This is a genomic window from Vagococcus sp. WN80Y (assembly GCF_059621045.1).
Genome location: NZ_JCAQHY010000172.1, coordinates 57,672 through 112,346, shown reverse-complemented (window position 1 = coordinate 112,346; position 54,675 = coordinate 57,672). Strand labels below are relative to the sequence as shown.

Annotated in this window: 77 protein-coding genes (2 of these 77 running past the window's edge); 53 read left to right on the top strand and 24 right to left on the bottom strand. The window is 36.4% G+C overall.

Going from position 1 to position 54,675, the window contains the following annotated elements; genetic code table 11:
- From rplC to rplQ, 28 genes are all read left to right on the top strand, one after another.
- A protein-coding gene (gene rplC, locus AC5KOD_RS19605) for a 50S ribosomal protein L3 (RefSeq protein ID WP_496916278.1) crosses the window boundary here: on the top strand, positions 1-129 show its end. It extends 501 nt beyond the left edge of the window; only the last 129 of its 630 coding nucleotides appear in the window; the start codon falls outside the window, past its left edge; it ends in the stop codon at positions 127-129.
- 26 nt (positions 130-155) lie between these two features.
- Positions 156-779 (top strand): 50S ribosomal protein L4, encoded by a 624-nt coding sequence (gene rplD, locus AC5KOD_RS19600; protein ID WP_496916277.1) that lies wholly within the window; start codon positions 156-158, stop codon positions 777-779.
- Positions 779-1,069, top strand: a complete 291-nt coding sequence (rplW, locus tag AC5KOD_RS19595) for a 50S ribosomal protein L23 (RefSeq protein ID WP_496916276.1) — start codon at positions 779-781, stop codon at positions 1,067-1,069. Before rplD ends, rplW begins: the two co-directional genes overlap by 1 nt.
- Before the next feature lie 44 nt (positions 1,070-1,113).
- Positions 1,114-1,947, top strand: a complete 834-nt coding sequence (gene rplB, locus AC5KOD_RS19590) for a 50S ribosomal protein L2 (RefSeq protein ID WP_496916275.1) — start codon at positions 1,114-1,116, stop codon at positions 1,945-1,947.
- 101 nt (positions 1,948-2,048) lie between these two features.
- On the top strand, positions 2,049-2,327 hold the full coding sequence (rpsS, locus tag AC5KOD_RS19585) for a 30S ribosomal protein S19 (RefSeq protein ID WP_126779042.1): 279 nt from the start codon (positions 2,049-2,051) through the stop codon (positions 2,325-2,327).
- Positions 2,328-2,349: 22 nt separating this feature from the next.
- Positions 2,350-2,697 (top strand): 50S ribosomal protein L22, encoded by a 348-nt coding sequence (rplV, locus tag AC5KOD_RS19580; protein WP_209527082.1) that lies wholly within the window; start codon positions 2,350-2,352, stop codon positions 2,695-2,697.
- 16 nt (positions 2,698-2,713) lie between these two features.
- Positions 2,714-3,379 (top strand): 30S ribosomal protein S3, encoded by a 666-nt coding sequence (gene rpsC / locus AC5KOD_RS19575; RefSeq protein ID WP_496916274.1) that lies wholly within the window; start codon positions 2,714-2,716, stop codon positions 3,377-3,379.
- Positions 3,380-3,381: 2 nt separating this feature from the next.
- The gene (gene rplP / locus AC5KOD_RS19570) at positions 3,382-3,816 is read left to right on the top strand and encodes a 50S ribosomal protein L16 (RefSeq protein ID WP_209527078.1); all 435 of its coding nucleotides are present in this window, start codon (positions 3,382-3,384) and stop codon (positions 3,814-3,816) included.
- Positions 3,806-3,994 carry a 50S ribosomal protein L29 gene (gene rpmC, locus AC5KOD_RS19565; RefSeq protein WP_496916273.1) on the top strand — a complete coding sequence of 63 codons (189 nt, stop codon included), beginning with the start codon at positions 3,806-3,808 and terminating at the stop codon, positions 3,992-3,994. The genes rplP and rpmC overlap by 11 nt, the downstream gene beginning before the upstream one ends.
- Positions 3,995-4,018: 24 nt before the next feature.
- Positions 4,019-4,291 (top strand): 30S ribosomal protein S17, encoded by a 273-nt coding sequence (gene rpsQ / locus AC5KOD_RS19560; protein WP_496916272.1) that lies wholly within the window; start codon positions 4,019-4,021, stop codon positions 4,289-4,291.
- Positions 4,292-4,344: 53 nt separating this feature from the next.
- Positions 4,345-4,713 (top strand): 50S ribosomal protein L14, encoded by a 369-nt coding sequence (gene rplN / locus AC5KOD_RS19555; protein ID WP_496916271.1) that lies wholly within the window; start codon positions 4,345-4,347, stop codon positions 4,711-4,713.
- Between the two features lie 32 nt (positions 4,714-4,745).
- Positions 4,746-5,057, top strand: coding sequence for a 50S ribosomal protein L24 (gene rplX, locus AC5KOD_RS19550; protein ID WP_209527070.1), 312 nt, complete (start codon positions 4,746-4,748; stop codon positions 5,055-5,057).
- Positions 5,058-5,084: 27 nt separating this feature from the next.
- A complete protein-coding gene (gene rplE / locus AC5KOD_RS19545; protein WP_496916270.1) occupies positions 5,085-5,624 on the top strand; it encodes a 50S ribosomal protein L5 in 540 nt (179 codons plus the stop codon).
- Between the two features lie 18 nt (positions 5,625-5,642).
- Positions 5,643-5,828 (top strand): type Z 30S ribosomal protein S14, encoded by a 186-nt coding sequence (locus AC5KOD_RS19540; RefSeq protein ID WP_016184192.1) that lies wholly within the window; start codon positions 5,643-5,645, stop codon positions 5,826-5,828.
- A 33-nt stretch (positions 5,829-5,861) separates the two neighbouring features.
- The gene (gene rpsH, locus AC5KOD_RS19535) at positions 5,862-6,260 is read left to right on the top strand and encodes a 30S ribosomal protein S8 (RefSeq protein WP_209527066.1); all 399 of its coding nucleotides are present in this window, start codon (positions 5,862-5,864) and stop codon (positions 6,258-6,260) included.
- 29 nt (positions 6,261-6,289) lie between these two features.
- On the top strand, positions 6,290-6,826 hold the full coding sequence (gene rplF / locus AC5KOD_RS19530) for a 50S ribosomal protein L6 (RefSeq protein ID WP_496916269.1): 537 nt from the start codon (positions 6,290-6,292) through the stop codon (positions 6,824-6,826).
- 135 nt (positions 6,827-6,961) lie between these two features.
- Positions 6,962-7,318 carry a 50S ribosomal protein L18 gene (gene rplR / locus AC5KOD_RS19525; RefSeq protein WP_496916289.1) on the top strand — a complete coding sequence of 119 codons (357 nt, stop codon included), beginning with the start codon at positions 6,962-6,964 and terminating at the stop codon, positions 7,316-7,318.
- 20 nt (positions 7,319-7,338) lie between these two features.
- Positions 7,339-7,839: a 30S ribosomal protein S5 gene (rpsE, locus tag AC5KOD_RS19520; protein WP_496916268.1), complete on the top strand. Its 501-nt coding sequence runs from the start codon at positions 7,339-7,341 to the stop codon at positions 7,837-7,839.
- A gap of 13 nt (positions 7,840-7,852) precedes the next feature.
- Positions 7,853-8,032 carry a 50S ribosomal protein L30 gene (rpmD, locus tag AC5KOD_RS19515; protein ID WP_496916267.1) on the top strand — a complete coding sequence of 60 codons (180 nt, stop codon included), beginning with the start codon at positions 7,853-7,855 and terminating at the stop codon, positions 8,030-8,032.
- Positions 8,033-8,077: 45 nt separating this feature from the next.
- The gene (rplO, locus tag AC5KOD_RS19510; protein WP_209527055.1) at positions 8,078-8,518 is read left to right on the top strand and encodes a 50S ribosomal protein L15; all 441 of its coding nucleotides are present in this window, start codon (positions 8,078-8,080) and stop codon (positions 8,516-8,518) included.
- A complete protein-coding gene (secY, locus tag AC5KOD_RS19505) occupies positions 8,518-9,822 on the top strand; it encodes a preprotein translocase subunit SecY (protein WP_496916266.1) in 1,305 nt (434 codons plus the stop codon). The genes rplO and secY overlap by 1 nt, the downstream gene beginning before the upstream one ends.
- A gap of 66 nt (positions 9,823-9,888) precedes the next feature.
- The gene (locus AC5KOD_RS19500; RefSeq protein WP_496916265.1) at positions 9,889-10,539 is read left to right on the top strand and encodes an adenylate kinase; all 651 of its coding nucleotides are present in this window, start codon (positions 9,889-9,891) and stop codon (positions 10,537-10,539) included.
- Between the two features lie 208 nt (positions 10,540-10,747).
- Positions 10,748-10,966, top strand: coding sequence for a translation initiation factor IF-1 (gene infA / locus AC5KOD_RS19495; protein ID WP_126779078.1), 219 nt, complete (start codon positions 10,748-10,750; stop codon positions 10,964-10,966).
- A gap of 32 nt (positions 10,967-10,998) precedes the next feature.
- Positions 10,999-11,112, top strand: coding sequence for a 50S ribosomal protein L36 (rpmJ, locus tag AC5KOD_RS19490; RefSeq protein WP_009488082.1), 114 nt, complete (start codon positions 10,999-11,001; stop codon positions 11,110-11,112).
- An 18-nt stretch (positions 11,113-11,130) separates the two neighbouring features.
- The gene (gene rpsM, locus AC5KOD_RS19485) at positions 11,131-11,496 is read left to right on the top strand and encodes a 30S ribosomal protein S13 (RefSeq protein WP_496916264.1); all 366 of its coding nucleotides are present in this window, start codon (positions 11,131-11,133) and stop codon (positions 11,494-11,496) included.
- Positions 11,497-11,527: 31 nt separating this feature from the next.
- Positions 11,528-11,917, top strand: coding sequence for a 30S ribosomal protein S11 (gene rpsK / locus AC5KOD_RS19480; RefSeq protein ID WP_496916263.1), 390 nt, complete (start codon positions 11,528-11,530; stop codon positions 11,915-11,917).
- Between the two features lie 81 nt (positions 11,918-11,998).
- Positions 11,999-12,937 (top strand): DNA-directed RNA polymerase subunit alpha, encoded by a 939-nt coding sequence (locus AC5KOD_RS19475; protein WP_496916262.1) that lies wholly within the window; start codon positions 11,999-12,001, stop codon positions 12,935-12,937.
- 93 nt (positions 12,938-13,030) lie between these two features.
- Positions 13,031-13,411, top strand: a complete 381-nt coding sequence (rplQ, locus tag AC5KOD_RS19470; protein WP_496916261.1) for a 50S ribosomal protein L17 — start codon at positions 13,031-13,033, stop codon at positions 13,409-13,411.
- 158 nt (positions 13,412-13,569) lie between these two features.
- Here rplQ and AC5KOD_RS19465 read toward each other — a convergent pair whose 3' ends face one another.
- Complete coding sequence (locus AC5KOD_RS19465) at positions 13,570-14,268, bottom strand: ImmA/IrrE family metallo-endopeptidase (protein ID WP_496916260.1); 699 nt, start codon at positions 14,266-14,268, stop codon at positions 13,570-13,572.
- A complete protein-coding gene (locus AC5KOD_RS19460; protein ID WP_496916259.1) occupies positions 14,243-14,563 on the bottom strand; it encodes a helix-turn-helix domain-containing protein in 321 nt (106 codons plus the stop codon). The genes AC5KOD_RS19465 and AC5KOD_RS19460 overlap by 26 nt, the downstream gene beginning before the upstream one ends.
- 588 nt (positions 14,564-15,151) lie before the next feature.
- On the opposite strand from AC5KOD_RS19460, the gene AC5KOD_RS19455 reads away from it, so the two are divergent.
- The 22 genes from AC5KOD_RS19455 (at position 15,152) to rpsI (ending at position 30,925) form a co-directional block, all read left to right on the top strand.
- Complete coding sequence (locus AC5KOD_RS19455; protein ID WP_496916258.1) at positions 15,152-15,556, top strand: hypothetical protein; 405 nt, start codon at positions 15,152-15,154, stop codon at positions 15,554-15,556.
- A gap of 179 nt (positions 15,557-15,735) precedes the next feature.
- Positions 15,736-15,915: a hypothetical protein gene (locus AC5KOD_RS19450; protein ID WP_496916257.1), complete on the top strand. Its 180-nt coding sequence runs from the start codon at positions 15,736-15,738 to the stop codon at positions 15,913-15,915.
- An 11-nt stretch (positions 15,916-15,926) separates the two neighbouring features.
- Entirely contained in the window at positions 15,927-16,439 is a 513-nt protein-coding gene (locus tag AC5KOD_RS19445; protein ID WP_496916256.1) for a phage major tail protein, TP901-1 family, read from the top strand.
- A 49-nt stretch (positions 16,440-16,488) separates the two neighbouring features.
- A complete protein-coding gene (locus AC5KOD_RS19440) occupies positions 16,489-16,845 on the top strand; it encodes a tail assembly chaperone (protein WP_496916255.1) in 357 nt (118 codons plus the stop codon).
- A gap of 59 nt (positions 16,846-16,904) precedes the next feature.
- Entirely contained in the window at positions 16,905-17,189 is a 285-nt protein-coding gene (locus AC5KOD_RS19435) for a hypothetical protein (RefSeq protein WP_496916254.1), read from the top strand.
- A gap of 60 nt (positions 17,190-17,249) precedes the next feature.
- Entirely contained in the window at positions 17,250-18,839 is a 1,590-nt protein-coding gene (locus AC5KOD_RS19430; protein WP_496916253.1) for a phage tail protein, read from the top strand.
- A 14-nt stretch (positions 18,840-18,853) separates the two neighbouring features.
- Entirely contained in the window at positions 18,854-19,618 is a 765-nt protein-coding gene (locus AC5KOD_RS19425) for a distal tail protein Dit (protein WP_496916252.1), read from the top strand.
- Positions 19,615-22,371 (top strand): phage tail spike protein, encoded by a 2,757-nt coding sequence (locus AC5KOD_RS19420; RefSeq protein WP_496916251.1) that lies wholly within the window; start codon positions 19,615-19,617, stop codon positions 22,369-22,371. The genes AC5KOD_RS19425 and AC5KOD_RS19420 overlap by 4 nt, the downstream gene beginning before the upstream one ends.
- A 16-nt stretch (positions 22,372-22,387) precedes the next feature.
- The gene (locus AC5KOD_RS19415) at positions 22,388-23,209 is read left to right on the top strand and encodes a BppU family phage baseplate upper protein (protein ID WP_496916250.1); all 822 of its coding nucleotides are present in this window, start codon (positions 22,388-22,390) and stop codon (positions 23,207-23,209) included.
- Positions 23,209-23,520 (top strand): hypothetical protein, encoded by a 312-nt coding sequence (locus tag AC5KOD_RS19410; protein WP_496916249.1) that lies wholly within the window; start codon positions 23,209-23,211, stop codon positions 23,518-23,520. Before AC5KOD_RS19415 ends, AC5KOD_RS19410 begins: the two co-directional genes overlap by 1 nt.
- 2 nt (positions 23,521-23,522) lie before the next feature.
- Positions 23,523-23,663: a hypothetical protein gene (locus AC5KOD_RS19405; protein WP_496916248.1), complete on the top strand. Its 141-nt coding sequence runs from the start codon at positions 23,523-23,525 to the stop codon at positions 23,661-23,663.
- A 98-nt stretch (positions 23,664-23,761) separates the two neighbouring features.
- Entirely contained in the window at positions 23,762-24,226 is a 465-nt protein-coding gene (locus AC5KOD_RS19400) for a hypothetical protein (RefSeq protein WP_496916247.1), read from the top strand.
- 15 nt (positions 24,227-24,241) lie between these two features.
- The gene (locus tag AC5KOD_RS19395; RefSeq protein ID WP_496916246.1) at positions 24,242-24,520 is read left to right on the top strand and encodes a hypothetical protein; all 279 of its coding nucleotides are present in this window, start codon (positions 24,242-24,244) and stop codon (positions 24,518-24,520) included.
- Positions 24,521-24,721: 201 nt separating this feature from the next.
- On the top strand, positions 24,722-25,000 hold the full coding sequence (locus AC5KOD_RS19390; protein WP_496916245.1) for a hypothetical protein: 279 nt from the start codon (positions 24,722-24,724) through the stop codon (positions 24,998-25,000).
- Positions 25,001-25,016: 16 nt separating this feature from the next.
- Positions 25,017-25,313 (top strand): hypothetical protein, encoded by a 297-nt coding sequence (locus AC5KOD_RS19385; RefSeq protein WP_496916244.1) that lies wholly within the window; start codon positions 25,017-25,019, stop codon positions 25,311-25,313.
- The gene (locus AC5KOD_RS19380) at positions 25,306-26,268 is read left to right on the top strand and encodes an N-acetylmuramoyl-L-alanine amidase (RefSeq protein WP_496916243.1); all 963 of its coding nucleotides are present in this window, start codon (positions 25,306-25,308) and stop codon (positions 26,266-26,268) included. Before AC5KOD_RS19385 ends, AC5KOD_RS19380 begins: the two co-directional genes overlap by 8 nt.
- 353 nt (positions 26,269-26,621) lie before the next feature.
- The gene (locus AC5KOD_RS19375) at positions 26,622-27,461 is read left to right on the top strand and encodes an energy-coupling factor ABC transporter ATP-binding protein (protein WP_496916242.1); all 840 of its coding nucleotides are present in this window, start codon (positions 26,622-26,624) and stop codon (positions 27,459-27,461) included.
- Positions 27,437-28,312: an energy-coupling factor ABC transporter ATP-binding protein gene (locus tag AC5KOD_RS19370; protein ID WP_496916241.1), complete on the top strand. Its 876-nt coding sequence runs from the start codon at positions 27,437-27,439 to the stop codon at positions 28,310-28,312. Before AC5KOD_RS19375 ends, AC5KOD_RS19370 begins: the two co-directional genes overlap by 25 nt.
- A complete protein-coding gene (locus tag AC5KOD_RS19365) occupies positions 28,309-29,106 on the top strand; it encodes an energy-coupling factor transporter transmembrane component T family protein (protein WP_496916240.1) in 798 nt (265 codons plus the stop codon). The genes AC5KOD_RS19370 and AC5KOD_RS19365 overlap by 4 nt, the downstream gene beginning before the upstream one ends.
- 58 nt (positions 29,107-29,164) lie before the next feature.
- On the top strand, positions 29,165-29,911 hold the full coding sequence (gene truA, locus AC5KOD_RS19360) for a tRNA pseudouridine(38-40) synthase TruA (protein ID WP_496916239.1): 747 nt from the start codon (positions 29,165-29,167) through the stop codon (positions 29,909-29,911).
- 179 nt (positions 29,912-30,090) lie between these two features.
- Positions 30,091-30,519 carry a 50S ribosomal protein L13 gene (rplM, locus tag AC5KOD_RS19355; protein WP_245249373.1) on the top strand — a complete coding sequence of 143 codons (429 nt, stop codon included), beginning with the start codon at positions 30,091-30,093 and terminating at the stop codon, positions 30,517-30,519.
- A 13-nt stretch (positions 30,520-30,532) separates the two neighbouring features.
- Positions 30,533-30,925 carry a 30S ribosomal protein S9 gene (gene rpsI, locus AC5KOD_RS19350; protein ID WP_496916238.1) on the top strand — a complete coding sequence of 131 codons (393 nt, stop codon included), beginning with the start codon at positions 30,533-30,535 and terminating at the stop codon, positions 30,923-30,925.
- Between the two features lie 21 nt (positions 30,926-30,946).
- On the opposite strand, the gene AC5KOD_RS19345 is transcribed toward rpsI, so the two are convergent.
- The 11 genes from AC5KOD_RS19345 to AC5KOD_RS19295 form a co-directional block, all read right to left on the bottom strand.
- Positions 30,947-32,242: a site-specific integrase gene (locus AC5KOD_RS19345; RefSeq protein WP_496916237.1), complete on the bottom strand. Its 1,296-nt coding sequence runs from the start codon at positions 32,240-32,242 to the stop codon at positions 30,947-30,949.
- Positions 32,243-32,305: 63 nt separating this feature from the next.
- Complete coding sequence (locus tag AC5KOD_RS19340; protein WP_496916236.1) at positions 32,306-32,581, bottom strand: helix-turn-helix transcriptional regulator; 276 nt, start codon at positions 32,579-32,581, stop codon at positions 32,306-32,308.
- A gap of 2 nt (positions 32,582-32,583) precedes the next feature.
- Entirely contained in the window at positions 32,584-33,774 is a 1,191-nt protein-coding gene (locus AC5KOD_RS19335; RefSeq protein WP_496916235.1) for a Rep family protein, read from the bottom strand.
- 229 nt (positions 33,775-34,003) lie between these two features.
- On the bottom strand, positions 34,004-34,345 hold the full coding sequence (locus AC5KOD_RS19330; protein WP_496916234.1) for a hypothetical protein: 342 nt from the start codon (positions 34,343-34,345) through the stop codon (positions 34,004-34,006).
- 24 nt (positions 34,346-34,369) lie between these two features.
- On the bottom strand, positions 34,370-34,729 hold the full coding sequence (locus tag AC5KOD_RS19325; protein WP_496916233.1) for a hypothetical protein: 360 nt from the start codon (positions 34,727-34,729) through the stop codon (positions 34,370-34,372).
- Between the two features lie 421 nt (positions 34,730-35,150).
- Entirely contained in the window at positions 35,151-36,239 is a 1,089-nt protein-coding gene (locus AC5KOD_RS19320) for an FtsK/SpoIIIE domain-containing protein (RefSeq protein ID WP_496916232.1), read from the bottom strand.
- Between the two features lie 196 nt (positions 36,240-36,435).
- Positions 36,436-36,735 (bottom strand): hypothetical protein, encoded by a 300-nt coding sequence (locus AC5KOD_RS19315; RefSeq protein ID WP_496916231.1) that lies wholly within the window; start codon positions 36,733-36,735, stop codon positions 36,436-36,438.
- A 193-nt stretch (positions 36,736-36,928) separates the two neighbouring features.
- Complete coding sequence (locus AC5KOD_RS19310; RefSeq protein WP_496916230.1) at positions 36,929-37,954, bottom strand: MucBP domain-containing protein; 1,026 nt, start codon at positions 37,952-37,954, stop codon at positions 36,929-36,931.
- A 57-nt stretch (positions 37,955-38,011) separates the two neighbouring features.
- Positions 38,012-38,452, bottom strand: a complete 441-nt coding sequence (locus AC5KOD_RS19305; protein WP_496916229.1) for a hypothetical protein — start codon at positions 38,450-38,452, stop codon at positions 38,012-38,014.
- 11 nt (positions 38,453-38,463) lie between these two features.
- The gene (locus AC5KOD_RS19300; RefSeq protein ID WP_496916228.1) at positions 38,464-39,231 is read right to left on the bottom strand and encodes a hypothetical protein; all 768 of its coding nucleotides are present in this window, start codon (positions 39,229-39,231) and stop codon (positions 38,464-38,466) included.
- A 66-nt stretch (positions 39,232-39,297) separates the two neighbouring features.
- A complete protein-coding gene (locus tag AC5KOD_RS19295; RefSeq protein WP_496916227.1) occupies positions 39,298-40,188 on the bottom strand; it encodes a hypothetical protein in 891 nt (296 codons plus the stop codon).
- 139 nt (positions 40,189-40,327) lie between these two features.
- On the opposite strand from AC5KOD_RS19295, the gene AC5KOD_RS19290 reads away from it, so the two are divergent.
- Positions 40,328-40,522 (top strand): YlcI/YnfO family protein, encoded by a 195-nt coding sequence (locus tag AC5KOD_RS19290; protein ID WP_496916226.1) that lies wholly within the window; start codon positions 40,328-40,330, stop codon positions 40,520-40,522.
- Positions 40,523-40,887: 365 nt separating this feature from the next.
- On the opposite strand, the gene AC5KOD_RS19285 is transcribed toward AC5KOD_RS19290, so the two are convergent.
- Positions 40,888-43,131 carry a S8 family peptidase gene (locus tag AC5KOD_RS19285; protein WP_496916225.1) on the bottom strand — a complete coding sequence of 748 codons (2,244 nt, stop codon included), beginning with the start codon at positions 43,129-43,131 and terminating at the stop codon, positions 40,888-40,890.
- 1 nt (position 43,132) lies between these two features.
- On the bottom strand, positions 43,133-44,173 hold the full coding sequence (locus tag AC5KOD_RS19280) for an AAA family ATPase (RefSeq protein WP_496916224.1): 1,041 nt from the start codon (positions 44,171-44,173) through the stop codon (positions 43,133-43,135).
- Between the two features lie 331 nt (positions 44,174-44,504).
- Here AC5KOD_RS19280 and AC5KOD_RS19275 point away from each other — a divergent pair, with 331 nt between their 5' ends.
- The gene (locus AC5KOD_RS19275; protein ID WP_496916223.1) at positions 44,505-45,662 is read left to right on the top strand and encodes a hypothetical protein; all 1,158 of its coding nucleotides are present in this window, start codon (positions 44,505-44,507) and stop codon (positions 45,660-45,662) included.
- Between the two features lie 46 nt (positions 45,663-45,708).
- The gene (locus AC5KOD_RS19270) at positions 45,709-46,389 is read left to right on the top strand and encodes a hypothetical protein (RefSeq protein WP_496916222.1); all 681 of its coding nucleotides are present in this window, start codon (positions 45,709-45,711) and stop codon (positions 46,387-46,389) included.
- Positions 46,390-46,754: 365 nt separating this feature from the next.
- Here the strand turns inward: AC5KOD_RS19270 and AC5KOD_RS19265 are convergent, their stop codons facing one another.
- The 9 genes from AC5KOD_RS19265 to AC5KOD_RS19225 form a co-directional block, all read right to left on the bottom strand.
- Positions 46,755-47,990: a tyrosine-type recombinase/integrase gene (locus tag AC5KOD_RS19265; RefSeq protein WP_496916221.1), complete on the bottom strand. Its 1,236-nt coding sequence runs from the start codon at positions 47,988-47,990 to the stop codon at positions 46,755-46,757.
- A 1-nt stretch (position 47,991) separates the two neighbouring features.
- Positions 47,992-48,285 carry a helix-turn-helix domain-containing protein gene (locus tag AC5KOD_RS19260; RefSeq protein ID WP_496916220.1) on the bottom strand — a complete coding sequence of 98 codons (294 nt, stop codon included), beginning with the start codon at positions 48,283-48,285 and terminating at the stop codon, positions 47,992-47,994.
- Positions 48,286-48,331: 46 nt separating this feature from the next.
- On the bottom strand, positions 48,332-49,714 hold the full coding sequence (locus tag AC5KOD_RS19255) for a Rep family protein (RefSeq protein ID WP_496916219.1): 1,383 nt from the start codon (positions 49,712-49,714) through the stop codon (positions 48,332-48,334).
- A 224-nt stretch (positions 49,715-49,938) separates the two neighbouring features.
- Complete coding sequence (locus AC5KOD_RS19250) at positions 49,939-51,285, bottom strand: cell division protein FtsK (RefSeq protein WP_496916218.1); 1,347 nt, start codon at positions 51,283-51,285, stop codon at positions 49,939-49,941.
- Positions 51,278-51,622 carry a hypothetical protein gene (locus AC5KOD_RS19245; RefSeq protein ID WP_496916217.1) on the bottom strand — a complete coding sequence of 115 codons (345 nt, stop codon included), beginning with the start codon at positions 51,620-51,622 and terminating at the stop codon, positions 51,278-51,280. Before AC5KOD_RS19245 ends, AC5KOD_RS19250 begins: the two co-directional genes overlap by 8 nt.
- 96 nt (positions 51,623-51,718) lie before the next feature.
- The gene (locus AC5KOD_RS19240) at positions 51,719-52,159 is read right to left on the bottom strand and encodes a hypothetical protein (RefSeq protein ID WP_496916216.1); all 441 of its coding nucleotides are present in this window, start codon (positions 52,157-52,159) and stop codon (positions 51,719-51,721) included.
- An 819-nt stretch (positions 52,160-52,978) separates the two neighbouring features.
- Positions 52,979-53,143 (bottom strand): hypothetical protein, encoded by a 165-nt coding sequence (locus tag AC5KOD_RS19235; RefSeq protein WP_496916215.1) that lies wholly within the window; start codon positions 53,141-53,143, stop codon positions 52,979-52,981.
- 96 nt (positions 53,144-53,239) lie between these two features.
- Complete coding sequence (locus AC5KOD_RS19230) at positions 53,240-54,202, bottom strand: hypothetical protein (RefSeq protein ID WP_496916214.1); 963 nt, start codon at positions 54,200-54,202, stop codon at positions 53,240-53,242.
- 19 nt (positions 54,203-54,221) lie between these two features.
- A protein-coding gene (locus tag AC5KOD_RS19225) for a hypothetical protein (protein WP_496916213.1) crosses the window boundary here: on the bottom strand, positions 54,222-54,675 show its 3' portion. Its footprint extends 287 nt past the window's final position; 454 of the gene's 741 nt are visible here — the last part of the coding sequence; the start codon falls outside the window, past its right edge — the gene reads right to left on this strand; it ends in the stop codon at positions 54,222-54,224.

Sequence of the window (54,675 nt, the reverse complement as noted above, 5' to 3'; positions counted from 1 at the left end):
CGTGTGACGATTCAAAACCTTGAAATCGTTCGTGTCGACCTTGAGAAAAATGTTATCTTAATTAAAGGTAACGTACCAGGTTCTAAGAAATCATTAGTTCAAATCAAGTCAGCAAAAGTGACTAAATAATCGTTTAAGAGAGGAGGAACTAAGGAATGCCAACTGTAGCATTATTTAAACAAGATGGTACTAAAAATGGTGAAGTAACATTAAACGACACTATTTTCGGTATCGAACCAAACGAAAGTGTTGTCTTTGATGCAATCATCATGCAACGTGCGTCATTAAGACAAGGAACACATGCGGTTAAAAATCGTAGCGCTGTTCGTGGCGGTGGCCGTAAACCTTGGCGTCAAAAAGGAACAGGTCGTGCCCGTCAAGGGTCAATCCGTTCACCACAATGGCGTGGCGGTGGCGTAGTCTTCGGACCAACACCACGTTCATACAGCTACAAACTTCCTAGAAAAGTTCGTCGTTTAGCAATCAAATCTGTCTTATCAGAAAAAGTTGCAGAAAATAATTTGGTTGTTGTGGATGCGTTAAACTTTAGCGCGGCAAAAACTAAAGACTTTAAAGAAGTTTTAAGCAAATTAGAAGTAACTACTAAAGTATTAGTAGTGTTAGAAAGTGGAAATGATTTTGCAGCGTTATCAGCTCGCAACTTGCCGAATGTTTCTGTTGTCTCAGCAGACAGTGTAAGTGTGTTAGATGTAGTAGCTAACGATAAAATGTTAATTACTCAAGCTGCTCTTACTCAAGTAGAGGAGGTGCTTGCATAATGAATTTACTAGATATTATTAAACGTCCTGTGATTACTGAAGCCTCAATGCTTGCGATGGACGAAAAGAAATACACATTTGATGTCCAATTAGGTGCTAACAAAACGTTGGTAAAACAAGCTGTTGAAGCTGCTTTTGACGGTGTTAAAGTCAAAAATGTTAACATCATGAACGTTAAACCAAAGCTTAAACGCATGGGTAAATATGCAGGATATACAAGAAAACGTCGTAAAGCAATCGTGACGTTAACTCAAGATTCTAAAGAAATCCAATTGTTTGACGCTGAGTAATTTAAGTGACAAACGCTAATTTTTAAGTAGGAGGGAACACAGACGTGGCAATTAAAAAGTACAAACCAACCACGAACGGACGTCGTAATATGACAGGTTCTGATTTCGCTGAAATCACAACTGCTACACCGGAAAAAACGTTATTAGAACCAATGAAAAATAACGCCGGCCGTAACAATAATGGTCGTATCACTGTGCGTCATCAAGGTGGCGGTCATAAACGTCAATACCGTGTAATTGACTTTAAACGTAACAAAGACAACGTTGAAGCTGTCGTGAAAACAATTGAGTATGATCCGAATAGATCTGCGAATATTGCGTTATTACACTACACAGACGGTGTTAAAACATATATTCTAGCTCCTAAAGGACTAGAAGTTGGAATGAGACTTGTTTCTGGTGAGGAAGTTGATATTAAAACAGGTAATGCGTTACCTTTATCAAATATCCCAGTAGGTACATTCGTTCATAACATTGAAATGAAACCAGGAAAAGGCGGACAGTTAATTCGTTCGGCTGGAACTCGTGCTCAGGTACTTGGTAAAGAAGGTAAATACGTATTAGTTCGTTTGAATTCAGGCGAAGTTCGTATGATTCTTGCTACATGCCGTGCGACGATTGGTTTAGTTGGTAATGAACAACATGAATTAATTAATATCGGTAAAGCGGGACGTAGCCGTTGGATGCGTAAACGCCCAACTGTTCGTGGTTCTGTAATGAACCCTAACGATCACCCACACGGTGGTGGTGAAGGTAAAGCACCAATTGGTCGACCATCTCCTGTTACACCTTGGGGTAAACCGACACTTGGTTACAAAACTCGTAGCAAGCGCGCTAAATCAGATAAATTTATTGTACGTCGTCGTAAGACTAAATAATAAGAGGAATCAGTTAGTCTATTTTTGGACAAAATGGTTTGTCTTTAAGACAATAAAGTACTCATGGCCATCTAGCCATACAATTTGAGAGGAGGTTCACCATGGGTCGTAGTTTGAAGAAAGGACCTTTTGTTGATGATCATCTATTTAAAAAAGTAGAGGCTCAAAAGGATCTTGAAAAGAAAAAAGTAATTAAAACTTGGTCTCGTCGCTCAACAATTTTCCCTACTTTCGTAGGTTACACAATTGCTGTATATGATGGACGTAAACACGTACCTGTCTATATTCAAGAAGACATGGTAGGACACAAATTAGGTGAATTTGCACCAACTAGAACATATCGTGGCCATACTGCCGACGATAAAAAAACAAAACGCTAATTATTGAGGGGAGGAATTGCAAATGTCAGAACAAATTACTTCAGCAAGAGCAACTGCAAAAACAGTTCGTACTTCACCTCGTAAAACGCGTCTAGTTATTGATTTAGTTAGAGGGAAAAGCGTAGCGGAAGCTATTTCGATTTTGAAATTTACGCCAAACAAGGCGGCTGGAATCATCGAGAAAGTCTTGATGTCAGCTGTTGCCAATGCAGAAAACAACTATGATTTAGATGTTGAAAATTTGGTTGTATCTGAAGCATTTGTAAACGAAGGACCAACGATGAAACGTTTCCGTCCTCGTGCGAAAGGCTCAGCATCACCAATCAACAAAAGAACTAGTCATATTACAGTAGTAGTGACAGAGAAGTAAGAAGGAGGGACAATCAGTGGGTCAAAAAATACATCCAATTGGGTTACGTGTAGGCATCATCCGTGACTGGGAAGCTAAATGGTATGCTGAAAAAGAGTATGCTGAATACTTACACGAAGATCTAAAAATTCGTAAGTTCATCTCTTCAAAACTTGCCGATGCTGCTGTGTCAAAAGTTGAAATCGAACGTGCTGCAAAACGCGTGAACATTTCTTTACACACAGCTAAGCCAGGTATGGTTATTGGTAAAGGCGGATCTGAAGTTGAGAACTTGAGAAAAGAATTAGTTAAATTAACTGGTAAAAAACCAAATGAAATTCACATCAACATCGTGGAAATCAAAAAGCCAGATTTAGATGCTAAATTAGTAGCAGAAGGAATCGCACGTCAGCTTGAAAGCCGTGTAGCATTCCGTCGTGCTCAAAAACAAGCAATTCAACGTACGATGAGATCAGGCGCTCAAGGAATCAAAACACAAGTCTCTGGTCGTTTAAACGGAGCGGATATTGCTCGTTCTGAAGGTTATTCAGAAGGAACTGTTCCACTTCATACATTGCGTGCCGATATCGACTACGCATGGGAAGAAGCAGATACAACATACGGAAAACTAGGAGTTAAAGTGTGGATCTATCGCGGAGAAATTCTTCCAGGTAAAAAAAACACTGAGAAAGGAGGGAAATAATCATGTTAGTACCTAAACGTGTAAAATACCGTCGTGAGTTTAGAGGTAAAATGCGTGGCGAAGCTAAAGGTGGTAAAGAAGTATCATTTGGTGAATACGGCTTACAAGCAGTTGAATCAAAATGGATTACTAACCGTCAGATTGAAGCTGCTCGTATTGCGATGACTCGTTACATGAAACGTGGCGGTAAAGTTTGGATTAAAATTTTCCCTCATAAATCTTATACATCAAAAGCTATCGGCGTTCGTATGGGTAAAGGTAAAGGAGCTCCTGAAGGATGGGTTGCACCAGTAAAACGTGGTAAGATCATGTTTGAAATCGCAGGCGTTTCTGAAGAAGTTGCTCGTGAAGCATTAAGACTTGCTTCTCACAAATTACCTGTTAAAACTAAGATTGTAAAACGTGAGGAAATGGGTGGTGAATCGAATGAAGGTTAAAGACATCAAAGCGTTAACCACTGCTGAACTACTTGAAAAAGAGAAGGAATTTAAGGAAGAATTATTCAACTTACGATTCCAACTTGCTACGGGACAATTAGAAAACACTGCGCGCATTCCAGAAGTGCGTAAATCGATTGCACGCATTAAAACAGTGTTGCGTGAACAAGAAAAGTAACATTGGAAGGAGGCCATTAAGCGAATGACTCAAGATCAAGAAAGAAATCAACGTAAAGTTTACCAAGGTCGCGTTGTTTCAGACAAGATGGAAAAAACTATCGTTGTTGTTGTTGAAACTCGTAATGCTCATAAGAAATACGGTAAACGTGTAAAGTATTCAAAAAAATACTATGCGCATGATGAAAACAATGTTGCCAAAATTGGAGACATCGTTAAAATTATGGAAACTCGTCCATTATCCGCTACAAAACGTTTCCGTTTATTAGAGGTCGTTGAAGAAGCAGTAATTATCTAAGCGAGATTTTCCTATATAGATTGAAGCTTAAAATCTGAAAGGAGGATACAATTGTGATCCAAACAGAGAGTCGTTTAAGAGTAGCTGATAACTCAGGTGCTCGTGAAGTACTAACAATTAAAGTGTTAGGCGGATCAGGACGTAAAACAGCCAACATTGGTGATATTATCGTATGTACGGTTAAACAAGCAACGCCAGGTGGAGTTGTTAAAAAAGGTGAAATCGTTAAAGCTGTAATCGTTAGAACAAAAACTGGAGCTCGTCGTGCAGATGGTTCTTATATTAAATTTGATGAAAATGCTTGTGTGATTATCCGTGATGATAAGAGTCCTCGTGGTACACGTATTTTCGGCCCAGTTGCTCGTGAATTACGTGATAGCAATTTCATGAAGATTATTTCACTAGCACCAGAAGTATTATAATCAATTCTTGTCAAAAGGAGGTGCGAAACAATATGTTTGTTAAAAAAGGCGATAAAGTTAAAATTATCACTGGAAAAGACAAAAACAAAGAAGGCGTAGTTTTAACTGCGTTCCCAAAAGCTGATCGTGTCATCGTTGAAGGTGCTAACATGATCAAAAAGCATCAAAAACCTAGTGCTGGCGCTCCCCAAGGAGGCATCGTCGAAACAGAAGCATCTATTCATGTCTCTAACGTGATGGTCATTGACCCATCAAACGGAGAACCAACAAGAGTAGGTTATAAAGAAGTTGACGGTAAAAAAGTGCGTGTTTCTAAAAAAACAGGTGAAGTATTAGATAAGTAGTAAAGAACGGAAGGAGGGACCGACAGAATGAACCGCCTGAAAGAAAAATATATTAAAGAAATTACTCCGTCTTTAATGGAGAAATTTAATTACACATCAATCATGCAAACTCCAAAAGTTGATAAGATTGTTATTAACATGGGTGTTGGTGAAGCAACAACAAATGCTAAGAACTTAGATAAAGCCGTTGAGGAATTAACGTTGATCTCAGGTCAAAAGCCGATCATTACAAAAGCTAGAAAATCTATCGCTGGTTTCCGTTTACGTGAAGGCATGCCAATTGGCTGTAAAGTTACTTTACGTGGCGAAAGAATGTATGAATTCTTAGACAAACTAGTTTCAGTTTCTCTACCTCGAGTACGTGACTTCCACGGTGTCAGCAACAAATCGTTTGATGGTCGTGGTAACTTTACATTGGGTGTTAAAGAACAATTAATCTTCCCAGAAGTAGATTACGATTTAGTTGATAAAGTACGTGGTATGGATATCGTTATCGTTACAACTGCTAACACAGACGAAGAATCCCGTGAATTATTAACACAACTTGGAATGCCATTCCAAAAATAATAAAAGGAGGCGAACTACTTGGCTAAAAAATCAATGATTGCTAAAAATAAACGTCCTGCAAAATTCTCAACTCAAGAGTACACACGTTGTGAACGTTGTGGCCGTCCACATTCAGTTTATCGTAAATTTAAACTTTGCCGTATTTGCTTCCGCGAACTTGCCTATAAAGGACAAATTCCCGGCGTGAAGAAAGCTAGCTGGTAACAAAAAACCCGCATAAAGGAGGTAAATAGTTCAATGGTCATGACAGATCCAATCGCAGACTTCTTAACTCGCGTACGTAACGCAAACATGGTTAAACATGATATGTTAGAAGTACCTGCTTCAAAAATTAAACATGATATCGCTGAAATCTTGAAACGTGAAGGTTTCATTCGTGATGTTGAATATATTGAAGATGACAAACAAGGCATCATTCGTGTGTTCTTGAAATATGGTCGTAATGAAGAGCGTGTAATCACGAACTTGAAACGTATTTCTAAACCAGGCCTACGTGCTTACGTTAAAGCTGATGACGTTCCTAAAGTCTTAAACGGACTAGGAATTGCTATCATTTCAACTTCTGAAGGTGTTATCACTGATAAAGAAGCAAGAGAACGTAACATCGGTGGCGAAGTTATCGCATACGTGTGGTAATCGAAACTAACTAGAAGGAGGTGTCTTGAGTGAGCCGTATTGGTAATAAAGTAGTCGTAATTCCAGCTGGTGTGACTGTCACAACAAATGGAAACGACGTAACAGTTAAAGGACCTAAAGGTGAATTAACTCGTACTTTCGTTGACGTTATTACAATGAATATTGAAGGTAATGAAGTGACATTTACTCGTCCAAATGACAATAAAGAAAATCGCGCACTGCATGGAACGATGCGTGCCAACTTTAATAACATGGTTGTTGGTGTAAGCGAAGGATTTGAAAAAGTTCTTGAGCTTATCGGGGTTGGATACCGTGCCCAATTACAAGGATCAAAACTTGTATTGAATGTTGGGTATTCTCATCCGGTTGAGTTTGAAGCTCCTGCGGGAGTAACAATCGAAGTGCCAGCAAACACAAAAGTTATCGTTAAGGGTGCTAACAAAGAACATGTTGGCGAATTAGCGGCTAACATCCGCGGAGTACGTCCTCCAGAGCCGTATAAAGGCAAAGGAATTCGTTATGAAGGCGAACACGTACGTCGTAAAGAAGGTAAAACTGGTAAATAGTAAGCTTAGAATAGTGATTGAAAGATTGTTTGACAATCTTTCACGTCTTATTCAAAGACTTACTTATATCAAACAGCTATGTTATATAGCTTACAAGTCTGCTTAGCAGCAAACAAATATAAAGAGGTGACAATTGTGATTTCAAAACCAGATAAAAACAAAACACGCCAGAAGAGACATGGTCGTGTACGCGCAAAAATCTCTGGTACTGCAGAGTGCCCACGCTTGAACGTGTTTCGTTCTAACAAAAACATCTACGCTCAATTAATTGACGACGTAGCGGGTGTGACGCTAGCAAGTGCCTCTACCTTAGATAAAGAAATTTCAGGTGGAACAAAAACCGAAACAGCAGTTGCTGTTGGCGCATTAATCGCTAAAAAAGCAACTGAAAAAGGTATCAAAGAAGTAGTTTTTGACCGTGGTGGTTATCTTTACCATGGCCGTGTTGCAGCATTAGCTGGAGCAGCACGTGAAAACGGACTAGAATTTTAGGAGAAGGAGGAACACCATTCATGGTTTATATTGATCCAAAAGGTTTGGAATTAGAAGACCGCGTTGTTGCGATTAACCGTGTTACAAAAGTTGTAAAAGGTGGACGTCGTTTGCGTTTTGCTGCAATTGTTGTGGTTGGCGATAGAAATGGTCATGTTGGTTTTGGTACTGGTAAAGCTCAAGAAGTACCAGAAGCAATCCGCAAAGCAATTGAAGATGCTAAGAAAAACTTAATCGAAGTGCCGATGGTTGGTTCGACAATCCCTCACGAAGTATTGGGTGTCTACAGTGGTGGACGTACTCTTATGAAACCTGCTTTAGCCGGTTCTGGAGTAGCCGCTGGTGGTCCAGTTCGTGCCGTATTGGAATTAGCTGGTGTCGCTGATATTACAAGTAAATCTTTAGGTTCTAATACACCAATCAACGTTATTCGTGCAACAGTTGAAGGCTTATCTCGCTTGAAACGTGTTGAAGAAGTTGCTGAATTACGCGGAAAAACTGTAGAAGAAATCTTAGGATAAGGAGGACAAAATAATGGCTGAATTAAAAGTTACATTAAGACGCAGCGTTATCGGACGTCCTCAAAACCAAAAAGATACAGTGAAAGCTTTAGGCTTGGGTAAACTTAACAGCTCTGTTGTTAAACCTGATAATGCTGCCATTAAAGGCATGATTAACACTGTGTCACATTTAGTGGACGTTGAAGAAGTATAATTTTACAATTGAGATAGAATTACTAAAAGAGGAGGTGCCAAGTAAATGAAACTTCATGAGTTACAACCTTCAGAAGGTTCAAGACACGTGCGTAATCGCGTTGGTCGCGGAACTTCATCTGGTAATGGTAAAACAGCTGGCCGTGGTCAAAAAGGACAAAAATCTCGTTCAGGCGGTGGCGTACGCTTAGGCTTTGAAGGTGGACAAACACCACTATTCATGCGTTTACCAAAACGTGGATTTACAAATATTAACCGCAAGGAATACGCAGTTGTAAACCTTGATGTCCTTAATAAATTTGAGGACGGTACAGAAGTAACACCAGCATTGCTTGTTGAATCTGGAATCATTAAAGATGAAAAAGCGGGAATCAAAGTGTTAGCTAACGGTGAATTGACGAAAAAATTATCAGTGAAAGCTGCTAAATTTTCTAAATCAGCGCAAACAGCTATCGAAAACGCTGGTGGTTCAATCGAGGTGATTTAATGTTAAAGTTATTGAAAGACGGGTTCAAAGTTAAGGATATCCGTAATAAAATATTCTTTACGTTATTTATCTTATTAGCATTTCGCGTAGGCGCTCATATAACAGTTCCTGGCGTAGATGCTAGAGCATTGGCCCAATTAAGTAATAATCCATTGTTTAACATGTTGAACACTGTAAGTGGTAGTGCTATGGAAAATTTCTCATTGTTTGCAATGGGTGTTTCTCCATACATTACGTCTTCAATTGTGATTCAGTTACTACAAATGGATATTGTGCCAAAGTTTGTTGAATGGTCTAAACAGGGTGAAGTTGGCCGTAGAAAATTAAATCAAGCTACTCGTTATTTGACGTTAATCTTAGGATTTGTACAGTCAATGGCGATTACTGCAGGGTTTAATCGTTTTGCGGGATCCGGATTTGATTTTGTTAAAAAAGCAGATGCGACAACTTTTATCACGATTGGGATTATTTTGACTGCTGGTACGATGTTTGTTACATGGATGGGTGAACAAATTAGTGAAAAAGGGATTGGTAATGGTGTATCAATGATTATCTTTGCGGGGATTATTTCTCGTTTACCTTCTGGTATCAAAGAAATTATTGAGGATAAATTCATCAATATCGACCAAAGTGATATTTGGAAGTCTGTTATTTTTGTAGTTGTTTTGATCATTGCAATTCTTGCGATTGTAACGTTTATTACATACTTCAACCAAGCAGAACGTAAAATTACGATTCAATACACAAAACGTGTTGCAGGTGCACCGCAAAGCAGTTATTTACCGTTAAAAGTTAATGCTGCAGGTGTTATTCCAGTCATTTTTGCTAGTTCATTGATTTCTACACCAAATGCATTTATGCAGATGTTTTCAACAACAAAAGCAGATGCAACCTGGTTTAAAGTGTTATCACAACTCTTTAATTATTCAACCTTGCCAGGGGGAATATTCTATACGGTGCTAATTGTCGCTTTTACATTCTTTTATGCGTTTGTTCAAGTTAATCCTGAAAAAGTTGCGGAAAACTTGCAAAAACAAGGTAGTTATATTCCTAGCGTTCGCCCAGGAAAAGGAACAGAGGACTACATCTCTGCACTTTTACTGCGTTTGAGCGTTGTGGGCTCTATATTCTTGGCCTTAGTTGCAATTTTACCAATTATCGCGCAAAACATCTGGAAGTTACCTTCTTCAATTGGATTAGGTGGAACTAGCTTGTTAATTGCGATAGGGGTTGCTTTAGAAACCACAAAACAATTAGAAGGTTTGATGATGAAACGTCAGTATACAGGTTTTATTGTTAAGTAAGAAGCGGGTGTTGAGGAAGCTCCTCAGCACTAGCTCGAACTTCGCTGATCTATAGGAGGAATAAAGATGAATCTCATAATAATGGGGCTACCTGGAGCAGGTAAAGGGACTCAAGCAGAGCGCATCATTGATGCTTACGGTATTCCACATATTTCTACTGGAGATATGTTCCGTGATGCTATGAAGAACGAAACTGCCTTAGGTCTTGAAGCAAAATCCTATATTGATAAGGGAGCACTTGTTCCCGATGATGTAACAAATGGTATTGTGAAGGATCGTCTAGCTGAACCTGACACAGCGTCTGGTTTCTTGTTGGATGGGTTCCCACGTACAATCGAACAAACACAAGCTTTAGAAGAAATTCTATCAAGTTTGGGCAAAAAAATTGATGCCGTAATCAATATACATGTAAAAGAAGATGTTTTGATTGAACGTCTAGCTGGTCGTTTTATTTGCCGGACATGTGGGGCAACCTACCATAAGGTGAATAATCCACCGAAAGTTGAAGGAACATGTGACCGTTGTGGTGGACATGATTTTTATCAACGGGAGGATGACAAACCTGAAACGGTTAAAAATCGTTTAGCTGTTAACATTAAAGGCAGTGAACCGATTCTAGACTTTTATGAAAAAGCCAATCTTTTACACACAATCGATGGAAATCGCCAAATTGATGCTGTCTTTACTGATGTTAAACAGATTATTGACAGTATTTAGAGAATCTAAGCCAAAAGTAGCAGTTATTCTTGTGGATTTGTTTTTACCTTGGCAATCAAGAGGTTGTGTGATAAAATAACTCAGCTAACTTTAAATTAAGCTAATTATATGCTATAATCTGTAAGTTGAGGTGTTTTTGGTGGTGTCTGGTCGACCCGCCGATTTTTATCGTGTGAAAATACGAAACAAGTATAAGGAGGTACTATGTATGGCGAAAGAAGATGTGATTGAAATTGAAGGTACAGTCGTCGAAACTTTGCCGAATGCAATGTTTAAAGTCGAACTTGAGAACGGACATGAAATTTTAGCGCACGTTTCTGGGAAAATCAGAATGCACTATATTCGTATCCTTCCAGGAGATAAAGTGACTGTTGAATTGTCACCGTATGATTTAACAAGAGGTCGCATTACTTATCGCTTTAAATAATTGTACTCCGTAAAATTCAAGGAGGTATAATCATGAAAGTAAGACCATCAGTAAAACCAATTTGCGAAAAATGTAAAGTAATTCGTCGTAAGGGACGCGTTATGGTTATTTGCGAAAATCCAAAACATAAACAACGTCAAGGATAATTAGGAGGTGTAGCATAAATGGCTCGTATTGCAGGAGTAGATATCCCTCGTGACAAACGTGTAGTAATCTCATTAACATATATTTATGGAATGGGTAAAACAACTGCACAAAAAGTCTTAGCGAATGCTGGAGTATCTGAGGACATTCGTGTACGTGAATTAACGAATGATCAATTAGATAAAATCCGTGCAGAAGTGGATAAATTAAAAGTTGAAGGCGATCTTCGTCGTGAAACAAACTTGAACATCAAACGTTTGATGGAAATCGGTTCATACCGTGGAATTCGTCATCGTCGTGGTTTACCAACTCGTGGTCAAAACACGAAAAACAATGCGCGTACGCGTAAGGGTCCAGCCCGCGCTATCGCAGGTAAGAAAAAATAATTCAAAGTAAAGTGAAGGAGGTTAGAACTTCATGGTAGCAAAAAAAGTTAGCAGAAAACGCCGTGTGAAAAAGAATATTGAGTCTGGTATTGCACATATCCACTCAACATTTAACAATACAATCATAATGATTACTGACGTTCATGGAAATGCTATTTCTTGGTCATCAGCAGGATCATTAGGTTTCAAAGGCTCTAAAAAATCAACTCCTTTTGCCGCTCAAATGGCAGCAGAAGCAGCAACTAAAGTTGCGATGGAACATGGTTTGAAAACTGTTGATGTAACAGTTAAAGGCCCTGGTTCAGGACGTGAAGCAGCAATTCGTTCATTACAAGCAACAGGATTAGAAGTGACAGCAATTCGTGACGTCACTCCAGTTCCGCATAATGGATGCCGCCCTCCAAAACGCCGTCGTGTTTAATGAGTGTCTTTCATTTTGAGTGTGAACTTAAGAACGTCATTGAGCAAGACACTTTTCGTTTTGAAAGGGGTATAGATAAGAATGATTGAATTTGAAAAACCAAGAATCACCAAAATTGATGAAGATAGAGATTATGGCAAGTTCGTCATCGAACCTCTAGAAAGAGGCTACGGGACTACTTTAGGTAATTCTCTACGTCGTATTTTATTATCTTCTTTACCAGGAGCGGCTATTACTAATCTACAGATTGATAGTGTGCTACACGAATTCTCAACGATTAAAGGCGTGCGAGAAGACGTGACGCAAATTATCTTAAATATCAAAGGGTTAGCATTGAAGCTTTATACTGAAGAAGAAAAATCCCTTGAAATTGATGTGACTGGTCCAGCAACTGTTACGGCAGGTGATATTATTACGGACAGTGATGTTGAAATCTTAAACAAAGATTTGCATATTTGTAGTGTCGCTGAAGGGGCAACTTTCCGAGCTCGTCTAATGGTTAAGCCAGGACGTGGATATGTCCAAGCAGATGAAAACAAAAAAGAAGATATGCCAATCGGTGTATTGCCTGTTGATTCTATTTACACACCAGTTCGTCGTGTTAACTATCAAGTAGAGAACACACGCGTTGGCCGTCGTGATGATTTCGACAAATTAACATTAGAGGTTTGGACAGATGGTTCCATCATGCCACAAGAAGCGATTAGCTTAGCGGCAAAAATTCTGACTGAGCATTTGGATATCTTTGTAAACTTAACTGATGAAGCTAAAAATGCTGAAATCATGGTTGAAAAAGAAGAAACTCAAAAAGAAAAAATGTTGGAAATGACTATCGAAGAGTTAGACTTGTCTGTACGTTCATACAACTGTTTGAAACGTGCTGGTATCAATACCGTTCAAGAGTTAACTGATAAGTCTGAACCAGAAATGATTAAAGTACGTAACTTAGGACGTAAATCATTAGAGGAAGTTAAAAACAAACTCGATGATCTCGGTTTAGGATTGCGTCAAGACGATTAATACTTTCGTATGAAGGAAGACCTCTATCCTTGGAAGCTTAGCGACCATAGGATTAGCGGATACCGGACCTATGAGTTAAAGGAGGAAAACTAAGTGAGCTATCGTAAATTAGGACGCACTAGCAGTCAACGTAAAGCAATGTTGCGCGACTTAACGACAGATCTAATCATTAACGAGAAAATCGTTACAACTGAAGCACGTGCGAAAGAAGTACGTTCAACAGCTGAAAAAATGATTACATTAGGTAAACGTGGCGATCTTCATGCTCGTCGTCAAGCAGCTTCATTCGTAAGAAATGAAATTGCAGATGTACGTGAAGAGAACGATGAGATTGTAGTTGAAACTGCATTACAAAAATTATTCAGTGATATTGCACCTCGTTATACAGAACGCCAAGGTGGTTATACTCGTATTTTAAAAACGGAACCACGTCGCGGAGACGCTGCCCAAATGGTTATCTTAGAACTTGTCTAAATGAATAACTACATCACTTTATTGGTGATTCACTTTAGAGTGTTATGATGTTGGAGTCTTAGGCTCCGAGTCTAGCTCGTCGCTACTCTCTGGTCAGTAATGCCAGAGAGTATGCACTCATCATAAAATTTTGGCCCTTTATGGGTTATTTTTTTTGTCTAAAATATCATTAACTGTTGCTTATCAGTGATGTATGATTGAGTGATGAACTTTTTTTGCTCAATGGCTAAAACAAAAGGTTTCATTTGTCCTTTTAAGTAAATGGGTACATCAAATAAGGAGGAAGAATATCGACGTGAGATATAGTTTACATTATTTAAGGCTGTTTTGGCGCACTGTTTACTGACTAGAAAGAAGGTTGATAAATAAGTCACATCATCGTCTGGAATGTTGCGAACTAAGAATGAAGGGATTAAAACCTCGGCTGCTAATGTATCCGCTTCGATTTCGAAGATTGGGTTATCATTAAGGTAGATATTATTGCGGCTGAGGGAAAAAGTCCCTCCTTTTTTTAGATGACCTAGTTTGATGTGAGCCAGTTCATGAGCCAGAGTATAATTGATTCTACCGGCATGTTTGATTGTGTCATTATAAAAAATTAAATAACGTTCCTTCTCCTTTAAATATGCTGTCGCACCATCAGCACTTTGAGTGAATTCAACGACTTCCTCCAAAGTGAGTTGGTTTTTTTTTGCAAATTCTGAATAGGAAATGAGGCCAACATTTGGTTCATTTTTAATCAGGGCAAAGGGGTTAATTGGAAATGCCTGAATTTTGTTTGTTTTAAGTAAGCCATAGGCTAAGGTTTTTGCCAATTTAAAATTGGGCTTATTAGTTGCTCCACAGTTCATCGTCATCAAAAGTAGCCTCCAATATTCGTAAGGTTTTCTCCCGCTGTTCGGGTGTCATTTGTTTCGCCTTACGTTGAATCATAAAATAGTTTTTATCCTCGGTACTGTCATCTGTTCGCCCTAATAAATAGTCCACAGAAACATTAAAATAGTCTGCAATACGAACCAGTTTATCGCTGGAAGGAGAGCTTTTTGCCCATTTTGTAATGGCACCACTGGATAAACCAACAGCTCGTTCTACTTCTGCTAAACTTACATTTTTTTCATTTGCTAAGCTTCTGATTACCTCTAAGACTGTCATTGTATCCTCCTTTGAAAATATTCTTATATATAATAGTTGACGATGAAAATATTCAGTGATATATTGAAACTATCAAGAATGAATCAAGTTAGTCAGCTAAAAAATTTAGGCGTTACTAAAGTGATTGATTCGTTATTATGCTATAATTATAGAATATTTTCCGAGATTAAACAATATAATGGTGAATATATTCGATATTATTGATGACAGACCTATTACAGTTTCTTTTTTTAACAACTAAAAAGAACGTATGTTCGTATTTTTATTTTAACATATTGTTAAGTAAAGGTAAATTTGAAATGACTTTCTTATTTTGGAGGTAAAGTAATGAAGAATGGGTGTTGATATATGAGTGAAAAGAATTATCTGGCTGACGATCTCTCTGTAGTTATTAATCTGATTGCCAGTCGACAGCAGATTTGATTGGGAGTGCATTTGGATTATTAAATAAAATCATTTTATAAGATGTCATGAAGTTATTTGGAAAAGATACAACATTTAGAGAAATAGTTGTATCTGTGTTAGTTAGCGACATTATTGCTAACTATTATTATAGGGAAAGTTAAATAGACAAGGAGTTGATGTGGAATGAGTGAACAGTTAAAAATTGGTAATAAGGCACGACAACATGTCAGAGAAATGCTAAGTGAGTATCCTCAGATGAAAAAGGAAATGGAACAGTTAAGACAGTCTTTAATGACGGTTCAGGAAGATGGCAGTAATCAGTTTTCGGCATTTGAGGCAAATTCAACCATTAAGATTGTTTCTCATGAGCAAATTTATTTCAGAAGTTTGGCGTTGAATGTTATTGATGAGGTTATCAGTAATGCTACAACTGAATCTCAGGTCATTATTGACTTGAGGTATTTTAAACGCGAGCCACTATCCTGGGTGGCCATCTCCCTTAATGATGAGGTAGGCTATTCGGAAGATAATTGTCGCAAACTTGAAAAGAAGCTAGTAGATGAGATTGCTAAGCGGTTAGGGTGGTAGTTTTACCAGTTTGTGGTTTTTTATTTACCAGTTTCAAGAGGCTTTTGGCGGTAAAATAAGTATGTAAGGTGATAGAGAAGGAAACAAAAAGACAACCAACCTTTATTTTTAGTAATCCTTCTCTGCTATCTTCGGTCCAAGCATTTAATGACTAAAAAAGACATGGAGGTTATCCGGATATGACAAAAGCAGGCAATAAAGTAACAGGCAAATTAAAAAAGGCATCACGAACATATACTGATGTAGAGGTGGATGCCATAGTCAAACAGAAATTAGCAAGGCTGCACCAACAGTTAGGACTAAAGAAAGACATGGGGATGATTAAAAAAATGACCATTACCATTGATTTCGAAAAATAGGAGAAAATAAGATGACATTAGAAGCAAAAAAAGGAATTGACGTAATTTTATTATACCGTTTATTGAAGAAAGAGACGGAACAAGACGCGTGGAAATTAGCCTTCCAAACTGAACACGAAATTGGCTTGAGTCGTGAGGCCAGCAGTGCACCAACAAAAGATGGCGCCGTTCAAAGCATGGCTCAATTGGAGTACGAGTTTTCGGCCACTTCAATCGTTGCCAAAGGCGATGCACATGTGAAAGAAATGCGACAAGCTTTAATTGACGGCGAATTAATTGAAATCTGGGAAATTGATAAATCAGAAAAAGGAACAGGGGCCGTTAATCAAGACAAGTTTGCCGCGACTTATTACCAAGGGTTTGTCACAAGCTTCTCTCAAACTGCAAATTCAGAAGACGGAGTTGAGTTATCTTTAGAATTTGCGATTAATGGGACAGGACAAGATGGATTTGCCTCGTTATCAAAAGATCAGGCAGAAGTGGTTCAATACGTTTTTAAAGACACAACAACGGTTGGTGCTTAGTTATTACGATTGAAACTAGCTATAACAAGTTAAATTAGGAGGCAACGGAATGAAACTGATCATTAATAAAAAAACCTATTCATTTAAATTTGGAACAAAATTTGTACGAGAAATTGACGCTCGGTTACCTTTGGAACAAGAAGGTATCAAATTTGGTTTTGGCCTATCGGCTAAAGTAATTCCCGAATTACAAGGAACTAATGTTAACACCCTTTCTACCGTACTATTTTTAGGCAATTTGACTGAAGAAGATAAGGTCTCACAGGATATCTTAGATGATTACATTGATGGTGTCGAAGATATCGAAAATCTATTTGACGAGGTAATGAAGGCACTAGCTGAATCAAATGCGGGAAAGTTAGCCATGCGAAACTTACAGGAAAGTTTGAAGAAAGCCAAGAATTAACCGAAAGTTCCGCAGAGACATACGAGAAGATCAAGATATTCTCATTAAGATGTTTGGGCATGACCGATATTAGAGGGATTGAACGGATGACACCTTATGAATTTGAGCTGCGAGTGACTGCCTTTAAATTAAGAAAGCTGGATCAGGAATACGACTTCCATCTGCAAGCTTGGTTAGGTCAGCAAGTGCAGGCGACGAAGAAATTAGGCAAAAAAGAAGTGCCTTACTTTAAAGATTTCAATGCTTTCTTTAATTATCAAAAGAGGGAGCAAGAAATTCTAGGCCTCACAGAGGACACGCCTGACTCCCAATTCACGCAATTAATGAGAAAAGCTAATAGTTAGAAAGTAGGTCATTCTACGGAAGATCTAGCTAGCAAGTTCATAAAAGAAAGGAGGTAACATGTGGAACTATTTAGTGTAGAAGCGATATTATCCGCAACAGATACAAATTTATTTTCGCGAATGAATGCTCGAGCTGAACAGCGAGCCGCTAAAGGTGGTGGATCGTCAGGGGGCGGTGTTGATGCGGCTGGTAAATTGTATGACCAGACGAAGCAATTAAACGCAAGTCTTGGAAAAGTCAGTGATTTTTTAAGCAATGCCAGCAGTGTCAATGCGCAACTATCTGAGTTTGCTGCGACATTTGGTTTCGAAGCAGTTGGCCAGGCATTACAGCAAGTATCGGGTTTTCTGGATACGGCTCAAACTGTGGGAAGTGGCTTAGGTATGTTCACCCAAGGCTTAGGTCAAATGTCAAGTGGTGTAGAGACTGCTCAAATTCTAATGATGGAATTTTCAGAAGGTGGTTTTGGTGGATTAGGCTCTGCCATCTCTGGCCTAGTTGGAGGGCCTTGGGTCCTGATTGCTGGGGCAATAGCAGGACTAGTTGCTGGCTTCATCTACTTATGGAACACCAACGAAGGCTTTAGAATCGCAGTAATTGAAATTTGGACGATGATATCGGAAACCATTAGCAATATGATAATCACCATTGCCACATTTATTTCAGAGGTTTGGGGCAGTATCGTTATGTGGTGGATGGATTCCAATAATCAGGTTCGTCTAGCAGCAGAAAATGTGTGGGCCGCCATTAGTGCAGTTATTACCACAGTAGTGAACGTGATTTCAACGATTGTTCAAACCGTCTGGAGTGCCTTAACAGCTTTTTGGACGGAACATAATGAGACCATTAAAAACGTGGCCAGTGCTATTTGGAATGGGATCAAAGCTACCATTGAGTTTGCGATTAATGCCATTTCGACGGTAATCGGCGTCGTTTTGGGTGTTATTCAAGCCCTTTGGCAAGGGACTTGGAATACAATTCAAACTTATGTAGCGACTATTTTCAACATCATTGCCACAATTATTCAAACAGGTTTAAACATTGCCAAAGGGATTGTTTCAACGGTGATGAGTCTGATTAGCGGTGACTGGTCAGGAGCTTGGAATGGCGTCAAAGAAACAGTAGCGGCTGCTTGGGAAGGGGTTAAAAGCATTGTGACTACAGGGATTGAAGGGGCCTATAATGTGATTGCTGGCTGGTTTAATACCTTTAAAGATGCCGGTGGTAATCTGGTGAAAATGATTGGTGATGGCATCTTGGCCGGAGTTACATTTGTGACTAATGCGATTGACACGATTGTCGGCAAAGTTCGCGACTTCTTGCCATTTTCACCAGCTAAAACAGGCCCCTTATCGGATTTAGATCAGTTAAATTTTGGTGGCACGATCGCCTCAGGAATATACGCAGGAGAAGCACAAATCACACGAGCGATGGATAGTGTTTTATCCATCCCATCATTGTTTGAATTAGATAGAACTTTAAATAGCAGTAATCAGCAAACAATTCATGCTAAAAGTGAATTATTACTAACCCTAAATAAGCAACCAGCAGTCTTTACTGTTAATTTGGGAAATCAACAATTTAGAGCTTTTGTTGATGATATTTCCCAAGCCATTGGCGGTAGTACAGAACTGAATTTAGCCTTTTAGAGAGGAGGAGAACCATGTATCATTTTCAAGATACAACAGAGGCACAAGTCACTCGCGAATCGTTACCAACATCAGCCATGAATTACGACGGTCTGTTTTTTGAAGAAACCATTGAGGGGTACCGGACACTATCCGTCAGTGGCCGTGAAATGATTTCGTTGGAGATTGAAGCAGACAGCCGTAAAACAGGGACGGTGATTTACAATCAAACTCTTCCTCAGCGAACACTAACCGTTCATTACCAACTGCGTCATGATAATGCGGAAGAGTTGCTGGTTAATTATCGGCGATTAATGGCTTATTTATACCGGGAACGAGACGTGATCGTCTACTTTAATGATGAACGAGACATACATTATCTCGGCAGGTACTCGGCATCAGATGAAATTGCTGGAGACAGTTATACCATCGTATCTAGCTTTGATATTTATTGCCAAGATTCACGGAAATATACGAAAGAGTTTACCTCGACAGGGTTTATTGGTGGCACATTCAGCTATCGAACAAAACCAGATACAATCATTATCACTACACGGAAAAAAGGCAGTTTAGTGATTTCCAATGGCTCCCAAAAGATCACCATGAGCCAAGTGGTCTTTAATGAGGGGGATCGGGTCGAAGTGGACTTTAAAGAAGGAAGGATTATAGTCAATGGGCAAAACAGAACCTATTATCTGGATTTAGATAGTAGTTTTGAAGACTTCTATCTGGCCCAAGGCCAAACCATTACTAGTAACAATGGGGAGTTAAAGGTTATCTATCGAGAGGTGAGTTTATGAGTAATGTCTATTTTTTTAATGACATTCAACGTTTAATTAAAGTAGTTTCGGAGCAAGCCTTGACAGAAGTGATTCAGGAACAGGAAATAACAGCGGCCAAGTCTGAGCTGTTGAACGATACCTTATCTGTGGTTGTGGATTATCACGACGAGCTTAAAGAGGCCGCTTATATGGCCGTCAGAGAACTGGACTTATCTTTCTCCATGTACAGAATATACAATACCTCTGATTCAGGTGACCAACTCACCTTTACAGGCGTGGGATTCGCCCCAGATGAACTGGCTGGCTACGTGGTTGAGAACCTTCAAGTTGAGGAACGTCCTATTAAATCTGTGGCTCAGCTCTTAGTAAAAGGCACGGATTGGACGGTAGGCTACGTGGACGACCGCTTGGCTGCTGTCAGTGGTGAGTTTAGCTATCTTTCAATTAAAGAAGCACTCAAACAATTACAAAAACTCGGCTGTGAAATTGTCTTTAAGTGTCAGTTGGAAGGGCGAGGCATCAGCCGTAAATGGATGGATATCTATCAGCAGATAGGCGAAGTCAGTAACATTCGTTTTACCTATGGCGAGAAAGCCTTAAATATTATTAGAGAGCAAGACCGCAGTCAGATATATACCTCACTAATCGGTCGGGGAAAGAGCCAAGAAGTTGGGGATGGACAAGGGAAAAAGCTTGACTTTAAAGAGATTGAATGGAAAAAAAGCCGCGGCAACCCCTTAAATAAGCCAAAAGGCCAACAATGGTTAGAACTACCAGAGATGACTGCCGCCTATGGCATTCCCATGAGTGACGGAAGTATGGGCAAACGAGAAAAAGTGGTTACCTTTGACAATGAAGATAGCCCGAAAAAATTATTAGAACGAACCTATGAGGAATTAGTGGCATGCTCACGGCCCTTAGTCCAGTTTAAAACCACTACCTTAAGTAGCGATGCGATTGGGAATTGGGTCACCGTTCATCGCAATGATCGTGGCTATCATTATGAAACACGTGTTTTTAAAGTTAAAACAGACCGGTTAACTGGCAAAAGCGAGGCTGGTTTAGGAGATAACATGACCAAAAGCGCTTCGCGAAATACGGCAACCATTCAACACGAGTTAAAAGCCATGGATGAACGCAAGATGACCTTTCAGGAATCGGAAGAAATTGCCAAGTGGCAGTCCGATGTTGTGAGAGGGGCTAAAGGTGGTTCGATTATCATGATGAATCCTTCAGATACGGGGGAATCAGACAGTCGGATACCGAATCAAATGGTTTGGATGAACGGCCCGACCTTGGATGCCAGTGATAATTTTTTGGTGGCAAACAGCCAAGGAATCGGCTTTATTGATGGGCCTTTTGACATGACTGATTTTAAACCAGCCTGGTCGATTGATGGCACATTTGACGCTAATTATATTAAAGCTGGTGTTCTGCGTGCGATTGATATCATAGGCGTTACAATCACTGGTTCAACAATTACAACAGACGGTGACAATCATAAAGTTCGCTTGAAAAACGGCATGTTGAGTATTTTAAATGATGATAATGAGGTTATTGGTTCCCTATTTGCCAGTTATAGCTCAGCTACAGGAAAAGCCAACGGAGTGGCTCTACAACAAGGGAAAAATGAGATTTTATCCTTAAATACTTCAAATCTCAATGACGGCGGTAGTACCTATGTGATTCAGATTCCTAAAGAATCCAATTCCAACAAACCTTTGATCAATAGCCGTGGCAAGTGGCATCATGATGGCGATCTTAACATTGATGGCAGATTGACTTTAAATGGTCAGGAAGTGACACCAGGTGGTTCCGGTGGAAATAACAATTGGGATGGACAGTACCCGCCAGAAGTGACGACAGAATTAGATAAACGGGCCTGGGAAATTTGGATAACAGCCATTAATCAAGGCTATGCCAAAGAATCAGCGGCAGGTATGATGGGCAATATTCAACGGGAAACAGGTGATATGAGCCCAACTGCCAATGAACGACCAGGAGTGCCTGGCTATGGTTACGGACTGGTTCAATGGACTGACTCTACCCAAACTTATACAGGCAGAGAGTACATGATTGACTTGATGGAGCGGGCTCAGATTAAAGATAAGCCAGATACCATTCAGGGTCAAATGAAATTAATCGACTGGCATGCTAAAAATGGTCAGTGGATTCCAACGGGCGAATTCCCGCAAACCTGGGCTATGTTTAAACAAATGACTAACATTGAATCAGCCACCATGGCCTTTTTGAAGAACTTTGAACGGGCTGGAGTTGAAGCTGCTGGGCAACGGATTGAAAATGCTCGTAACTGGTACAACAAGTTTAAAAACTTAAAGCCACCAGTGATAGGCACGATCTTTAAGCCGCCGATTGGAGGACTGATTACGGTGACGAGTGAATTTGGCTGGCGTGTGAGTCCTATACCCCCTCATGGAGACGAACTTCATAACGGGATTGATTTAGTTAACGGTAATCCCAATACCCCTATCTATGCAGCTATGGCCGGTGAGGTTGTAATAGCGGATAATTATCCGGATTGGTATGGCTTGTATATTGTCATCAAACATCCTAATGGAAAATACACTGGGTATGCCCATAATTCGTCCTTAAATGTGAGTGTTGGTCAACAAGTGGCTCAGAGTCAGCAGATTGCTGTTATGGGCACGACAGGACCCTCAACAGGTGAACATTGTCATTTTCAGATAATGAACGATGTTTGGCCGAGTAATGAAGGATTTGAAAACCCAAGACCCTATATCTTGGGGTAAAGAAAGGAGTGATGGAATGATTCAAGCAAAATGGAAAGGGATTTTAAGTACAACCGAGCCGTATAATCATCTTGGTTTAATAAAAGTCCGTCAGGGAAATCAACAGACGGAAGTTTTTGATTTTCAAATTAGTCAGCAGCATGAGTTGTTTCCGAATTTAAATCAATACGATGTCTATTTTCAAACGGTCAGCAATCAGTTGCCAGTAGAAATTAAAGCAGAGGTCATTGATAATCAGAACAGCCTTGTTCGACTGGTAATGAACGATTACTGTATGCAAAAAACGGGCAAACATCAAGGGAACTTTTGTTTTAAGCGAGATAATCAGGTAGTTGGAACGACCCAAGACTTTACTTATGTGGTGATGCCAAGTCCAGCAACTGCTAATTTTGATACAGGGGCATACTGGCAATCGGCTCAAGACTTGATTGATGAGATGACACAGTGGATTGAAGAGATTAAAGAGACACTGGGAGAAAATGCCGCCATAGAGCTAGGCAATCAGGTCAATCAGCTTAAGCAGGAGCTGATCAGCGTCAAACAGCTCTTGACAGAAACCAATCGGGAAGTGATTGAGGCGCGCAAGTCGTCAGCATCAGGTCAAACATTTGCTGATTTGGGCACTCGGTTAAACCATCTGGAAGAGTCCCACTATACCTTGCCTTATGAAGAGGTTGTGACATTGCAAACCCTACAAGACGATCGGTTCAGTCTCAATCATCAAGTGGTTAAGGAACGAACTGTGGCAACGGATCATAACTTGCCAGGACTCGTTGTTGCAGAAATTGGTAATCCAAACCAAGATACCTTTTATCTTGAGAAAGTCGGTGAATTATAGTGGGAATTGAAATCAAGCGCATCATGGAAAAAGATGCTAGTGGTGTAAATCGGCAAATTTATCCCATAACACATATTTCTGCTGTTGAAGGAATCGACGCCTTTGGCAATCAGGAGGCGACGGTTAAATCAGTTAACGGGAAAAAAGGCGACATTTGGCTAACACCTCAAGATCTAGGAATTTCAGAATCTGGCATCCCAATTGCCTCAGAAATCCAAGATGGGATACTGACGGCAGAGATGTACCGAGAATTAAAAGAATTGATTGAACATATTAATAATGGAATCTCATTGGAAAAGGTGGATGAATAACGATGGTAGATATTGTAAAAGTAAAAAATGCGGGAGTCGAGGTTTACCCTCAAACCCATGCGAAAGCAGTACTAGGTCTCAGTACCATTACTGGCCCACAAGGACCAAAAGGGGACACTGGGGCAAGGCCCTCAAGGAATTAAGGGCGACGTGGGAGCGGCTGGCGCAACAGGACCAATTGGCCCACAAGGACCAGCTGGCAACAACACTATTACGTTTGAGAAAGTGGGGACGGTTTAATATGGCAGATATCGTACAATTAGTAGAAAATGGACAGAAAAAGTATATTAAGACGCATGTTAAAGCTATTGAAGAACTTGAAAAAGAGTTAGCAAAATATGAGAAGACAGATGGCTTGTCTGCAGGAGAAACGTTATGGGCAGGTGGCTTAGTATTTAATTCAACAAATACTATCACTCCGACAAAAAGTTTAGATGAGTGTAAACATGGTTGGGAACTTACCTGGTTGAAATGGGATTCAACAAATGGGGCAGATCAGGGCAGCAGATGTAGAACCTATATCCCTAAGACAACTCCAAGAAATCAGGCAGCGCTATTTCCTATCGCGTTAAATCAGATATACCGAGAGGGTGCAATGAATATTACGAAAAATACGTGGTTTTCTACTACCGAGCTTAAAGGACATGGACAAAATGCACTAGCACCTAACGACCGGGCTATTTTACAATCTGTGGTTAGTTACTAGGATAAAGGTGAGAGAATGAAGATATGGGCCTCCATTAATGAAAATAATCGATTAGAGGGATATAGTTTTTCGGAAATGAAAAATTTTATCGAGCTTGTAGTAGAAAAAGAACCAGTAGATGTGTTTAATTGGATTGTCCAAGATGGTGTCCTAATTTATAATCCAGAGGGATACAATCAAGAGGAGAACCTTAGTGAACTTGAGAAATTAAGATGGGAAAATAATGAAATTAGAAAGAATCAACAGATGTTGGAAAGTGCGATTCTTGAAATTTCTGACTATATTTTCAAGTGAAAACCGAGGCGGTCGTGATGGACTATAAAAGCTTTGTCAGTAATATATGTAAAACAAGTAATATTTGGTATGCGTCAAGTTGAGCAGTTATCAGGATGAATTCAAAATCAATTAAAAGATAGAGTTAAATGACTTCAAAAAAATAATAATGAGGGAGTTTGTTCATAGAGCAAGCTCCTTCATTCTAAGTGAGGTGAGCCAATGGGAATAGAAAGTTTGCTGTCAAACGCAACAGAGATCAGTTTTGGGCTATTGTTCGTATCCTTATTTATTTGGGTGATGAAGAAGAACGACGAACGTGAAAAACGTTATACCGTTCAACTTGAAGACAAAACCAGAGTAATTGCGGAGCAGCAAAGCTTCATTGCAAAACAATCAGAGATGATGGGAAATATTTCCAATACAGTGAAAGAAACAAGCGAAACAATTAAGAAAGTGTCAGAAGAAATTCATGATATAAAAATCAAAATAGAAAGATGAGAAAGGAGGTCAGAAAATGGAGATATTATTAGAATGGATGTCACAGTACGATGAAAATCAGATACTTTCAACAGCGATTATTTGCTTGATAGTCGTATTCGTGACCAATTATACGGGCATCGTTGAAAAGCGCTGGTTGCCTGCCACAGCCACGATTATCGGTGCCGTTGTGGGAAGTGTCTTTAGTTTGCACTATGGGGATTATTTTTATTCGATTGGCTTGGGAATCATCGGTGGCTTTGTCTCAAGCGGTGCCTATGATTTTGTGAAAGATACCTTTATGCCAAGTCAGAAGAGAGCGAAAAATGACTAAAATATTATTGGTGGCTGGTCACGGCCAAGGGGATCCGGGAGCCAGTGGCGGTGGCTATAACGAGGCAGCCACCATGCGCCAGTTAGTCAGCAGAATCAAACAATTGATTCCAGATAAGGTGGATAGTTACGATCAGACCAAGGATTGTTACCAACAAAATGGCTTGGCTACCACCACCTATCGGAATGTGATTGAGTTTCACATGGACGGCGCCGCCAATCCAAATGCCAGTGGCGGTCATGTGATCATTGCTGCAGGTTTTTCACCAGACAATTTAGATACCCGCTTGAAAGACGTGATTAAAAATCACATTGGCATTTGGACGGGCACGCCAAGCGGGTTTTCTTTGCGCAAGGATTTACAAAACTTAAATGTGGCTGCTCAGAGAGGTATTGCCTATCATCTACTGGAATTGGGCTTTATTACCAACAACGGCGATCGAACTAAGGTAATTGGTAACATGGAAACCTTGGCAAAAACCATAGCCACAGGAATTTCCGGTGGACCAATCAGTAGTCAAAAGCCAAGTGTAACAGACAAGACAGTCACCGTGGCCCTTCATGCTAGCCATTGGAGTTCGTCCAGTAAGGGAGCGAAGATCGCCCAGTGGGTCAAAGGCAGAACTTTTACTTACCGTCAGGAACGAGCAATTAAACAGTCTCGCTCCAATTATGAGTACTTGCTGTATAATAAGGAGCAGCCAATTGGTTGGTTGTTGTCACAAGACTGCGTCGGAGGCTTTGGTTCGGAAGTCCCAGGGGGTAGTCAGTCAAGGAACTGGGACCCATTGAAAATCGGTTCAAAAGTGACCCTGATTAATGCTGTGGATTATCAGGGAGCTCCCTTAAGGACTCAAGGCGTGTATGAAGTCATGGAAATTAATGGCGACCGAGCTGTTATTGGTAAAAATGGACAAGTGACAGCTGCAGTCGTTACCACCAATCTGAAACAATAACCCCTGAAAAACCTAGCTCTTGCTTTCTTAGGTCTAGGTTTTTTGAGGTGTCATGACATAAAGTGGTTTATTCCCTAAATTAAACGGAAAAAGGGGCCAAGATGATGGAATTTACTTGATAATATGCTATTATAGACAAGTGACTTGGTCGAGTTTAGTGACAAGGAAATAAAAGTAAAAAAATTATCGTTTATTTAAATAAAAAAGCCGTTAAGTATTCGCTTATAGGGAATTTAGTGCAGTGATAGGATCATATCATTGAAACTTTGCTATTTTTTTGTTAGTGTTATACTTGATTAAAGCTGACTGCCTAAGTTGGCTTTCTTTTGTAGAAAGAAACTGTGAGGGACATTATGAAACCAATTATAGAGATCGATCATATTAGTTTTAAATATCAAGAAGACCAAGAGGCTTCTGCTTTGAATGATATTTCTTTTTCAATTAATCAAGGCGAATGGGTGGCTATTATTGGACATAATGGGTCTGGTAAATCTACTTTAGCTAAAACGATTAATGGGTTAATCTTACCAAATAGAGGTAAGGTGATTGTCGGTGGATTGGAGCTTAATGAAGCTAATGTTTGGGATATTCGTAAAAAAATTGGTATGGTGTTTCAAAATCCTGATAATCAATTTGTAGGATCAACTGTTGAAGATGATGTGGCATTTGGTTTAGAAAATCAAGGCGTGCCGCGAGACGAAATGGTTAAGCGGGTGACAGATGCTCTAGATAAAGTTCGCATGGGCGACTTTAAAACGAAAGAGCCTGCTCGTTTATCAGGTGGTCAAAAGCAGCGTGTTGCAATCGCAGGAGTAGTTGCCTTGAGCCCAGATGTAATTATTTTAGATGAAGCGACAAGTATGCTTGATCCTAAAGGGCGTTTAGAGGTTATTTCAACGATTCAACAACTAAAGGAAGAGAAAAATTTGACCGTTATTTCAATTACACATGATATTGATGAAGCAGCGAATGCTAATCGAGTATTGGTCATGAAGTCTGGTGAATTAGTGCAGGAAGGCACACCAGAGGAAATTTTTTCTGCTGGGGAAAAATTAATTGCTATGGGCTTGGATTTGCCATTCCCAGAAAAACTCAAGATTGAATTAACCAAGTTAGGAATCGATGTACCAAAAGAGTACATGTCTGAAGAAGGGATGGTGGACTGGTTATGGACATCCGTTTTAAACAAGTAGGCTTTACTTATCAACCAGGGACACCCTTTCAGCATCGTGCATTGTCAGATATTAATCTTGATATCAAGGAAGGGTCTTATACGGCTATTGTGGGGCATACAGGTAGTGGAAAATCAACGTTACTTCAACATTTAAATGCGTTAGTAAAGCCGACGGAAGGCCAAGTCGAAATCGGTGATCGGATCATCAAGCCTGATACTAATAATAAAAATTTGAAAAGTATTCGAAAAGAAGTAGGCATCGTGTTTCAATTTCCAGAGGCACAGCTATTCGAAGAGACAGTAGCGAAAGACATTGCTTTTGGTCCTAAAAATTTTGGCATAACAGATGAGTGTGCACAGGAAATAGTGAAGGAAACTTTAGAGATGGTTGGATTGGATGAAAGTTATATGGAACGCTCGCCTTTTGAGCTTTCTGGGGGGCAAATGCGTCGTGTTGCGATAGCAGGAGTACTTGCCATGGAACCATCTGTTTTGGTCTTAGATGAACCAACGGCAGGCTTGGATCCACAAGGGAGATTAGAAATGCTAGAAATGTTTGATCGTCTTCACAAAGAGCGTGGGTTGACGGTTGTTTTAGTCACTCATATGATGGATGATGTTGCTAACTATGCGGATTATGTTATTGTGTTGGAAGATGGTACAGTTGTTAAGCAAGGTGTGCCTCAAGAGGTATTCGCAGATGTTAGTTGGTTAAAGGAAAAACAACTAGGTGTGCCAACAGCTACAGCATTTTCACAACGTTTAGCAGATAAAGGCTTCAATTTCACGCAATTACCGTTGACTACGAAAGAACTAGCTAAAGCGATTAAGCATCTTCTGGTAGCTGAGCAGGTAGGTGATCATCAATGATGGATAAATTGATTTTTGGTCGTTATATTCCAGGCGATTCTTTTATACATCGAATGGATCCGCGTGCTAAATTACTTACCAGTTTTTATTTTATTGGGATTATTTTCTTATGTAATAATTGGCAGTCTTTTTTGTTGATGTCTTGTTTTACGATAGGAATTATTTTCTTGTCGAAGGTAAGCATAAAATTCTTTATTCGAGGCGTTAAACCGCTGATTTGGTTGATTTCTTTTACTGTTATTTTGCAGATACTTTTTTCAACAGGCGGGACAGAGTATTTTCGTTTTGGTATCATAGCTGTCACTGAGTTGGGATTGCTGAATGGGATATTTATCTTTTGTCGGTTTGTTTTGATTATTTTTATGTCAACACTTCTAACATTGACAACTCCTCCACTGGCTCTATCAGATGCGATTGAATATTTATTGCGTCCTTTAAAAGTGGTGAAATTCCCAGCACACGAAGTATCGCTAATGCTTTCAATCGCTTTGCGTTTTGTTCCGACGTTGATGGACGAAACAGAGAAAATTATGAACGCGCAACGAGCTCGCGGTGTTGATTTTGGTGAGGGAAATCTAGCTCAGAAAATGAAAGCTATTGTGCCATTATTAATTCCGTTGTTTGTTAGCAGCTTTAACCGAGCAGAAGATTTAGCAATTGCAATGGAAGCTCGCGGTTACCAAGGTGGTGAGGGGCGGACCAAGTATCGAGTGCTTCATTGGCAAGGAAGTGACACGGTCGCAATTTTGATTTATGCCCTGTTGACTGTAGGGTTAGTTTATCTAAGATATTAAATTAGAGAGGTAGGGAGGTTTTCCTATCCTCTTTTTTTCAAGTAAAGGAGTATAAGAGATGCCAAGATATAAAGCGATTGTGGCTTATGATGGCACGAATTATTGTGGTTTTCAAAGTCAGGAAAATGGTCATACAGTACAAGCGGAAATTGAAAAGACTTTAAAAAAATTGAATAATGGAAGAGCTGTTACAATTCATGGATCAGGTCGTACAGACTCAGGAGTTCATGCCTGGGGACAGGTTATTCATTTTGATTACCCGGAGCGAGACGCTGAGAAGTTACGTCATGCACTGGATACGCAAAGTGCAGCAGATATCGCGATACGTTCGATTGAAAAAGTATCTGATGAGTTTCATGCTCGCTATGATGCAGTTGAAAAGACGTATCATTATCATTTGGATATTGGTAAACCGAGAACACCGTTTAGACGATTTTATGCGGCTCATTATCGTCACTCGTTAGATGTTGAGCGAATGCAAGAGGCTATTCACTATCTAATTGGAACCTATGATTTTTCGGCATTTTGCGCAACAGGCACAGCCGTTGAAAATAAAGTTAGAACCATACATGAAGCGACAGTGGAGTATGCAAATGAGACTGAATTAGTGTTTATTTTTCGTGGTGATGGTTTTTTATATAAGATGGTGAGAATTTTAGTGGGAACATTAATCAAAATTGGTAGCGGTCATTTGGCGCCGAGTGACATGCCAGCTATTATTGCAAGTCATGACCGTAATCAAGCGGGACCAACCGCCCACCCAGAGGGCTTGTATCTAATGGCTGTCACTTATCCGTTAGAATAAAAAACGGATTCGTTATTAATATAAAAAAATATAGATAAGTCGCATAAAACCATTGACATTATGCTGTTTTGCGCGTATTATGGTAAATGGTATTGTTTGCCCCACGATGAGCCCCGGAAACTTATTGTGTCAAACATCAGACTTATAAATTGGAGGAAACAAACGTGCGTACAACATATATGGCCAAAGCTGGCGAAGTAGAACGTAAATGGTACGTAGTAGATGCAACAGATATTCCTATGGGACGTCTTTCAGCAGTAGTTGCATCAATCCTACGTGGTAAAAATAAACCAACATTCACACCTCATGTGGATACTGGTGATTTCGTAATCGTAATCAATGCAGAAAAGATCAAATTAACAGGTAACAAAGCAAGTGATAAAATCTATTACCGTCATAGCCAATACCCAGGTGGATTGAAATCTGTCTCAGCTGGTGAATTGCGCGAGAAAAATTCTCGTCGTTTGATTGAAACATCTGTAAAGGGCATGCTACCTAAGAAAACTTTAGGTCGTCAACAATTGTCTAAATTACATGTGTATGCTGGATCAGAGCATCCGCATCAAGCACAACAACCAGAAGTATTAGATATCACTAACCTAATTTAAGGAGGGAAATTCATTGGCTAAAGTACAATATTTCGGCACAGGCCGTCGTAAAAAATCTGTAGCACGGGTACGTTTATTGCCTGGTACAGGAAAAATCGTTATGAACAACAAAGCAATTGAAGAATACATTCCGCATGCTGATTTGCGTGAAGTTATCAACCAACCTTTCGCTGCAACTGCAACCGAAGGGGCATATGACGTTATCGTTAACGTTAACGGTGGTGGCTACTCAGGTCAAGCTGGTGCAACTCGTCATGGGATTGCTCGTGCTTTATTAGAAGTTGATCCTGACTTCCGTAGCGCGCTTAAATCTAAAGGGTTACTTACTCGTGACTCTCGTATGGTTGAGCGTAAAAAACCAGGTCTTAAAAAAGCGCGTAAAGCTTCACAATTCTCTAAGCGTTAATATTGCTTATATATCAACGTTTCAGGCGTTTCGCAATTCATGTTGCGAAGCGTCTTTTTTATTGTTGACACCACAGTTGACACCATTCAAGTCTGAATCTTTTTGAAACAATTTGCGATAAGCCATTTCTCCAACGGGTATTTTAATGACATTTGGTGTATTTACATAGGTCTTTGTGACAGTTATATCGCTATGAGTTAATGCTTCAGAAATCTGTTCCAATGACATACCTGACTGTTTCGCAAGTGTTGCACCTGTATGACGTAGTTTATGTGGTGTGGCATGAACTAGATTAGGATGGCGACGTTCAATGGACTTCATACGGTAATTTAGGTAATCTGTGTGAAGTGGCTGATTGATGTTGCCTTTATTGTCAATGTATGTGAATAAAAGTTGCTCGTCTGTTTGTTCAATGCCAAATTGTGCAAGCTCTACTTGTTGTTGAGTTTTCCATTTAAACAATAAATCTTTTAATTCAATTGGAATATGAAAGATTGTCGTTTTGTTACCTTTTGTGTTTTTCTCATTGCCAAACTTATCTAATGCCTTACCAATAAAGATTTGTGATTTGAAAAAATCAATATCTTTCCATTTTAGCGCATAAGTTTCAGATTTACGGTCAGACAAGAAAAAAGTTGTTTGAAAAAGTACGTAGTCTTGAAATGTTAATTGCTCGTTTTGCCAATCTTCTTGAACCGTTACGAGCCATTCCTGTAATTGTTCAAAAGATAAATACAAATCTTCTTCTTTTCTAGCTTGCTTTAATTGATTTTTCTTCGTTGCTTTAATCCGTTTCAAAGATTTATCAAGTTTATTACGGTCAATGTATTCTAATTCCTCTGCCCAATCAAAAATAGAATTCACATAGCTTCTCAATGTTTTAAAATTTGCATATTCAGCTGCTTTTTTTGTCATTACTTGTAGGACGATAGCTTTATTGTGGTTTAGATAATTTAGGGTATATTTTCCAAACATAGGTAAAATATGCAGTCGAAAAACATCTTTTGTGTTACTAACAGTGACATTAGTTGGTGGATTTGTATTTGTTGAGGTCAAACCTGCTACATAAGCGTCAAGCCAGACTTCTTTGTAAAAATCTTTGAATAATGCTTCACCGCCTAATTCAATTGCACTTTTTTCCTTATTTTCACGTACTTCTTTAATGCTAGCATAGAAATCAATTTGAGCTTCGTTAGCCTCCTTTTTTGTTTTGAATGTTTTTGAGTAAAGTTTTCCTACACCTAAAATGGTTTGAACATCTTGAGGATAGTAAAGTCTCAAGCGATAGGTGTTATTTGTAGTTTTTGTAATTGACATAGTATTTTCCTCCGAATTGCGAACCGAAATCAAATACTATGAGCAATTATATCGCGTTCGCAGTCATTTTTCTATATTTTCTAACCAATTGTCGATAGTTAAACGATCAAATCTTGTGGAACCACCTATTTTTAATAAAGGTAATCCTTGAGCAATCCAGTTATCTAATGTGTTATTGGAAACCTGTAAATAGTTACAAGTTTGTTTTTTGTTCATATAACGATGTTGTATATTTTCTTGTTTTTTAATTTTTTCAATTTCAGTAGCAATTAGGTTGTTAAGCTGATTGGAAATTTCTTTCAATTGTTCTTCACTAATCAAGATTTTCATTTCTGTCATAATTACACGTCCTTATCATTTAATTGAGGTGAACCTATTTCAAATAGTATTCTTGTGGCCTTTTCTATGTCATTTTCTGTTTTAAAAATGATTGATTCACTCCAGTGGTTTTTTATTTTCAAATTAAATAATTCTTGATATGTTTTTTTATTGTCATTCCAAAACATCGGAATGATGTAATCATAATTGAACTTGTAAACATTGATACGTCTGAAAAATTGTTCTTTTTTATCTACGTCATTAAAAACCGTTTGATGACTTTTATCATTTTTCAATGCTCGATAGAAATCATTGGGAGAGAAGGGGCTAGTAATAATTATTTTTTCAGCAACAATTTTTTTGTCAAAATAACGGCTACCAGCAACATTCTCAAAATTGAATGGATCAGTAAGTTTCAATAATTCATTGTATGAAATAGAATTAGGGCGTAATTCATCAAGAATCAGAACACTTTCACCATCATAATTTGCAAATAAATCTCTATTTGAACCAGTAATGTAACGATTTTTTTTATAACGAGATTTAGCAAAACGAGTTTTTCCAGTTCCAGTGTCACCGAATAAATAAAAGACTTCAATTTTCTTTTGTTCTTTTTCCATTCGTGTCTTAAATTCTTCAAAACGGTGGTCTGCTAATAATTTTTTGATAATGCTTAATTGATGTTCGTTTCTTGCGTATTCAGTCGGAGATAATTGGTTCATAAGAGTTTTAAGTGTGATTTCTCCATTTCCAAATGAATCAATTAAATGTTGAATTTCTTCTTTTCTACTTCGATTTATAGATTTAGTTATCTTGTTGATACGCTCCTTAAAATCAAAGTTCGCTACCACGTCATCAATGTCATATTGAAATTTTTCCTTTGCTTGATTAGTTTTGTGAATCAAATAAGAATACATATTGTTAGGGCGGTTCAACCAAATTTCAAAGTTTTGTGAGGAATCATTAAATACCTTAGCTACGTTATTAACTTTTCGGGGATTTTCAAATTTTAATGCGATATGATAATGAGGTACTACTAATTTGTTATCAGTAACGGAACTTGTGTCTTTATCATGAAGAATAATTGCATATTCAACAGGATTAAGTGTTTCTTTCACGTATTGTGATAGTTTCTCTATCTCAGTTGGAATATTGCGGTTTTCCATGTATTCAATCTGATTTTCATACATAAAATTCCTGAATTTTTTTGTCATTAATTATCACTTCCATTCGCTGTTAGTTATTTCTGTAGGATTCTGGAACACATTGAAAAAAGGTGTTCCAGAAAACTGTATCAGTAAATTGCATTGATTCTATTGCTTGTTTCACGTTACTTTCGCCACTTTGGAACAATTTAATTTTCCATATAATAAACCCATGGAAAATTGATAGAGCAATGTTTTGGCAATCTAATTTGTAATTTTGGCACATTTTTGCAGTTTTCTATTTGAAATAGCCTAAACGAACAAGTAATGCAGTTATTAAATCTTGCGAATCAAAAAGAATTTTATAAAATTCAGTCAAACTAAATTCTTCTGTTCCACAACAATAATCAAAATATTTTAGAATTATTTCATCATTTTTGAAATATAATTTAGCAATTTTATCATCAGACAACTCGTAACCTTTTTTTATATATTTTTGTTCGCTAGATGTAAAATCACTTGTATCAGCATAGTCGCGTACACCACTCATTTGAAGATAATCCAAAGCACCAGAATGCAGTCTGTCATAGAGTTGATTACTCATTTCATTTTTTTTATTTAATTCGTTGTTTTTAGTCATTTTTAAATTCCTCATTTCGTTTTTTTATTTTAAATAACCTAATCGGGCAAATAGTGCGTGTATTAATGTTAATGAAGCATTAGTGATGTTAGAAATTTCGTCATCTTCAAAACAATGTTCATTGAATATGTCATTAATTGCAAAAAATAATTCAGAGATTTGTGCATCGGATAAATGATGATGCTCAGCAACAATTTTTTGTTCATGTTCAGTTAATTCAATTCCGACTTCTTCGTGTGAACGTAACTCATTTCTTATAAGAACATCATTTGCAATATCATGTAAGTATTCATGAAAATCTTCAATTAGTTTTTCATTTCGCAACAGTTCAGCAATTTCATAGATTGTATTTTCGTCACGCTTTTTAATAATAATATTTTCCATTTAAAAATCCTCATTTCATTTTTTTTATTAATAATTTCTCTTGCATAATTATTATGTAAAACTTTTCCCAAAAAAATGGTCAAATTTGAATTTGTAACATAAATGTAATATTTGGAGTCGAAATAGACTGAAATGAAAAAGGAGTATTGATTATAATCAAAAAAACCTCTATTTTCAGAGGTTTTCTTTCTAGATATTGTCAATTTTATATTCACTACGAATAAACTACCCGTGACACTAATCACTGAATATCAAACAAAAAAGTATACAACAGTCTGTTTTCATTCGATATTTTGGTAGTTAGAATGAGAAAATTTGTCAACAATTTTCCCAATCTAAATACCAAAAATCTCAAGGTCCAGCCTGTCGACATTTTTTTCTCAAAATTCAGTTTATTAGTTCGGCTATTATTTATTTGTAGTTACATTTTTATAAAGGGGGAATCGAACATACTCAAACTTTGTCCGTTGATTAAAATATACCCTTGTCCACGTTCACGTTTTAATATGTCATTAGCGCTACGATTTTCCCCAAAAATCATTCTAAAATTTTCTACAGAAAGATTTCCCAAACCAATTTTTATAGCGGTATTATCACGTATAGCCAAATCAATAGAATCGGAACTTGCTCGTTGCATAGCAATCAATACGTGAATATTGGCTGCACGACCTTTTAAGATTATATTCTTTATTTTCATGTTTAGTGTTTGCCATTCTTTTTTTTCAATCACTAAACTTAATGCAGCAAATTCATCAATGATGAGAAAAACTGCTTCATTGTCTTTAGTTTTATTGCTATATCGTTCTTCCATTAATTCTTCAACAGATTCAATATAGAGTTTTATATCTTCGATGGAACTTGCTACCATAGGCAATTTAAAATAATCAGTAGTAATTTGTTCTAATTCATCAAATTTTCCATCACAAATATAAATTAGATACGGAGGTGCCTCTTTGAGCATTTTATGAATAATACTAAACAACAAATATGATTTTCCTGTACCAGAATTACCACCTAATAATAAATGGGGGTTACGAATATAATCCCACTCAAATCGTTTTGACAATGAAATTTTCCCTTGTGGGTCATAGTCAATACTTGCTGATAAATCACAAATTTCTTGTTCTTTACATTCTTTGTATAAAAGAATGTATTCAACAAATCCGATTTCATTGTTTTTTTGTAATAATTTAGCATGAAACAAACTTTGTAACTGACTATCAAAATCGTGCAGTCTATCGTCTAACATGGAACCTGTTTTTAATAATTGTAGAGTTAAAAGTGTATCGTCATATTCACTTTTTTTAGTTTTGTATTTGATTTCAACAGATAGTTGAACTTTATTTAATCTCTGATTGATCCCTTCAATTTTTTTTAATTGTTTGATTTCATCAGTTAAATAGAGTTCATTTGCTTGTAAAAAATATTTCAATTTATATCTTATGGTTGAGTATCTAAAAGCCTTGAGAAAAGCTTTATTATGCAGTTTTTTCAACTTAACTTTAAACATTAATGTTTCATATCCTTTCCTTTTAAGACGCCTCAAACAGCAGTATATTGCGTCTTGTAGCGTTTTATGTAAGGTGTCATCATTTTTTTTCGTTAGCTATTTTATGCTGTTTTCAAAAAGTTTTTTATTTGTTATCAGTTATTCATCTTTAAAAAATAAAATGCGCGAAATATTAATGTTTCACGCATTTTATAAGCTAATCGCCAAGTTCTTGCAATTTATTTGCTGAAATTGTCACACCTGATTTTCCGTTATCTAATGTCCATGAATTAGCAATTAATCCTTCAAATGAAATGTTTTGACGTTTTTCAATTTTTTTAAATATTTGCTTCTCAGCACCTTTAATGCGTACTTTGAATTTTTCAAATGTTGCTAAATTAATACAATGAATTTCTACACCTTTTACTTCTTTTGTTGTGAAATCTAACCAATTACTTGCACCCATAAATGCAATACCATATTCAAAACTTTTTTCTACATCAACATATAATCTCATTTTTCTTCCTCCATTCTGTACAACGTTTTGTTGTATAGAAGTAATATCAAAAAAGGCTGTTTTATTTAACGAAGGGTATATTTCTCATATAAAAATTGAAGAAATTAGGGGAGCTTCCCATTAGTAAAATGAAATCATTGTTTTTTTAGAACAAAAAAGCATATGAACAAAATCGTTCATACGCTCTTTTCAGCTAGTTATTTGAGTTCATATAGTAGATGAAAGTAACAGTTTGTGGTTTTTGTGTGTATGAGTTTCTAAAAACGGCATTTCCATCATCAAGTAAAACTGCACCTTCAGGTAAATCAGTAAATAGAAGGAGATAATTAGAAATAGCTTTATCGGCAATGGCATTAAACATTTCTCCAATGGTGCCTGTCATTACGGTTGCATCTTTAATTTCTACACCGTCTTGATTGACATAGCGAATAGTAACTGTTCCTACATTTGCTTCAGGTTCGGTAGGGTCTACGGGTTCACTATCTTTAACCTTAACATCTAGATACCATTTTCCACCGTCTAACTCATTTTCGAAAGCATATCCTGCTTTAAAGCCACGATAATCAAAATATTCATTAGCATCTTTACGACTGTTAAAAGGTCCAATGCGTAAAATAGTGCCTCCTTCTCTCTCTTCAAATATTAAGTCTTTCCATTTATCTTCTGGTTTGCTAGTTTCTCCTTCAGGTGTTTCCGACTCATTAGAATTATTATTTCCAGTATTGTTTGGGTTGCCATCAATTTGATTGCCGGAGATGTTATTGTTTTTGATATTATCTGTTACATCAGTGCCGATTGGTTTGTCGGGAATGATTTTGTTAGAATTATTGACCTTTACCCCATCATTGACCTGTTTACCATCAGGCGTTTCGGCTACTAAATTTCCGTGTTTATCCCATTTGATGACGGTACCAATTGCTAAACGATATTCTTCGCCAAAAGATAAATCAATATTGTTGATAGAAGCTAATGTTTGAACATTCACATTAATCTTCATAGAGATGGCCCAAAGTGTGTCACCAGCAATCATCGTATAGCTGGTTTGTCCTTCTTTAATTTGAATGGACTCTGGTGTGTTAGCGTTCCAAGTTGAAGCTAACACAGGTGTAGCACTTACTAATGTGAGAATACTTAATGAAGCTAATACAGCACCTGTTCTTATTAATTGTTGTGCGCTCTTTTTTTCTATCATTTTTTTGTGATTTTTACGTAAGTTCATTTGTTTTCCTCCTGAGATTCTTTTTTAGTAGTTTGTCTTTATTCAATGATTTCAAAATTATTCATAATTTTCTAATTCTCGTTTTGCCATTATTTTGTTTAGAATACTTTGATATTGGAATAAACCAATAATTAGTAAAAATGGCGCAAACATATATTTTAAAAGAACTACGATTCCTTTTAGAACCCAATAAAACCCAGATAATTTAAGTCGATTAGTACTTGTTCCAAATAATACATGAGCAGATACAGTATTTTGTGCCATTCCATTCTCTATTTTCTCTGAAACAATTAAGAGTAGTAGATTTGTTCCAAAAAAATAGGAAATTCCCCAAAATAAAGAGAAAAATACTTGTCCTTCTAAAAAGAATATAAAAGCTACTGCTACTGAAACAATCAAGCTCAATAGAACTTGAATAGGATATACTTTTAATAGACCTTTAAGATCATGAAATAAATTTTCCCAATATACGCTTGATAACATATTAATTTTTGTCATATCTATCATTCCTAACTTTTTCTTTTATATTTTGGAACAAAACGTTCTTCTAATCCCTCTACACGTTTATCTGTTTGTTCCAATGTTGAATTTATATTTCGTGCAGTCATTGATAATTCTCTGATTGCAGTTAATTGTTGCTCTTGTAATGAAGTTAACCCTTGAAGTTGATTTAATTGCTGGTAGGCTATTTGATTGTTTTCTTCTAAAAGATTGGAATGTTCTCTTAAAATTCCCATATGTTCTTGATGTTTATACTCTAAATCTAGTAAATGATAGGCTTCTTTCAAATTATCTGCTTGACCGCAATGTAGATAATTGAATAGCAACGCAACAGAATTTGGGTTTCGGAATTGTTCAGGGATTTTATTAGTATAGATAGCGTTTTTTTCTAATAGCACTCCTAATTGATTTTGAACATTAGTTTTTTTTGTACAAATTCCTTCAATTTGTGTCTCCTTGTCATTCATATGTTTTTTTATTTTGTCTTTTTTATAGAAGTCGTAGCCCATTAAACTAGCTAAACTTAATAAAAAACTACCTAAAGGGCTTAAATGAAAAAATAAAACAATGATGATTGAGGATATTCCTGAGAAAATAAGATTTCTAATTAGGTGAGATTGATTATGAAATGCAAGGTTCAACTGTTTTTTTTTATTGTTAATTTGGGTCATATCATTTTCAAGTGATACGATTGAATCTATTACTTCATTTTCTAATTCTAGTAATTGAAAAATAAAAGGCAAGTCTTCCTTAGTAATGTCTTGATAACCTTCCATTTAGTGTGTCTCCTTTCTGTAATGATTGTTGAAAGTAGCATATAGATTCCATCTATTATCAATAGATTAAAGCATTCCGTGCTCTCCTGTTATGAAGTCATAATAGGCTGTATAAAGATTAGATTTAGATACTGTGCCATCTTCAGAAACTCCACCAAACGAATAGCCTGTGTAAAGTATCCTATTGCCGTCAATTGTTGTGTAGGCACCTTGTCCGCCGCCATAACGAATCATTTGTGAACCATTTTCGTCAACACCATATTTAGCTTGTTGTTTTATAAAACTATCTTTAACGCCTACATCATCAAGAATATTATTGATGAAATAATCAAGTATCTCATCATCAGAAGGCTGTGGTGTATTATCAGAAGTTTTTTCATTTTGTAAATTGTTGCTGATATAAATCATTTGTTCATTAAAGATTTCTTTCAAATTTTCTGATTTTTGTACTTTTTTTGCTGAATTATCAAAATTGGATTTATCGTGGGTGTAATTTTTAAAAAGCGTCTCTTTCGGCACTGATTGATTGTCTATGTCAACTTCTTCATACCCTTTTATACCTAAATAACAAACACCTTGCGTGGGAGTCATGCCATTGTCGTTTATTAAAAGTTTATAAATCGGATGACCAGTACCAGCACCACTTGTAATTTGTAGATAGAGATCACTATTATCGACAAAATAATATAAGGTAAGTCCTTCTAAATTTGGATATTCTTTGATACGTGAATCGACAATATCTGCCATTAATACTAATTTTATTTCCTGTGATAATTCATCAAATTGTTTTTTAGAAGAATCTTTTTTAGAAGAGTCTACTGTAGATAAAGTTTCGCTAGTTGATGAGAATGAAGAACTATTTGTTGTTTTATCTGCTTTATCAATATTAGTTCCTGAACATGCAGATAATAAAATCAAACTGATACCACTTGTTAAAATAATACTTGCTTTTTGCATTTTTCCCCTCCTATCTTTTTATTCACAACTCATTATAACGAGTATCTTTTGGATTTGCAATACATATTGTATTGCGAAAAGCAGTGCATCAATGCAGTTCGAAACGAAATACAATTGATTGTGACAGGAGGTAATGCAAATGAATAGTTTTAAAATTAAGCCGAATCGCAAAGAAACAGAAAATAAAACTGTGAGATTTCCTATTCCACTTATAGAAAAAATTGAAAAAGTTATCACAAACAATGATGTCACTTTCTCAAGCTTTGTTATTCAGGCATGTGAATATGCTTTAGAGAATATGGATTCAGATGTGGAAAATGAGGAATCGAAATGATATAAAGTTGAGGTGAAAAAATGGACTGTCGTGATAATCATTTTTGCTATTCTTAGTACTCTTACAGGATGGGGGATTTGGAGATTATTGGGTGGGAAGGTTTTTTATAGCTATAGTTAGGTCATTGTTGCCATTAAAATTAAGAGAACATTGACTAGCTCAAAAGAATTTAATATAGCAAGACAGAATCTTTTAGCGATACAAGCAACAGAAAAAACGCTTGAATATTAGCTGTAATAACTGTATTAATAGTTTGTAATGTATCAAAGAAGTGATGTCTGCTGAAAATAAAAGACCCCATGAAAAACTTTCATGGGGTCTTTGTTTTTAATCGAAATAAGCAATGATAGACAAGTATAATGGATTTAATTTAACTCAATTGTTTCATTCGCCGTTTGATAAATATCAATTCTGTTATCAACATTTATTCTGTTTACTAACCAGCCTCTGAGACTACATTGTTGAATGAAGTCTTCAATTCTGTTGACGCCGTTTATTTCTTTCAATGTCACTACAACGCCAAAATGAATGCCTTCACCATCTTTTGTATTTAAACGTTCTTTAGTTTTGATACTCATTGCCCATAAATTATTTTCATAAACTTTTTTTCCTTTTGGGTTTGTTTTTATTTCTTCGCATATATGTTTAACATTATCCCATTTTCTAAATTGTGTTCTTGCATCTTCCTCTTTTAAATAGCGAACTTCTTCAAGACTCTGTTTATTATTATTGATACTTTTCATTCTGCCGTTATTATCCAAACGCCCAAAATAAATATCTAATTCAGTATTTGTATAATCTACCCCTTGATTTCTAGAACATTTTGGGAAGTAGCATAGAGTTGCTTTAGCTATATAGGGATATTTATCTTTGTATATGGGAACAGGAAAATTATAATTAAAAGTATCATATTGCTCAGAAATCCCGGAAACTACAAATTTGATTTCTTCATCGGGAGAATTTAATATATCATTAATCTTTATGGGTACAACACCATGCCCTATTGTTTTTAAAATTGAGAGAGGAATATTGTCTTGCCAACCAATAGCAGAGTCTATTAAAAGTGCTTTTGCAACTTCTTTGCTTAATCCAATTATGTCAATTAAATAAGATAATTTTCTGGCTATCCAAGGAGCCGCATAAGATGTGCCTGAAACTCCTACTTTCCCCTTAGGCCCGTATGCAGTGATACGTTCAGTAGCAGTTCCTCCATAGTAGCTTACATCAGGTTTTGCAAAGAAAGATAGAACAATTCCTTCACGCGTATAGGGAACAGAGTTCTTCTGTTTATCCACTGAATTTACAACCAAAGAATTTATTGAATCAGCAGGTGCACCAATTTTTTTATTTTTCTCAGTAATGTTTTTGTTAGTGCCAGCTATTACGAATATCACATCATTTTCAAATTGAATTTGGTCCAAAATAGCTCCTTCAGCAGATATAAAATTTTGATTTATTTCATCATTTGCTCCCAAAGATAGATTCCAAACTCGTATATCTTTGTTACTAGCAATAATTTGCTTAATGCTACGGATAATTGTAAAAGAGTGGAAAGCTTTACCAGGAGATACTCCAAAATGTCTCACTTTAAATCGACCACATTCGTCATTCATGTCAGGATTTAAGGTTGGTCCATCAACAATTATGGATGATACGGTAGTGCCATGCATATAATCTGATTCATCAGTTGTAATATCTTTATTCAACATGTCATGATATTCCACCCAATCACTAAAATAAACCTTATCATTAAACAATGTGTCTATTACTCCGATTGTAGGAACGTCTCCTGGAGATGGAATGGACATTTCATCGTTTTCAATAGATTTAGAAAAATCACTCGGAGCTAAATCTAAGATGTTTTCAGTAGCCATGGAGATTAAGTAAGGGGCTTTTTCCATTAATATTTCTATATAATTTGCATCTAATAGAATAGTTGTCTCATTTAAAATTCTGTCATTGTAGATTTTTATACCTAACTTACTCAATAATGTTTGTACATTATATCCAGTATCATATATTGATATGATTGAATTTTCTTTATTGATAAGATCAGTATTGTTTTCAACATCAAATTTTTCTACATAATGAGAATCTACAATGATAGATTGGAACATAGAATGTGAGACTCCATATTTGTTTTTTAAGTCAATTTTTTTTAAATTATCTTTTTGGTTAAATTCAGTATCAGTTATGGCTCCTCCAAATTCATTGTTCAGAACGTTTATTACTTTATTGGATAATTGAATAGATGTACTAATTGCTTCTATAGGGACATAATGAGTAATGACATGTTTCTTTTTTGAATTATGATTTTCTTGAGTAAATTTGGCCCCTACAATAGTATTATTAACATTTTTACTTTTATATGAAAGGAAGCCGTTGATTCTAATACTTTTAGCAGCTATTCTTTTATAATAAACACTTATTAAAGCTCCTTCAATAAGTGTTTGCCTTTTCCAAAAGTTTTCCATCTCAATCAAATTAGATTGTAAATTCTTTATATCTTTAGCGCTTATTGTACTTCCTTTTGGTAATTTTGGAGGACCAAATCCTGATGTATTTTTTTTTTGTTCAAACCTACCTTTTAATTGTAAGATATCATTCATGTTATTCTCCTTTTAGTTCTCTTGATACTTGACTTTTTGAAATGCCTGTTAGTACTTCGATTTCACGTACGGTAAAACCCATTGAGTATAATTTTTTCAAATTAATATCTTTTGGATTTTTAATAGTATAATTCAGTAATCTTTTTAAGTAATCAAATTCATTTGTGGGATCACTAAATGCTAGAGATACTTTTATCATATTTTTTAGTTCCCCTGGATTAGGTATCTCATCCATACAATTAATAATTTTTTTGAAGAGTTTCATATCTCTTCCTGCATCTTTAAATTTTTTCAGCAAAGAATTCAAGATACTTTCTGCAATCTCTATTAAATCGTCACGTTCATAGCGATCGAAGTCAATAACGGAATCAAATCTTCTAGTCAAAGCCTTATCAAAACTTTCAAATAAATTTGTGGTAGCTATTAAAACAATCTCTTCATTTAGTTTATCAAATTCTTTCAGAATAGTCGAAGTGACTCTTCCCATTTCTCTCAAATCGTTTGAGTTTACTCTGTCTAATGCTATGGCATCTATCTCATCGAAAAGCACTACAATATTAGAAGGATAAGGGACTCTATTAATTTCGTTAAATACTGATACAATATTTTTTGACGTTTGCCCCATTTTGCTATCAATTAGTTCACTGAACTCAATCATATATAATTGTCTATCCAACAAGCGTGCAACTTGCTTAACTGTTTCTGTTTTTCCAGTTCCAGGAGCACCTTTAAAAAGGAACTTATTGATACCAGCATTGTGATTAACAGCGTTTATTATACCTCGAATATCATCCATAAGTGATTTAGGAAGAGGCAGTGAATTGCTTGAGGGCTCAACTTTTCGGAAGAATAAACTGTCAAAGGTATTCCCTTGAGGAACAAAAGTATTAGTTGTTGATAATAGACTCATAATGTATTCAGATAGTTGACTATCACCCAAGGAATCAAAGTAACGAGCAATCTCAATTGCTTCATTTCTAAATTGAAAATCATTTTTTTCAGTATGATACTTAATTAAATTCAGTATATTTTTTTTCTTCAAATTAATCACGCTCCAATATAGATACTATAGCATATGTTGGGACAAAAATAAATGATTTGGGACTAAAAAGTTATTTTTTAATTGACGTCAATTTTTCTATATGATAATATTCGTAGTAAGAAAAAGAAAACAGTAGACTGCCATCTACTGTTTAGGGATATTAAATATAGTGTTTTCTCTTCTAAATTATTGCTAAATTAGCTATTAACGAAAAAATTATAGCAATATTTTACTTAATTGTAAAGACTCGAGCTTTGCAATTTATAGATAGACTCTCTATTTTTTGTTTCCTTTATCTTTATCTCAAAAATAGAAGGAAAGGAAGTTTTTTATGAATTTTTTGATGAAAAAACAATATAACGGAGGGTTAGAGGGGGGCTATGCAGAGTATGATACGATAAAGAAGTTGCTACGATTAGAGTCAGATACACCAGAACTTGGAACTTTAATGTCAGAGGTCGTAGACTGTATAAAGAAAGAATCTGCATGTAATGTAAAGGGATCAAAAGAATTAGTCGAACTATACAATAGCATAGATAATGAAAAGATGGATTTAACTTTACCACTTTCTGAAATTGAATACATTGGTTTTTTTCACGACAATGAGATAATTCTTAATTTAGATGGGTATAATGCTAGAGGGTTGTATAAATTTACTGATACATTTCTAGATTCTCTTTTTAGTATGAAAAAGTTTGGGAATTTTTGTTTATCACATGGAGAAAAAGACTTACTTAATGAAAACATAAACAGGCTCATGGAAACTCAAAAAGATGAGGCTAGACAATATAGGTTTTTGATGGATGGGGATAACTTATTTCTTCGAGGGTTAACAACCACATCTTACAAAAATTATGATAACAATATAGCAATTTATCTTGTTCTTCACTCATTACATCAATATGCAGAAGAAAATGGAACCCATATACTTGTTGAGCAAGGATACATTACCGATTCAAGCTTAGATATTACGTTTATTCAAGAAGAAACATACAAAGTTGATAAAGATACTTTTGTAGAGATTGGTATCAGACTTACCAATAACGAAATAACTGAAGGGAAACTTTCTTTAGAGTTTATCTATACAATTTTCGATAAGAAAAATAATAAATTTAGAGCGATTGGTGATACTGTCGTTGGAATAATTCATACTTATAAAATGGATACTATTCAAGAAAAGTTAAGGAATCTAAATAGACTATCCAATTATGCGAATGAAACAATACAACACATTTCAAGCATAAAAAATCGAAATAAATTGGATAGGGATCAGCTATCTTTAATATTTAACAGACTATCAAGAGCAAAATCAAATGAATTGAGTGCGAATTCTAAGAAAAATATTGATAATTTATATAGGGAAGAAGTCATAGGGAACACATACTCATTAATTGAATTGTTTGGTAAAATTGGAGCTGTTAACACTAATATAGATGAAAAGATTTTTATTCAAATTGTTTTTAATGAGTTAATTAGTGGAAATCTGTAGTAACTAGAGGTACAGAGAAAATAATTGTTTGTAAAGGAGTGGAATTATGGTTTTTTTTAAGCAAAATTTCATTTTTATGGTATGTATGATTTTTATAATGGTATTATGGATATATGTCACTAAAAAAGAAAAAGAGAAGGATGCTGTTGCAGATTATAGTAAGCTAGATTTAGGAGGAGTGTTTTTACCACTCAAAAATCAAGGGACTGGTTTATTTTTTAAGTACGATAAGATAACTCAAAAACGAAAAAAAGATTATATTTTACAGAATATTTTTCAAAATATGGAAGTCGAGAATGAGCACGGGTATCAGTATAAAATTTCTGAATTACTGGATGATGCTTATTATGAAGTAGAATATAGTAGTGATGGAACAGTAAGATCAAAAAGAGGTCCATATGTTGTTTATAAGGTAATACCTAATACCGAACTTAAATATTCTAGTATTAATATAGATAGGACTAATGGTTCTGTGCAAGTGGCTATGAACAATAGTGTAGCTCATCAAAGAATTGAAGGCGATACCTTTTTAAATAAAGTAAATGAATATAGAGAGTTGATGATAACTCATGGAATTTCAAAAGAGGATATCAAAGTTGTTACAAAATATCCGAATGATGATAATATCAAACAATCTTTTTTTTCAAAATACGGTATAGAGTTAGCCAAAATTACTTTGGATATCGGTGGTAAAGTCATAAGTTTGTTGTCTTTTCTGAAAAATTGAGAATGAATAATCTTTGTTAAAAGAAATCTTCATTTACCTGATTTAATAAAGTTTAGATTAGCTAAATTTGTGTAAATCATTTCGGTTCGCATATTTTTTGTTAAAAAATTGACACCATTGATTTCAAATTATATGAAACTCAATAAAGTTTGTAAATATTAATAGTTCTGTAAGAATTGATATTAAAGGATTTTGATGCACATTGAAAATTGAAACAATCGAACCAGGTCTTAAGAAAGCTCGTAAAGCTTCACAGTTTTCAAAACGTTAATATCGTTGTTGTATCAACGTTTCAAGGCACTTTCCATTTTGTTGGAAGGTGTCTTTTTTTGCCGGTTTTTGAAAATCCCCACCAAAATCCCCACCTATTCCCCACCAATGCTTTTTGTGAGTTGGCTATAAATAAAGTCAGCAGGTGTCAATTCAATAATATTATTACCATTAATATATGTTTTTGTTGTCTCTACTTCGGAATGGGTTAAGCCTTCTGAAATCTTCTCAATGGACATACCGCCCTTTTTAGCAAGTGTTGCGCTCGTATGACGTAACTTATGAGGTGTACAGTGTGCTAAGTTAGGGTGACGTCGCTTAATGGATTTTATCCGATAATTTAGGTAATCGGTATGGACACGCTGATTAATATTTCCTTGTCGGTCAATGAAGGTAAATAAAAATTGGTCTCGATTTTGTTTAATCTTGACTTGGGCTAACTCTTTTTTTTGTGCTTCTTTCCAATCAATTAAAATTTGTTTGAGTTTAACTGACAGATTTAGTTCACTAGACTTATTTCCTTTTGTACTTTTCACATTACCGAATTTATCTAATGCTTGATTGAGATAAATCTTATTATTGGTAAAATCTATGTGTTTCCACTGTAAAGCGTAGGTCTCAGATTTTCTATCTGATAGAAAGAAAGTTGTCCAAAATAAAACATAATCTTGTTGGGCTAGGTCTTCATTGTCATAATCTTCTTGAACAGCTTTAAACCAATCGAGTAATTGAGTTTCAGATAAGTATTTATCTTCCGCTCTCTTAGCTTCTTTGATATGATGTTTCTTTATGGCTTTGATTTTCTTCAAGCTTTTGTTTAATCGGTTAAGCTCAATGTATTCATATTCTTCTGCTAAATCAAACACTTGATTGACATAGCTTCGAATAACCTTGAAATTTGCATATTCTTTTGCTTTAGCACTCATTTTTTGAACGACAAGCTTTTTATGATGATTTAAGTAGTTCAGCGTGTAATCACCAAACATGGGAAGAATATGCAGCCGAAAAACATCTATTGTGTTACTGATAGTGACTTTGCTAGGCGGGGTAGGATAAGAGCTAGTAAATCCGTTTTTATAATCCTCTAACCATGTATCTTTGTAGAAATCTTTAAAGAGAACCTCGCCTCCTAGCTCGAAAGAGCTGATATTTTGTGTTTCAATTAGCTGTTGATTTCTAATGTCAAAATCTAAATCAGCTTGTTTAGCTTCTTTACGTGTTTTGAAGATTCTATCATAGAACTCATTATCCAATCCCAGCAGTTGAACAACTTCTACGGGGTATTTTTTACGTACCCTGTAGGTATTATTATTTGTTTTCTTGATACTCATATTAAAAACTCCTTTGTTTGCGAGTCAAAGGTGTGACTCGATTATACTTGGTTGCTAACCAATTATCAATCTCTAAACTATCAAAACGCATAACACCGTTAATTCTTATGACAGGAAGCCCCTTTTTTATCCAATAATCAAGGGTATTATTTGATATTTGAAGGTAGCTACAAGTTTGTTTTTTATTCATGTAACGTGGTTTATTGTTATCTATTTTTGAAACTTCATTTAGAATTAGTTGGCTAATTAGCTGTTGAAGCATTTCGATTTGTTTTTCATCAAATTTTATTTCCATAGTTGGTATTTCCTTTCATTGAACGTATAATGAAAGTAGCAAGTTGTTAAAGCTTGCTACTCTTTTCAGATAGCTTGTCACCTTTGCTTTGCGGGCTTTGTGACGAGCTATTTTGTTGTACCCATTTCATATTCGTTTGCATGGTTTTAATAAATTTAACCATCATTTCACCACCGTCAAAGTCGCCTATCTTTTCGAACTTATATGAGTATAGGCAGTTTGTCGCTTTTCCATTCTGTGATGATGAAGAATCTTCATTTGGTGTGGGCTCGTATAAGAAGAAATTATTCTCAGTTTCTTTATCAATCTCAATCAGCAAATCAATTCTTCGAATAAATTGTCCGACATCTTCTGAATAATTAGCTTTCGCAGTCTCAAAAAAATCAGCAGGCTTCATTGTGCTAGTGATGATGATTACTTTTGCTGAACCTAATTTGTTGTGATACCTTGCAGAAATTGGACTGATTGAGTAAGGGTCAAGAAGTTTTAGCCAATCCGAAACGCTTAAACTATATCCACGAATATCATCCAAAAATAATATATCTTGTCCATTATATTCATCAAAAGCATTCGTTGAGGCAGTCATACAAAAATCCCAAATTTTGTTTTCGATATGTAATGTAAACTGCTTCAATGTTTCAATGATTTCTTTACTAATTCGAGTTTTTCCAGCACCACTTTTTCCATGAATGAAAATAATAGTTTTTTTGAATTTTCCTGCTTCTAAATCAGCGACGGTTTGATAGCTTTTATTTTCCCCAGCGGTTTCAAAGGCTTCATTAATTTTTCGTTTATGCTGCGCATAAACTTTGTATAACTCATCTGTCAAGATTACTTGCTCCTTTGATAAGTTACCTTTAACGATTTCAGAAACGACATAATCAACACTCTGATTAGTTTCTTTTGCTTCTTTAATTGCTCGACCTTTGACCCAAGTTTCCATTCTTCGACCATGAACACTTTCGTATTTTTCACCTTTTACAGTGACAACTTCTTCAGGTGAATATTGGAACTTTTCGGGGTCTTTGGCATGAACAAGATAAGCAGTCATATTGTCATAGCCATATCTTCCTGATTTGGCTTTTTCAAGGTACTGTGGTTCAATACTTGTCGCCATAGCCAAACAGTTAAGGGTATCTCCCTTATCAAATTTAATCAGCATATGAACATGTTTCGCTTTATTTTCTGTTACGTTTTCCATCTTTTCTTCATTCCAAATGGTGCGCTCATCTTTATCATGGATAATTCCGTAAGCTTCGCTGACCGTATAATCATTAGTTTCAAGTCGCCTCACTGTTTCTTCCAAAAGAGGGCGAACATTACCATTGTTGGCTTCATTTATGGGTTGTTTGTCTTCCCAATGTTCCCAATACTTTTCATCTAGTTGTTGTACAATCATCACGCAGCTTAATTTTGCATCTTTCTTCATAATAATTAGAATCCTTTCTGTTTTAACTATTCCTCTAACTATTCCATGGTTAGTGAGGGTGATAAAGTTAGCTGGGGTAAGGGTTTGTTGCCGTTAAATCAACGTTTCGGGAATGTTTACGACACATCGACAAGCCCTGTGTCGTAGGCGTTAGAATAGTTAATAGTTAGTATTTAGAGCAGTGCAGTACAAGCACTGCACTGCCCGATATATTTAGCCACTAGTTATTCGAACCACGGCGCTTCATAGAAATGCGGTGTTTCCCATTGTTCCCCACTAGATAGAATTCTTGCGATACCTTCCCCTACACGATATGTACGTTTTGGCATGTCGGCAAATCCAGCCATCAAGTATTTACGTTCATCCGCAGAATCAGCAGCACCACCAAGCATAATGACTGCCTCGGAGCAATTGGCACGAGCTAGTGAGGGAAGGAAGCCTTCCTTAGTAGCAAATTGGCTAATAGCGATAACATGGATACCAGTACTAGCACCAGTCGCAGTAAGCTGATTGATGGCAGACTCCCAACGCTTTTTGAGTGGCTTATCGAGCTCTAATGCAGCATTCAGATTTCCGATTTCATCAAAGAAGATGGCAATATCGTTCATGTTTTCCATTTCAAGATATTTTTCTTTCTCCGCATCATTGATTTCTTGGAGTCTAGCTTTCATTACCTCTAGCCAGTATTCGGCACGTTCTACTATAGCAATAGGAGTACTTTCCCCGTTAAATTCTTTAACATATCGGTCATACTTAGCAGAATTATATTCCACTGTCCACCCTTGTAGTTGCATTAATCGAGCCATGAACCGACCTGCTAACACGGATTTTCCCGCACGTGTTCTAGCTATAATCGAAAAATGCGGAGAAAAATCTGAGTGCCAAATCAAATTTTTTGATAATTGAATGGCGTGTATATCTTCGCTTACAAAATCGTGTAATGAATCCTTTGAGTCAGTCACATTAAATCGTTGGCTAGTTAGTGTATCTTCAAAATTGAAAATCACGTAATTGTCACTTTTAGATAACTTAGAAGACACAACAGAATAGTGTTTATATTGATTACTTAATAATCCCGATACACGTTGCTCGTATTTGTCTTTTGCCATACGCTCATAATTGGCTATGTTCTCAATGGCTAAATAACCGCAAGAGTAGTCTTCTGAAATCCATACATAGACTAAGGGCATTTCTTCTCCATAGCGAGTTGTATTTGATAAATTTAAGACATCAGTAATTTGTTTATCATTGAATAATTGTGCTACTTTGTTCGCTATTTTTTGTGATTCACTAGACATGAGGGCAAGGTCATCAAAAGTTGTTACTCGTTCCTGCTTTTTAAATAGTAGAATGGTGCCAAGCAAAGCTATAATTGCAAAGAATAATGATAGCAGGGTGGCTAATTTGAAAAATTCTACAGCGAAAGCGAGTGGCTTAGTTCCAATGCTAATATAGTAGCAATATCCACTTAGACCGGCAGATAGTAAAGCAACTACCAAGGCTATCGAAAAATACTGATAGCCTTGACGTTTACTTTTTTCGTTACGGATAATACGTCTGTACTTAGACATTCCGTTTAACCACTTCTACTGAATCTGCTCCATACCAACTACGCCCTTTTTCAAGCGAACCACCAACCACATTTTTAAAGCATAGTGTAGTCCCGAATTTCACTTCAATCTTGTTCAAGACTTTGATTTCGTAATCTAACTTTTTGGTAGGGTCAATGATAGAATAACGGAATTTCCCGTCTTCAGTTTCTGTCACTTCTCCTGTTGAGAATACATTTAGGATTGGAACTGCATCCGTTGTGTATTCTTTTTCAGTTTTAGGACTGATTTTTGTGATTTCTTGTGTTGGGTAACCTAATACCTCAGATAATTTTTTGACCCATGTAGGTTTACTCATGTTTAAGTTCCTTCCGACCCAGCACACATTGCTGTAGGTCTAGTTATTTTTGGTAATCAAGTTTAACGACGTTATTACCATGGGTCAGGATTTATGTTAAAGGTCATTTAAGTTTGTTTTAAATGACTCGTATTTTAATTGACCTAGTTCATACTTAAGTTCTTTGTTGGTTGAATGAACAGCATTGAGAATCTGTCCGTATACCCCTGCATGAAAACTGATAGATTTTTTTAGTGATGGGTTATTCTGAATCTTCATGACTAATTTAGTGATAATCATTTCCACTTTTTCAGTCTTGCTTCTCGTTGGTGCTTGGTTCATTTCTTCATCGCTAGCTACTTCACTAATGAACGTGTTTTTAGTTCTGCTCAATTCGTCGATGAGTTCTCTAACATACTCATTAGTTGAGCTGAATACGTCTAAGATTTGAGTGTAAGTATCTAGATGTAACTGAATTGTTCCGTTTAGTGATGGATATTTTTGTATTACACGTAGCTGTTCGTAGATAACAAATTCGGTTAATTCTTTTTTATACATGGTTTTACCTCTTTTACTTTCCAACAGCATTCTATGCTGTTAATCTTTAGTGACATTTCAATAAGAAGAGCAGGTATAGCGCTGATATCAACACGATTTAATATGAATTATGGGAAATAAAAAAACCGCACCGCATCTATGATTTATAGATGCGGTGCGGTTGTCCGTTTTTACGGCTCTTGTGCTAAATTGTGCTCTTCTATAGGGCTATTCTATTGTTTTAACTAGTTTGCTTGTGCTCTTCTATACTATAAATATACTACGTTATATGAAAAAGAGCTATTGTTTTGCCTCATTTTTCTAATTAATTTCTGCTGTTTTTAAACAGTTAAATGAATTGTCCATTTGTTATTGAGATGTGTGATTTGGTAACCTAATTTCAAAAGTTCTAGAAGATTATCAAATGTTAAATAATCGAGTGTCACATGCTTATCTCCATTTTTAATATGATTATTAATCTCAATTTTAATTACAGTGAGATAAAAAGCTTCGGATAGTCTAGTTAGTTCGTTGTACAGATGAGTATTAGTTTCCATAGTTGTCTCCTTATTTCTTTATTTAATGATAGTAAGCTGTTATCGGAATTAATTATATTTCAATTAGAAATGGGTATTTAATATTGACAGTTCCGAGTTTTATTACTAAGCTAATAATTGTAGCGAGAGCGAGCCGATTAATAAGTTAATGTTTATAATTACATGTATGAAAAGGGGATTGAAGCGCAGCTTCAAGTGGGGCTAAGCCCTAATTGTAGTGTCTGCGTATGCAGACACGTGTTTTTGAGGTTCAATTTTAATTAAAATTATCAGAAAATTCTGACTATTTAGCGAATAGTACAACTGTATTACCGTACCGAACCACTGGGGCATAATTACCTAATGTGATGTCGTTTATAGAGGAGTCATGTTTCGCTTTATCAGTATCCTGTTGTTTAGCCTGAGCCTCAGGTGTTTTGACAAGAGTAACAGTTGCATCAAATTTCATACGATGTTGCTCCTTTTCGCTTATTTAATTTCATTGTACGCTATTTTGATATAAAAATAAAGCCGGTCTATGACCGACTCTATCTGTTAAACGATGTTAGAAGCTGTCACCAAGTTCCCATCCATTTGGTCCATCAGTTCCTGAAATATCATTATTATTTGCAGGTGGTGTTGGGGTTGGTGTATTGCTAGCAGCATCTTGCGCTGCGTTGTTATTAGATGCGCCTCCACCACCATTATTAGCAGGAGGCGTAGATGCACCACCACCACTATTGTTAGCTGGAGGAGTATAATCACCACCACTATTATCAGCAACCGGAGGTGTGTAATTTCCGCCCCCACCATTGGTTGCTTGAGATTGTTCAGCTTGTGTAGCAGCTTGTCGTTCAGCCTCTGCTACTCTTGCAGCATCCGCAGCTGCTTTTGCCTCATCTGCCGCTTTTTTATCAGCTTCTGCTTTAGCTTTGTCAGCCGCTTCTTTATCAGCTTTCGCCTTAGCGTCTTCTTTAGCTTTTAATTGTTGAGGTGTTAGTGGTTTACTTTGCTTATCCACATCAGCTTTATTGATTGATTTCTCTCTAGACACAATTTCAATTAATTTGTCTTCATATTCATCAAGCATATGGTCTGAGATATCCGCTTCTTCCATATTAGCCATTGCTGAACGAGCCTTTTGAAGTGTATCAATTGTTGGAGTCTTAACCACATTGACAACACCAGCATATGAGTCATGAATTGATTTTAAGTCAGCATCTTTAACATCTAATGTTTTAAGAGCTTCTTCGGTATCTTTCAAGCCATCAAGTGGTTTTGTGTTGAGTTTCTCAGTAATAATTTTAGAAACTGCTTTGTCTAATTTCGCAACATTTTCAGCTTTAGCTTTAGATAAGTTCTTGTATGGGTCTTCTTGATTTTCTTGGACAGTATTCTTAAGTTCATTTTTTTCTTCTTGTTTAACTCGTTCAGCTTTTACATTTTGCTGGTGTATGGCACCAACTGAAATGCCACCACCTACAAGAATAAGTCCGATGATAGACAGTGTTATTTTTTTATTTTTCAATTTTGATACCTTCCTCTCCCTATGGTTTTAAAATAGCATATGCTTTTCCTATAAAGTCTTCGACATTCGGTGTATCGTTAAGGACTAATGATACTTTTGGGTAAGTAATAAAATCAGTCATTACATCAAAATGCCATTCATAAATATTTTGAGTGTTTGAATGGGAGCTAGTTTGCGCACCGCCTATAGTAACTCCAGTATCTTTGAACGTATAGCCAATACCAGTTGTTCCAGAATTACCTGTTGTATTTGCTCCAACATGTAATCGTTCACGACTTACTTCTTTGATATTTTTTTTATCGTATGCAACTAGTAACCCTGTATCAGCTTCATAATAGATAAATGTGTTGTTACTATATAAAATTCCTTTCTTTCCAGTTCGAAAACTCTTCCATTGTTCATTATTCATTAGTCTGTCTGCCAAAGAATGAATAAATATATCGGTATGGTTCCACCAAACATTCATGAAAGCA

Coding starts and splice junctions, on each gene's coding strand:
- AC5KOD_RS19440 (WP_496916255.1), top strand. CDS start 16,489: ATGAAACTGATCATTAATAAAAAAACCTATTCATTTAAATTTGGAACA.
- rpmC (WP_496916273.1), top strand. CDS start 3,806: ATGAAGGTTAAAGACATCAAAGCGTTAACCACTGCTGAACTACTTGAA.
- secY (WP_496916266.1), top strand. CDS start 8,518: ATGTTAAAGTTATTGAAAGACGGGTTCAAAGTTAAGGATATCCGTAAT.
- AC5KOD_RS19370 (WP_496916241.1), top strand. CDS start 27,437: ATGGACATCCGTTTTAAACAAGTAGGCTTTACTTATCAACCAGGGACA.
- AC5KOD_RS19500 (WP_496916265.1), top strand. CDS start 9,889: ATGAATCTCATAATAATGGGGCTACCTGGAGCAGGTAAAGGGACTCAA.
- AC5KOD_RS19435 (WP_496916254.1), top strand. CDS start 16,905: ATGACCGATATTAGAGGGATTGAACGGATGACACCTTATGAATTTGAG.
- AC5KOD_RS19385 (WP_496916244.1), top strand. CDS start 25,017: ATGGAGATATTATTAGAATGGATGTCACAGTACGATGAAAATCAGATA.
- AC5KOD_RS19455 (WP_496916258.1), top strand. CDS start 15,152: ATGAGTGAACAGTTAAAAATTGGTAATAAGGCACGACAACATGTCAGA.
- AC5KOD_RS19245 (WP_496916217.1), bottom strand. CDS start 51,622: ATGAGTAAACCTACATGGGTCAAAAAATTATCTGAGGTATTAGGTTAC.
- AC5KOD_RS19315 (WP_496916231.1), bottom strand. CDS start 36,735: ATGAGATTATATGTTGATGTAGAAAAAAGTTTTGAATATGGTATTGCA.
- truA (WP_496916239.1), top strand. CDS start 29,165: ATGCCAAGATATAAAGCGATTGTGGCTTATGATGGCACGAATTATTGT.
- AC5KOD_RS19390 (WP_496916245.1), top strand. CDS start 24,722: ATGGGAATAGAAAGTTTGCTGTCAAACGCAACAGAGATCAGTTTTGGG.
- AC5KOD_RS19305 (WP_496916229.1), bottom strand. CDS start 38,452: ATGACAAAAATTAATATGTTATCAAGCGTATATTGGGAAAATTTATTT.
- AC5KOD_RS19285 (WP_496916225.1), bottom strand. CDS start 43,131: ATGAATGATATCTTACAATTAAAAGGTAGGTTTGAACAAAAAAAAAAT.
- AC5KOD_RS19400 (WP_496916247.1), top strand. CDS start 23,762: ATGGCAGATATCGTACAATTAGTAGAAAATGGACAGAAAAAGTATATT.
- AC5KOD_RS19405 (WP_496916248.1), top strand. CDS start 23,523: ATGGTAGATATTGTAAAAGTAAAAAATGCGGGAGTCGAGGTTTACCCT.
- AC5KOD_RS19415 (WP_496916250.1), top strand. CDS start 22,388: ATGATTCAAGCAAAATGGAAAGGGATTTTAAGTACAACCGAGCCGTAT.
- rpmD (WP_496916267.1), top strand. CDS start 7,853: ATGGCTGAATTAAAAGTTACATTAAGACGCAGCGTTATCGGACGTCCT.
- AC5KOD_RS19300 (WP_496916228.1), bottom strand. CDS start 39,231: ATGGAAGGTTATCAAGACATTACTAAGGAAGACTTGCCTTTTATTTTT.
- AC5KOD_RS19365 (WP_496916240.1), top strand. CDS start 28,309: ATGATGGATAAATTGATTTTTGGTCGTTATATTCCAGGCGATTCTTTT.
- infA (WP_126779078.1), top strand. CDS start 10,748: ATGGCGAAAGAAGATGTGATTGAAATTGAAGGTACAGTCGTCGAAACT.
- AC5KOD_RS19255 (WP_496916219.1), bottom strand. CDS start 49,714: ATGAAGAAAGATGCAAAATTAAGCTGCGTGATGATTGTACAACAACTA.
- AC5KOD_RS19310 (WP_496916230.1), bottom strand. CDS start 37,954: ATGAACTTACGTAAAAATCACAAAAAAATGATAGAAAAAAAGAGCGCA.
- AC5KOD_RS19345 (WP_496916237.1), bottom strand. CDS start 32,242: ATGTCAATTACAAAAACTACAAATAACACCTATCGCTTGAGACTTTAC.
- rplP (WP_209527078.1), top strand. CDS start 3,382: ATGTTAGTACCTAAACGTGTAAAATACCGTCGTGAGTTTAGAGGTAAA.
- AC5KOD_RS19395 (WP_496916246.1), top strand. CDS start 24,242: ATGAAGATATGGGCCTCCATTAATGAAAATAATCGATTAGAGGGATAT.
- AC5KOD_RS19460 (WP_496916259.1), bottom strand. CDS start 14,563: ATGACAGTCTTAGAGGTAATCAGAAGCTTAGCAAATGAAAAAAATGTA.
- AC5KOD_RS19250 (WP_496916218.1), bottom strand. CDS start 51,285: ATGTCTAAGTACAGACGTATTATCCGTAACGAAAAAAGTAAACGTCAA.
- AC5KOD_RS19260 (WP_496916220.1), bottom strand. CDS start 48,285: ATGGAAATAAAATTTGATGAAAAACAAATCGAAATGCTTCAACAGCTA.
- AC5KOD_RS19475 (WP_496916262.1), top strand. CDS start 11,999: ATGATTGAATTTGAAAAACCAAGAATCACCAAAATTGATGAAGATAGA.
- AC5KOD_RS19265 (WP_496916221.1), bottom strand. CDS start 47,990: ATGAGTATCAAGAAAACAAATAATAATACCTACAGGGTACGTAAAAAA.
- AC5KOD_RS19340 (WP_496916236.1), bottom strand. CDS start 32,581: ATGACAGAAATGAAAATCTTGATTAGTGAAGAACAATTGAAAGAAATT.
- AC5KOD_RS19420 (WP_496916251.1), top strand. CDS start 19,615: ATGAGTAATGTCTATTTTTTTAATGACATTCAACGTTTAATTAAAGTA.
- rpsS (WP_126779042.1), top strand. CDS start 2,049: ATGGGTCGTAGTTTGAAGAAAGGACCTTTTGTTGATGATCATCTATTT.
- AC5KOD_RS19320 (WP_496916232.1), bottom strand. CDS start 36,239: ATGTTTAAAGTTAAGTTGAAAAAACTGCATAATAAAGCTTTTCTCAAG.
- AC5KOD_RS19445 (WP_496916256.1), top strand. CDS start 15,927: ATGACATTAGAAGCAAAAAAAGGAATTGACGTAATTTTATTATACCGT.
- AC5KOD_RS19235 (WP_496916215.1), bottom strand. CDS start 53,143: ATGAAATTTGATGCAACTGTTACTCTTGTCAAAACACCTGAGGCTCAG.
- AC5KOD_RS19240 (WP_496916216.1), bottom strand. CDS start 52,159: ATGTATAAAAAAGAATTAACCGAATTTGTTATCTACGAACAGCTACGT.
- rplD (WP_496916277.1), top strand. CDS start 156: ATGCCAACTGTAGCATTATTTAAACAAGATGGTACTAAAAATGGTGAA.
- rpsH (WP_209527066.1), top strand. CDS start 5,862: ATGGTCATGACAGATCCAATCGCAGACTTCTTAACTCGCGTACGTAAC.
- AC5KOD_RS19325 (WP_496916233.1), bottom strand. CDS start 34,729: ATGGAAAATATTATTATTAAAAAGCGTGACGAAAATACAATCTATGAA.
- AC5KOD_RS19380 (WP_496916243.1), top strand. CDS start 25,306: ATGACTAAAATATTATTGGTGGCTGGTCACGGCCAAGGGGATCCGGGA.
- AC5KOD_RS19425 (WP_496916252.1), top strand. CDS start 18,854: ATGTATCATTTTCAAGATACAACAGAGGCACAAGTCACTCGCGAATCG.
- AC5KOD_RS19335 (WP_496916235.1), bottom strand. CDS start 33,774: ATGACAAAAAAATTCAGGAATTTTATGTATGAAAATCAGATTGAATAC.
- AC5KOD_RS19450 (WP_496916257.1), top strand. CDS start 15,736: ATGACAAAAGCAGGCAATAAAGTAACAGGCAAATTAAAAAAGGCATCA.
- AC5KOD_RS19465 (WP_496916260.1), bottom strand. CDS start 14,268: ATGACGATGAACTGTGGAGCAACTAATAAGCCCAATTTTAAATTGGCA.
- rplM (WP_245249373.1), top strand. CDS start 30,091: ATGGCCAAAGCTGGCGAAGTAGAACGTAAATGGTACGTAGTAGATGCA.
- rplO (WP_209527055.1), top strand. CDS start 8,078: ATGAAACTTCATGAGTTACAACCTTCAGAAGGTTCAAGACACGTGCGT.
- AC5KOD_RS19375 (WP_496916242.1), top strand. CDS start 26,622: ATGAAACCAATTATAGAGATCGATCATATTAGTTTTAAATATCAAGAA.
- rplE (WP_496916270.1), top strand. CDS start 5,085: ATGAACCGCCTGAAAGAAAAATATATTAAAGAAATTACTCCGTCTTTA.
- rpmJ (WP_009488082.1), top strand. CDS start 10,999: ATGAAAGTAAGACCATCAGTAAAACCAATTTGCGAAAAATGTAAAGTA.
- AC5KOD_RS19330 (WP_496916234.1), bottom strand. CDS start 34,345: ATGACTAAAAACAACGAATTAAATAAAAAAAATGAAATGAGTAATCAA.
- rpsK (WP_496916263.1), top strand. CDS start 11,528: ATGGTAGCAAAAAAAGTTAGCAGAAAACGCCGTGTGAAAAAGAATATT.
- rplX (WP_209527070.1), top strand. CDS start 4,746: ATGTTTGTTAAAAAAGGCGATAAAGTTAAAATTATCACTGGAAAAGAC.
- rpsQ (WP_496916272.1), top strand. CDS start 4,019: ATGACTCAAGATCAAGAAAGAAATCAACGTAAAGTTTACCAAGGTCGC.
- AC5KOD_RS19270 (WP_496916222.1), top strand. CDS start 45,709: ATGGTTTTTTTTAAGCAAAATTTCATTTTTATGGTATGTATGATTTTT.
- rpsM (WP_496916264.1), top strand. CDS start 11,131: ATGGCTCGTATTGCAGGAGTAGATATCCCTCGTGACAAACGTGTAGTA.
- AC5KOD_RS19295 (WP_496916227.1), bottom strand. CDS start 40,188: ATGCAAAAAGCAAGTATTATTTTAACAAGTGGTATCAGTTTGATTTTA.
- AC5KOD_RS19275 (WP_496916223.1), top strand. CDS start 44,505: ATGAATTTTTTGATGAAAAAACAATATAACGGAGGGTTAGAGGGGGGC.
- AC5KOD_RS19290 (WP_496916226.1), top strand. CDS start 40,328: ATGAATAGTTTTAAAATTAAGCCGAATCGCAAAGAAACAGAAAATAAA.
- rpsE (WP_496916268.1), top strand. CDS start 7,339: ATGGTTTATATTGATCCAAAAGGTTTGGAATTAGAAGACCGCGTTGTT.
- rplW (WP_496916276.1), top strand. CDS start 779: ATGAATTTACTAGATATTATTAAACGTCCTGTGATTACTGAAGCCTCA.
- rplV (WP_209527082.1), top strand. CDS start 2,350: ATGTCAGAACAAATTACTTCAGCAAGAGCAACTGCAAAAACAGTTCGT.